Source organism: Nostoc sp. (assembly GCF_036917275.1).
GTDB lineage: Bacteria > Cyanobacteriota > Cyanobacteriia > Cyanobacteriales > Nostocaceae > Nostoc.
In genome coordinates this window covers 1-57,671 of record NZ_JBALDF010000064.1, presented here as the reverse complement: position 1 = coordinate 57,671, position 57,671 = coordinate 1, and the positions used below count along the sequence as shown (strand labels likewise).

Genomic DNA, 57,671 nt, shown 5'->3' with positions numbered 1-57,671 from the left:
TTTTTCGCTTCTATGGTGATGATTGCAGTGCTTAAGTACGTTGGCGGGAATAAACTAAATCATCTAAGGGGATATAAACTAGCAACTAACCTGAATTCAAATACATCTCATAAACTTTACAAAGCTTAATGAAGTTACTTTTAATAGCACCGATTTACTTATTAAACTGCCTGGAGAGGTTCTTAACTTGTGACAATTATTATGATGAAAACTAAACTTGCAATGAAAAATCTTTTGATTTAAGTGTCAATTCTTTCGCTTTTATTGTAAATGTAACATTTCTAACTTAGTCATCCTGAAAGATTGATCTTCTGCGATCGCTGATAAGATACATCACCAAATTTACAATAGAAAATCTTTTGATCTAGTTGTCAATTCTTTTGCTTTAGGAGTTACGCAAGTGTCATTTTTGTAAAGTTGTCCACCGAAGCGATTGCCGCGTAAGCTTTTTATATATTGATTCAGCAACGCCTGACTTTTGACTCTTGAACTCGCAGTCACAAATTACCCAAATTAAACCGTGAGCCAAACTGTTGTAGTTTGGCGGTCTTTATATTGCCACAAAACACTCTTCGAGTCAATTATTTGTGACGATAAACACATCCTTTTTTAACTTTTTATATTTCCTTTGAGAGATGACTAAAAATCTAGTACGTAATTAATTGATATATTTTGTTCTTAATAGTGCATAATTTTAAATTATATACTTAATATATCATATAGTGTTTTTTTTATAAAAACAAACACGATATTATACGTAAAAATATACGTATTTTTTAAATAATAATGTACTCCTTACGACAGATGAATAAGCATATTTTTCTATAGTTAAATTTTTGAAAGAGTAAGTTAAGATAATTTAAGAAAATGAATTGATGAGTAAAATCTGTTCATTTAAGCCAAGCCCAGGACTACAAATCCATTTATGTTGAAAATAAAACGACTCTACACTAGTAGTTTGCCGAACTCCTTGTGGAGTAAAGTTTTCAGTATAAAAGCTCACTTTTTCTAGTTAAAACCCAGCAATTTTAGGTTGGTGAACCATTAGTTAGCTCTGGTGCAGGGCTAGTACCGCAAGGCGGAAGTCAAAAGTCAAAAGTATTACGAAATGGGCTTTTTAGGGTTTTTAAATGGTTGCTCTATTTACGCCGTGTTGTACTAGTTTAAATTTCAAATATCTTTTCTACTTATAAATTAAGAGTTTTGAACTCTTAATTTATAAGGTTTATTGACTAATCTGGATTTGATTTGTCGAAACTTTGTGTTGTCATAAAAAGTTTTAAATTTTTAGTTTTTTTAAAAAACTTTAGTTCAAAAATTAACTGTTTATTGGTATGATAAGTTTTGTTAAGTTAGTAATATTTTTTAACAGACTAAGAGTGCACTAAAGATTTTAGGAAGTTATGACTATTAGTTCATTAATGGCTATGGTGCTGATTTATTACCAGGAGGAAGTAGGAATATGAATACTGGCGATTATAGATTAGCTAGATCAAACAATCAGTCGGCGCTACAACCAGAAGTAGAGATGAAGTTTGCTCACTTGCTGATAAATCAAAGTGTAGATGCTGCCTTCTGTTTAGGAGCAAACGCGCAGTTTCTTTACGTCAACGATGCCACTTGCCTAATGACTGAGTATTCCCGTGAGGAATTACTATCCATGAGGCTGCATGATATAGATGTAGACTTTTCTCTACACAATTGGTCAGATATTATTTCACAGGGTTCCCTTACCTTTAAATCTCGCTATAGGACAAAAAGAGGTCGGATCTTTCTGGTAGAAATATCCATTAGCTATGTAAAAGACCAAGATATAGAATTTGGTTGTGCTTTTGCTCGTGAGAAAACTGATGAAATAGTAAAACTGAGCGTACAAAAGTGGACTGATGAATTAAGGGATGCCAAAGACAATTTGCAACAGGAATTTTCTCAACTTAAGGCAAAAGAAGTAGAACTAGAAACATCCCTATCTTTACTTCGTTCTACTCTCGAATCTACTGCCATTGGTATTGTTGCAGTTAACTTTGAGGGAGATATTCTGAGCTTGAATCAGAAATTTGTGGATATGTGGCAAATCCCGGAGTTCCTAATACTATCCAAGAAATGTCCTCGATGCAAAGCCTTTTTTGAGAACCAACTTAAAGACCCACAAACCTTTAGTCGGCTGATTTGGGAAGTGTCTAGCCAAGCGGATTTCGAGAGCTACGACATTCTGGAGTTGAAAGATGGGAGAGTCTTTGCACACTACTCTAAACCTCACTTGTTGGAGAACAAAATTATTGGTAGAGTGTGGAGTATTTGGGACATTACTAAGTCTAAACAGACTGAAGAAGCATTACGGCTGAACGCAGCTAGATTTCAGACTTTAGCAGAAACGACAGATGCCAGCACTTTTCTGATTCAAGGTACGCGACTTTGCTACATAAATCCCGCAGTGGAGAAACTCACTGGCTACACAAAAGAGGAACTGCTAACAGGCTTTGAACTGCGCCGACTGATTAAAAGCAAAAAATGTAGGCAGGTACGCAACCAGGGTGAAGCATCTAACTTTGAATACCAGGAGATAAATATTTTGACAAAAAACGGCACAGAGCGCTGGCTAGCCTGTGCGGTTGCCATGCTAGATGGAGTTTTAGATTTTGGAGGAAAGCCAGTCGAACTGATTGCAGGCATCGATATTACCGATTACAAATATGCAGAATTAGGTCTTAACCAAGCTTTAGAACAAGCAAAACAACTTAGCGAACTTAGAGCGCGTTTTCTTTCTATGGTGTGCCATCAATTCCGAACTCCGCTGAATATTGTTTCATTTTCTAATAGCTTACTAAAGGAAGAAGTAGACAAACGTACACAGAAAAAAATCCAACCATTACTCGATCACATTCAAAAAGCTACCGAACAACTCAGCCAGATGTTGGATGATATTTTGTTATTCTCTAAGGCAGAATCAGCAAAAATAAACTTTGATCCAAAACCGATTGAGTTAGTTCAGTTTTGTAATGATTTAGTTGCACAAATGCAAATGAACACTAGCCAAAACCCAATTCATTTTGTAAATCAAGATAAGTCATTAACAGCCTGCATAGATAAAAAATTGTTAGAGCCTATTTTAAAAAATTTGCTCGACAATGCAATAAAATATTCTCCCTCCCAGATGGCAATTGATTTGAAAATCTATTGTGAAAATGAAAAACTAGTTTTCCAGGTAAAAGATAAAGGTATCGGTATTTCAGTAGCAGATCAACAACGAATATTTGAGCCATTTTACCGTGGTAGTAATATTGATCATATACCTGGTACTGGGCTAGGATTATCGATTCTTAAAACCCTTGTCGATTTACATCACGGTCAAGTTTCTGTAGAAAGTCAAATTTGTGTTGGCACTACGTTTACTGTGATGTTTCCATTAATCAACTCAGAGTTATGAGTGTTGAAATGAAGATAGTTGTTAATTAAAAACTTAACAATCATAACTCTCAGAACGAAGTAATTAATCTCATACCTATTTGCATACTTACCAAAGAGTCTAGTAAACAGCTTCTACAAAAAGTGATGGTAATTAGAAATCATGTCCGAATTGCCAAATAAAATTCTCGTCATTGAAGATGATAACGTTACCCGCAATCTGTATTTAAAGGGTCTTGAGGCTAAAGGTTTTGATCCGATAGGTGCTGACAACGGTCTTGCTGGTATCCAGCAAGCACAAAAGCGCATACCCGACTTAGTGATTTGCGATATTACGATGCCTGATATGGATGGTTATAGCGTTTTAACTACGTTACGCGAAGATCCTGTTACAGCAATTATTCCTTTCATTTTTCTGACTGGCAGTAGTACCAGAGCAGATGTTCGCAAAGCTATGGAATTGGGAGCAGACGATTATCTTAGCAAACCCTCTACACTAGACGAATTGCTCAGAGCGATCGCTACTCGCTTGGAAAAGCAAGCTACTCTTCAATACTGGTGGACTATTCAATTCGAGAAAGCTACAAAATCAGTATTTGAAGATAATAGTACAGCGATCGCTGAAGGCGTTGGCGAAGCCTCTCGTAGAGAAGCCTTTGGTAGAGAAGCCATGATCGCTGATAAGTCAATCTTTCCCTACATTCCTGAATTAAAAGAAGTTTTCGACTTTATCGAAGCCCATTATCATCAAGGAATTACTCTGTGTGATGTGGCTCTTGCTGTTGGCTACTCATCTGCTTACTTAACTAACCGAGTAGCAAAGCGGACAGGAGAGACTGTAAACTGCTGGATTGTCAAACGCCGGATGGCGGGAGCTCGTTCTTTACTCCAAAATAATAATGAGACAGTCGAGAAGATAGCGAAAGCACTGGGCTATCAGGATGTGTCTCATTTCTCCCGCCAGTTTCGCCAACATCACGGTTTACCTCCCCAGGCTTGGCGCAAAGAACATCCTCACTAAACCAAAAAGTTTTTTCAAAGAGCGAATGTGTTGAAGGTAAGTATATTTTACAACTCGGCGATAAAATTTGAATGCCAGAAATTGGTTTAGGGATTGGACGAGAACAGGGTACTTATCAAGGAAGAATACGAGAATGGCTGTTTTGGTATGACCAAGATGGTAACAGATACCAAACTCCAGAAGAGGTAAACGCACAACAGCAACAACAGCTAGAACAAACTCAGCAGCAGCTTCAAGAACTTTTAGCCAGATTACAACCAACAACAAGGAATTGACCAAAATTTGCTATGAACTACCCTGGCTCAAACTTTCGCACAGTCACAGGGAGTTCATTATCTGACTTTTATAGCCGTACAAATATATCCTCTAAATCCAACACATGTAAGCCGATTCTGAAGCCCTCTGTTTTATAGCCTCGATAAATATCGACTAAGGTTTGTTGATAGTTTTTCTGGAAACCTGAAGCGAGCTTACGAACTCTGGCTGGTAAGCGTTCCACCCTAGCTAAGATTTTAAAGCAAGTTCGTATAGACTTGGAAAGATTTTTAGATTTGTTGTAACCAAAGATGGCATAAATAATTATTTCCCATCCTCCAATATTAATGTAGACTCAGCTGTACGCCCAAATTCTTCTGGTGCATATTGCAGGTGAACTTCTGCACCAGGCCAAGAAAACGTACCAGGAGTAACAGAACGGACTAAGTAATGCAGGCTATAAACTCCTGGTTCCAAGTGGTCGGTATAGGCGATAATGTGATCGCGATACACATTCTTAAAGCCAAGTTCCCAGCTATCGGCTTTTGCTTGTAATGCAGCTGTGGTAGTTTGAAAACTCGCATCCACCGCCTCAAAACCTGATGGTAGCGGATCTTTAATCACCACATGATCCACAGGATGATCGACGATGATTTCTAAACCAATATCAAACACCTGTCCAGAGGCTAAAGTCAAGGGTTTATCGAAAGCGTAAAGACCTGTTTTTTGCAAAACTTTCTCTTTATTTACTTGACTAATTTCTCGCGTTATGCGTAACCCGTTAAACCTACCTGGTTGATTTCCTTGCAAGCGATAATTATAAGCAACCAGATAGTGTAAAGTCCCATTGCCTGACTTTTGCAGTATTAAATCATTACGCCCGTGAGGTAATTGATTCATCGGCATATTCATTTGTAAGCTAGGATTTTTGTAGCCATCAAAGCGATTTTCTCCTAACTTTTTACCAGCTAATTGCACAGTGGCAACAAAATTAGGCGGTGTGGGTTGCAGTTGGCTATATTCTACTAAAGCTGTTAATGCTTGGGCATTATTATAGTTAGTTTGCCATGTGCCATTCCGTCGCAATGCGAGAAGACTTTGGAATAATTTATCTATAACTTCGGGTTTACTTTGCTTGGCAATAAATAAGCGTAAAGCTTGTGCTTGCGTCGTGGTAGATGAACTCATCCATCCCCAACTAGCTGGTAAACTTACAACTGCTGTGCTACCAGTTTCATATATATTCTGTTGTAACTTGTTCACCAGTTGTTGAGATTCGTCTTGCCATTCTGGGAATTGAGATAAGTATCGTGCTAGTTTAATTTGAGTTACTACATCAAAATCATTGCGCTGTTCATAAATATCTGCGAGAAAAGTATTGCGTTTTTCTCCTAATTCTGCTAAGGCAATTAAAGCATTAAGTTGCAGTTGCCTTTTACATAGTAGCTGTTTACAAAATTCGTATTCACCAGGATTCGCCAGAACTTTTTGCAGATAACTTTTGAGGCGAGATAGCATTGCAGAATCGACTAAGTTAGGGAACACCTGACTGGTAGCTAAAGATTCACCCACATATGAAGAAACCCAAGGGTCGGATTTTTCTTGTCCAGGGAAAGCAGCAAAACCACCATCTGCTATTTGGAGTTTTTGTAATTTTTCAATTGCTTGATTTGCCTGTTGGCTAGGATTAAATTCTGCAAAGGTCTGACCATATTTTTGTGTAAGATTATGGAGATTAGCAGCAATGATTAACTGACTTGCAGCAGGTTCTGTAAACGGCAAATCATCATCTTCTAAAACCTGCTTTGCTGGTGCTTTAATTTCCGTTATCAAAGTACTCGCCAACTGAATATCTAAACCTCCTGCATCAGGAAAGGTATTTTTATCAACATTCAGAGGAATCTTCACTTGTTTTTCAGTTACACCAGTTTCAACGACTTGTTCTGTAATTTCAATTGGCTTAATTTCTAAAGGTACTTCAAAAGCATCTGTGGCTGTACCATTTAGTCGAGTGGTAAAGCGAACTTTACCAACTCCCACGCTATCCGCCACCATCGGAAAGCGATAAGCATGAGTTGCAGATTCAGCTTTGGTTTGCAAAGTAGTAGCTGTGGGGTTTTTATCAGCAAACTTCACCGTACCGCTAAGTTCGCCATTAATTGAGAGATTTCCTGGATTCCCAGTGTTGTTAGTCACGGATAAACCAGCAAGGATGCGATCGCCTGGACGGGCAAATTGTGGCAAGATGGCATTAGTTAGCAGTGGCTTTGTGGTGATAAACGTCGCGTCCCCATTCCCGAAACGGAGATTTCCATCGGTAGCGACAGCCATCACTCGCCATCTAGTTAAATCATCCGGTAATTTAAAGGTTATCTGTGCATTACCATTAGCATCGGTGAGGACAGAACCATTGTAGTAAGCTAAAGCTTGAAAATCTGTGCGAGTGCGAGTATTGGCTGCACCAGTCGAGAAACCACCGCCATAACCCCAACCTTTGGGTTTAGCTACATCTTGTGGTTGTAAAATTACATCTGGTCGATTATCGCTAAAGCGGGTAGATATTGGCTGTTCTGCATAAACTGTATCCACCAAATCTGGTGCACGATAACCAGAAAGTTGTAGCACCGCCTCATTCACCACCATGACTGTAAACTGTCCTTTGGTGGGATTACCTTGATTATCCTTCAGTTCTAGCTGTACTGTTTCCTCTGCACCAGGTTCTAATGATGCTTGCACTGGCTTAACTTGCAGTTTTAAATACTTATCTTCTAAGTTAACTTTAAAAGGTGTAAAACCAATCTTCACCAAGTTATCTAAAGTTCCTGAGTCCACTTGGTTGAGAGGTTTACCTTGCCTTACTAATACAGCTTCAATGGCTGCATTTGGCAGCATTTCTGGGGTAACTTGAAATTGAATTTGTGGTGCGCCTCCTTTAACTTTGGTAATTTGCTGATAAAGGGGTTTGTCTTTAATTACAGCAAAGTATAATTCTGCATCTGGATAGGGAGATTGAATTAGTGCAGTAGCAGTTTCACCTGGTTTGAACTCTTTTTTATCTAATTTAATTTCTAAGGCATCTTGTTCTCTAGAACCCCAAAATACTGGATTTCCTCCAGTTGCCCAAATTTGTAAATCTGTGGCACTTAATTCGCTTTTAGCATCATTAAAATTGGTTCTAATCCGGTATGAACCAGATTCTGGTGCTGTTAAATTTACCGATTGTGGACTGCTACTAGATGTAATTTCTGTTTGTGCTACTGTCTTATATTCGACTTGATTTTTTGGTGTTTGGCTACCTTCCACTAACTGCGTGACGCTACTGTATTTAATTTGTTGTAATTCTAGGCGCACCCGTTGACCTGTTATCAGTTTTCCTGTAGGGTCAGTAACAACCACTTCAACGGGAAAAACCTTACCAGCATCAGTGATAAAATTGCTTTTTAACCCGATAAGGCGATTACTTGGTAAGGCTGTAAAAGTTTTGGAATTCGCTACAGACAGATTAGAAACATCTGCAACTTGCACATCCACCTGGTAAGTCATCGGATATGGTAAATCCTTAGCCACTGTTACCGTTTGGCTGGTTGTACCATTAGCATCTAATTGGGTATTAGTTTGTAACACATCACTAGATATAGTAGGAGTTTCCTCCGGCCATAACCATTGCCTACCAAAAGTAAATTCGTCCCACCCTTTAGGGATAAAATTAGCCTGCTGGCGAGTAATAAAGTATTTTGCTTCTCCACCTTCTACAGGCGCACCAAATAAATAATTACTTTTAGCATTAATATCAACTTTCTCGTCAATGAGAGCAAATTCTTTATCTAAGTTGAGTTCGACTTTAAAGTTGGGTGGCTTAAACTCAGCTACCCGAAATTCTCCAGAAATTTCTTGCCCATTTTTCCCTTTCGCCTGGATTGTATGGTAGCCTAATCGTTGAGTAGTCTTAATTGGCAACTCTAGAGAAAACGTGCCAAATTCATTTGTAGTTTGCGTGCCTAAATTGGTCTTTTGTCCATCAGGATTTACCAAAGTTAATTGGTAAACAGCATTTTTATCTTGCTGAATTATGCCATTTTGTAAGAAGTCAGCAAACCCAGTTAACCAAGCTTTTTCACCTGGTTGATACAACTGTCTATCTGAGAAGATTACCCCGCGTGACTCTGGCTTACTAGCTTGCCAACCTGCATCAATACCATATCCATAAACGCCGCTATATTCCTCAGTTCTGGCAAATGCCCAATCTTGATTTTCATGGGCAATTACTAATAATTGTGGTGATTTACTAGAGGTTTCATTCCCAGAATAACATTGCTGTAATCCTTCACGGACAATTCTAAAAGTTCCATTTTCATCAGTTTTACCCGTTGCACAAGGTAAAGGTTCGGGGCGAGATTTTGCCTGTAATTTTGATTGATAAATTTCAACAGCGCTATTTTTAACTGGTGAACCATCTGTAAGATGATTGACGCGAATTAAGCCTGACTCAGGAAACCACTGTGTAAATACGCCCAAATTCGTCAATTCAACTAAGCCATAAGTTATCGGTTCTCGCCACAGTTCCTTACCATTCTCTTGATATTTATTAGTCCGGGCTTGCACTCCATAAGCTAACATTCCCGTAGTAGCACTTATTTTTTCCCGGAGAGGAACAGCAATATCAACTGATTGATTTTTCTTACCTGATACCTTAAAGCTTTGCCAATCAGAGGGTTGTGGTAATAAATCATTACTATTATTAAAATAAACTAAATCTGTTGGTTTAACTACTCGATAAGCTGCTTGATACCTAGATTCTGGCAGATTTCCTGTACTAATATTTAGCTGTAAATCTTTACCTGTGGGGAAAATATTCAAATCTGATGCCACCCAGATATCCCCAGCTAAATCTCCAGTATCATATTTTAATATGACAGGTTTGCCCAAAGTTTGTCCAAACTTATCTTTGAGATTAGCACCTACAGTAATTGTATAAGTCTTGGCAGGTTCTAGCGCATAAGGATTGATTCCGACAACTTTATCTTCATCATTTACTTGCAGAATTCTCGAAATGGCTTTTGGGGCTGGATTAATGGTAATATTTTCTTTAGCTGAATCTGCTAATAAGACATTATTAAATTCTAGCTGCGGACTGCCTTTAAGAAATCTTCCAAAAGTTCCACCTGCATCTGGCTGTCCGTAAAAGTTAATTTTCTGAAATGCCAAAGGCGAATAAGTTGCTAACTTAGTGGCAAATTCTTTCTCTGTAGGGAGATTACCATAAGCAGGACGTATTCCTGAAGCAAATACTAGGCGATAACGGGTTGCTTTTTCGAGATTTTGCTGTGGGATGAGATTATAAATCCAATTACGTGCTGAAGGGTCAAATTTTTCTAAAGGGTCTTCATTTTCTTCTTTTAATGGTTTTTCTTCTTTATTTAATTCAACTTTAAAACCTGTACCTTTATTTTTTCCTTCAGGAATTAACTGTAAATGTTTTTGTACAGAAGCTAAATCTAATTCTACATTGGAAGTAAACTGTAACTTTTGTTGTAAATCAATTGGTTCAACATCAGCCTTCTCAATGGGATTGACACCGGGTAAATTAGTCAGGTTGATAGATTCGGTATTGAAAGTCCAAGGTAAATCTTTGTCTAGGCGATGATTTTTAAAATCAGCTAAACCTGCTTTGAGAGTGACTTGAAATCTTGTCGCTATTGGCAATGCTTTCTCAGCTTGAAAACCTACCATCCGCGGTGTTAAAAAGCGAAATTGACCGGGTAAAGGCGGCGAAAGCGCAAATTTTTGTAACAATTTTTGCTGTTCTGGGCTATCAAGACTTTCAACTGGTATTAAAGCTTCTTTAAAACGGATGCGGATTTGGTTAAAAGATTTTGCATCTCCAATGGGACTAATTTGTTCAATCCAGTCTGGTAATTTCGGCGGCGTGAGTGGGGAAACTGTTGGGAGTTGTTCTTTACTTGAGTTGATACCAAAAAAATTACACCCTGCGATCGCTAGTATAAATGTAAAGATAAGAAAAAACTGTATTGTTCCCTTCCGGCTCGAAGAATGGCTAATTTTTTTTAACAAACCGCCAAAGACGCGATAGATAATCTTATGGTGGAAACGCTGTAGAATTTTGATAATCATCTTTCTAGTAATTCAAAATTAAAAATTCAAAAATTATGGCTAACAAAAGTTCGCACTCCCTGATTAAGTGAGCAATGCCAACACTAATAAAGTCCGCCCGTTGACTAGCTATTTATACTCAAAACTTGGATTTGACTATGTTTATTTACATAGATACCTAATTCAGTGTGATTGTTCCAAAAAATAACTACAATTCTTAACTATAAAGAAGTATTTAAATTTCGCAAACATTAATTTAGATTTGCTAAGTTAGTAAAAATGAATTATTAAGGATTTGACATATTTACTGATTAAGTAAGTCGGCGGGAAAATTAAGGTAAGTTTTCTTAGACAGGGGATTCCCTGATGAAACTAATTTCACGATCGCTAACCAAAATTAAGCACAAACTGCGTAAAACTAGTAAAGTTATTTTAGCTGGGCTGCTTATATGCCTAGTGGTACGCTTACTACCTTATTTTGCGCCCCTTCGTGCCGCAGATATTGCCCAAAATCAGTTGGCAATGCAATTTAGCGATCGCAATGGTTTACCATTAGGAACACTGCTCACCCGTGACCAAGAGCATACATCAGTAGTACCACTAAATCAGGTTTCGCCCCAGTTTATCCATGCTATTTTAGCCGCCGAAGATGGCAGCTTTTACGATCACGGGGCGTTGGATATGAAAGCAGTTGTCCGCGCCAGCAAAGAAGCCATCCACGCGAAAAGAATTGTTTCCGGTGCTTCCACAATTACCATGCAGTTGGCGCGGATGTTAGATCCTGTCCCTCGCAGCTTCTCCGGTAAAGTGAGTGAGGTTTGGCTATCTTGGCGGTTAACAGCTGGGATGAACAAAGATGAAATCCTCTCTGCATATATCAATCGTCTACCAATGGGAGGGAATATATATGGTGTAGAAGCAGCTGCGCGGACTTATTTTTCTATCCCAGCTAGTGAATTAAATCTTGCTCAAGCTAGTTTGTTGGCTGCTATTCCCAATAATCCCACATACTTTAACCCTTATGAGCATTGGGAACGGCTGAAGCAGCGACAAAAATACGTCCTTAATCGGATGGTACAGGAAAAGTATATTAGTGGAGCGATCGCAGCCCGAACACACACTGAAAAGGTTGTGTTTCAGTCTCGCCAACAGGGAATTATCGCCGCACCACACTTTTTATTTTGGTTAGCCAATCAAATTCCCCCAACCCCCCTTCAAAAGCCGGGCTATGTTCCCTCCTTATTAACGGGTGCTAGGGGGGATCAATCCGTTATTCGCACGACTATAAATCGTCCTTTACAGCAGTTTATCGAAGCACAGGTGCAGCAGGTAATTTCTTCCTTAGCCGCAAACAATGTCCACGATGCAGCTGCATTGGTGATTGACAACCGCACTGGTGAAATTTTAGCTTATGTCGGTTCACCTGATTACTTTAATGAAGCAAAACTGGGACGCAATGATGGAGTGCAAGCGCTACGTCAACCAGGATCTACTCTCAAGCCTTTTGTGTATGAATTAGCTTTAGAAAAACATTTAATTCACCCAAATACCATTTTGGCAGATGTACCCGCCCATTATGCAATTCCCGGCGCAAAACTTTATAGTCCAACAGATTATACCGAACGCTTTCTTGGCCCAGTGCGGGTGCGAATCGCTTTAGCAAATTCGCTAAATGTACCAGCAGTGCGGGTATTAGAAAAGGTAGGCGTGGAAACTTTCTTAGAACGTCTGCATCAACTGGGGTTTGAACACCTCAATCAAACTCCAGAACATTATGGTTTAGGTTTGACTTTGGGTAGTGGCGAAGTCACTTTATGGGAATTAGCTAGAGCTTACGTTACTATGGCACGACTTGGAGACGCCATTCCTTTAGTAAGCACATTTTGCAATTCCCCAATCCAAAATCCCAAATCTAAAATCCGTCTTGAAAAGTTTGCTACGGAGAAAGACCCTGCTTACAACTTTTGTCTCCGACACGCTACGCGAACGCAAAATTCGACGACGATATGGCAACTAATTACCAACATGCTAAGTGACAGTCATGCTCGTGCAACAGCATTTGGTGTAGACTCTGTGTTAAATTTACCCTTTCCTTCTGCTGTTAAAACTGGTACTTCTTCCAATTTTCGTGATACTTGGACAGTTGGCTTTACCACAGATTACACCGTCGCTACTTGGGTAGGCAATTTCAACGGTGAACCGATGCGACAAGTTTCAGGCGTTACAGGGGCAGCACCTTTGTGGAATCGGATTATGTTACACCTGTACGAACATCAAGAACCAGCAGGTTTTCCACCCCCAGAAGGTTTAGTGCAATTACCTATTTGTGCAATTTCTGGGTTACGACCAACATCAGATTGTACCTCAGTAGTGCAGGAATATTTCTATCCAGAAGATAAAATTGCCTACGAACGAGAAAACAAGTTCAATTTACCACCAGAGTATAATGAGTGGTTGGCAAAACAACAGCAATCAAATTTTACTTCTACCAATTTGAGAATTTTATCTCCGCATAATGGCGATTTATTCTTACTGTATCCAGGTGAAGAAGCGAAGCAAAAACTCGAATTTAAGCTAGCGGGAAATAAATCTGCGCCTGTGGAGTGGTGGCTAAATGGGGAAAAGTTAGATACAAACTCAGCTAATTCTTTATTTTGGTATCTGCGTCCTGGTAATTGGACTTTGGAAGCGAGAAGTGGGGAAATGAGCGACAAGGTAAGTTTTCAGGTAGAGTTAGCTAGTATTAAACCTACGCGTCGGGGATTTTCTATTAGTAATTCTTAGGGAGATAGGGTAGACGCCCAGCGTTGTCGGCATCATTTAGACCTGCTATCTGGTGTTAATATAGTTACTTACTGTGTCTGCTTGATAGGAATCTCAATCACAAACTCTGTACCCTTACCAGGTGCAGAAATACAGTTGATTTTTCCCTTATGCTTATCTACTATAATCTGGTAACTAATAGATAATCCTAAGCCAGTACCTTTACCTATAGGTTTAGTAGTAAAGAAAGGGTCAAACAATCTAGTCTTAACTTCCTCGGTTATTCCTGGTCCATTATCTTTAATACTAATAATCACGCAATCTTTATTTTTAATTTGAGTATGGACAATAATAGAACTATGGTGTTTTTTAACCTCTTCTTTGAAACCCTCTGCTTCCCATTCATATAAAGCATCAATAGCATTACTGAAGATATTCATAAATACCTGATTTAATCCTCCTGCATAACATTCAACAAGAGGCAAATTACCATAATCTTTGATTATTGCAATTTCTTGCTGTTTATGCTTTTCTTTGAGACGATACTGTAAAATTAATAGCGTACTATTAATTCCTTCATGAATATCAACAGGTTTCATTTCTGCTTCATCAAGACGCGAGAAGTTACGCAAAGTTAGCACAATCTCGCAAATTCGCTCAGTACCAACTGCCATTGAGGATAAGATTTTCGGCATATCATCAATAATAAACTCTAAATCCATCTTCTTAATCAGACTAGTTATTTCTGGATTATAATTACAATATTCTTGCTGATACAGTTTAATTAAAGTTAGTAATTGCAGACTATATTCTTTAACATGAAGCAGGTTACCAGAAATAAAATTAACTGGATTATTAATTTCATGAGCAACACCAGCAACTAACTGACCTAATGAGGACATTTTTTCAGTTTGAATAAGTTGTACTTGAGTGGATTGCAATTTTTGCAGTGTCTGTTGTAGTTGAAAATTTTTGTATTTTAATTTTGCTGTTCTCTCCGCTACTTGCATTTCTAACTTACAATTTGCTTCTTCTAAAGCAGCTTGTGCAATTTTTTTAGCCTTTAAGTATTGCTGCAATAAATGCAATACTAAAAGCCATGCCGGAATCAGCATTGTTAAACTTATAATAGATTCTAAAACTGCCCAAAATATTTTTTTGTAATATTCATCAACTTTCTGCTGTAATTCAAGTGAGATATTACGGTTTCTTTTTGCAACACCATCAGCATAAATGTGTTTCTGAGTTTCATATTCGCGGTTGGAAAGTAGTAGTTGTGCTGTCTCTTTGCGATTTTTCTTAACTAATTCAAAAGATTCATATTCCATTGTAACCAAGCGCTGATTAGCAACATCAATTTTTTTGGCATCCTCATTTTTATATGCTTGAGGAGCCAGTTTAATAGATTCTTTAATAGCAATGTCAAGTTTAGGTTCAAATTGGCGATATCGTTTCTCCCAAGTAGAGTTGCCTGTAGCAGCATTCATTCGGGCTGACATCGTTAATACTTCATCAAGATAAGTAATTTCATCACTCAGCGTTTGTAGTTTAAATTCATGTTTAGTAATACTATTGAAGTTGTAATATGCTTGCCAGTTGAGCCAAATTTGAGGAAGAAACAAGAGTAATGTCAGCAGTACTGTTACAGTTACTAGTTGAGAAGCAACAAATCTTATTTTATAAGGTAGGTGCATTTTAATAGTATTCTTTAAATATTATATTAAAAGTAGATGGCAACCAAATTTAATGCGATTACATAAGTTTTATATGCTCAGTATTAATTCCAAAAAAGTTTCTCAGATACCCTACAGTTTCAGTTTTATGAATTTCAAAGTTAATTTTGTTTATTTGTTTTGTTTTAATACTTTTGCCATATATAAAACCTGAATTAAAAATTATTAAATCAAACGTAGAAAAGTTATAAGGATATGGATATATAAATTTAGCAAAAAATTTATATATGAATAAATGTAGTTTATTAGTCTTTAAGTCATTACCCATTGTAAATCCAATTACAAAAGCTTCATCTTGAGGAGAAATACCTCTACCTAAAAGTATGTGAATATAATCATGATGGCGCAGACTAATTTTTCCAGGTAACGCCAATAGACTATTAGGGTTCTCTAATAACCAAATTACAAAAGGAATTTTAGGTTTATGTAAACTAAATACTACTGAATGTACTTCATTTAAATTCATTTGAGCTATATCTAGTTGAACAGTTTCATCTAAATTAAAAGCCATCTGTCTATTTGTAACAAAGGAACTAACTTATTAATATTTCCTTTTCTTCTAATTTGTCTATATTTACCAAAAAAATTATTTTTATTTTCATATTATATATAATAACACCTATTTTTTGTAACTCTTAAGTGTTATTACTTAGATTTTTAATCAGGGCAAAGATATCTAAATGAGGAATCATCGACTGATACAGATTGCTGCAATTCTGCTGTGAAAAACTGCTTAAAATAATGATGAAGAACTAAAGCAATCTACTTACACTTGAGAAGAGAAGGAAGTGCAAGTAAACAATAACTGTAAAAGAATAAGCTATATGCTATCCATCTTTTGAAAGGGGAAAATCTAGTTTAGTTTTTTTAAGCAGCGATCGCCTTCCAATCCCCAGTTGCACTCCAGAACCCGAAATCTTGACCTCAGACTTACAACATCCGAACAAAAAGCCTGAAACTTACCAGTTAAGACCAAAGACTAAAACTTACGCACAGATGTTTTGATCTGAATTGACAGATAAACTTGTACGATCGCTCTGGGGTGGCGTAGGCGTAGCCCGCCGTTCGCAAAGCGTCTCGTAGAGAAGGCATCGCATTTTATAGAATTGGTGAGGAATTTTGGACAATAACACCGATAATCTCAACTCATTCCGGGCCTTGGCACTCCAAGTTACGTGCCATGCAGTCAACCAAGCAAGCGATCGCCACCAAGCGCGATCGCTCATGCAAAACTCCATCAATCGCCTAGCTCAACAAATTGCTGCCAGTATCGCTTTCATTGGCTTTGATTGTCGTTTAATTGTACTGCCAGAATATTTCCTGACTGGTTTTCCGATGGGAGATTCTCTTTTAGGGTGGGCAGAAAAAGCTGGTGTAGAAATGGCTGGTGCTGAGTATGAGGCACTTGGTAAAATTGCTCAAAAGCATAAAATATTTTTGGCTGGTAACGCCTACGAAGTTGATCCCAACTTTCCCGGATTGTACTTCCAAACCTGCTTTATTCTTGACCCCTCTGGCTCAATTGTCTTGCGGTATCGGCGGCTGAATTCCTTATTTGCTCCCACACCCCATGATGTTTGGGATAAGTATCTTGACTGCTATGGTTTAGAGGGAGTTTTCCCGGTAGCTAAAACTGCGATCGGTAATTTGGCAGCTTTAGCATCAGAAGAAATTTTATATCCAGAAGTGGCGCGGTGTCTGGCGATGCGAGGAGCGGAGATTTTTGTGCATTCCACCTCAGAAGTGTATAACAAAAACCTTACCCCCAAAGACGCGGCAAAAATCACTCGCGCTGTCGAAAATATGGTATACGTAGTTTCAGCTAATACCGCAGGTATCGCTAATATTGCCATCCCCATTGCTTCGGCTGATGGTGGCTCTAAAATCATTGACCATCGCGGAATCGTTTTAGCAGAGACAGGTGCAGGCGAGAGCATGGCAGCATTTGCAGAGATTGATTTAGGAGCATTACGCCGCGATCGCCGCCGACCGGGGTTAAATAATTTACTTGCACGCCAGCGGTTTGAGCTATACGCCGAAAGTTACCACCAGTCACACTTTTACCCCGCTAATACTATGCTGGAAGGAGAAGTAGACCGCAAACACTTCCTCCAAACGCAGCAAGCCACCATTGAGCGGTTAGCCAAACTGGGAATAATTTAAATTTGAGAATGGCGCATTGGGGAGCCAGTGAGTTGTCCGGGTTCCCCCGTTTGTACCCCTACGGGGATCTTGCTAGCAAGCGCGTCTCCCTTAGGAGGAGCAAGTGGCGTCATGGGGCATGTGGAATACAAAAAAATAACTCCTAACTTCTAACTCCTAACTCCTGTACAGACGCGATTAATCGCGTCTCCCCTAACTCCTAACAGACGCGATTAATCGCGTTTTTACTCCTAACTCCAAACTCCAAACTCCTGCCTCATGACAAAACCAATAGAAGTCCGCAATCCCCGAACTGGCAAATTTGACTACGTAATTATCCCGCCGCCCCCAAGGCTGTTGGCACAGCAATGTAAGCGTACCCGTAGGGCGCAAGTTCGCTGGCAGCAGTTGGGTTTAGAGGGGAGAATTGAAGCCTTACAGCAGTGGAAACAAGCTATATTATCTGGACGCGATCGCCTCACGGAAGCTTTGGTAAATGATACGGGAAGATTGTCAACCTCAGTATTAGAAATAGATTCCTTCCTCTCTAGCATTGATCGCTGGTGTAAGTTAGCACCGGAGTTGCTGCAAGAATCTGCAAAAAATACAGCCATTCCGTTTATCGCCTTGCAACAAACATCTGTTCCTTATCCTCTAGTTGGGGTAATTAGCCCGTGGAATTTTCCGCTGTTGCTGTCTAACATTGATAGCATTCCGGCATTGCTGGCGGGTTGTGCCGTGATTGTCAAACCCAGTGAAATCGCTCCCCGCTTCGTAGCACCACTGACAACAGCACTCAACGCCGTTCCCAAATTGCGCGATGTCTTAACTTTTGTCGAAGGAGCAGGAGAAACCGGATCTGCTTTGATTGAAAATGTAGATTTGGTATGTTTTACAGGCAGTGTAGCGACAGGGCGAAAAGTGGCAGAAGCGGCTGCTAAACGGTTTATTCCAGCTTTTTTGGAATTAGGAGGAAAAGATCCTGCCATCGTTTTAGAATCAGCCAATTTAGAATTAGCAATCTCAGCAATCTTGTGGGGTTCCGTCGTCAACACCGGACAGTCATGTCTATCAATTGAGCGAATTTATGTTGCTGAATCGATATTTGAAAAGTTTTACCATCAACTAGTAGCCAAAGCTTACCGCCTTGAGCTAGCCTACCCTACAGTCGAAAGTGGAGAAATTGGCCCCATCATCGCCGAAAGACAAGCAGCCATTATTAGCGACCATCTCCTAGATGCAGTTGAAAAGGGAGCAGTAATTCACTGCGGCGGTGTAATTGAAGACTTAGGTGGAGGTTGGTGGTGTCGTCCGACAGTTCTCACCCAGGTTAATCATTCCATGAAAGTCATGACCGAAGAGACTTTTGGCCCGATTATGCCAGTCATGCCTTTTTCCACAGTAGAGGAAGCAGTCTCTTTAGCGAACGACTCAATTTATGGATTGAGTGCTGCTGTGTTTGCCTCGGAAGCCGAAGCCTTAAAAGTTGCCCACCAGATAGATGCAGGTGCCATCAGTATCAACGATGCTGCGCTCACCGCCCTCATGCATGAGGGAGAGAAAAACGCCTTTAAATTCTCTGGTTTGGGAGGGTCACGCATGGGTGCGGCAGCGTTGAAACGGTTCATGCGAAAAAAAGCTATTTTGATCAAAACTAACGCTATTAATGACCCTTGGTGGTTTGATAGTGAAGCTTGACACTCTCAGTTAATAAATTCAAATGTAGGGTGCGTTATCTCTGAGAGTACGGCACCGTCAACAATTCAAGGTGCGTTAACCTACGGCATAACACACGCTACTACAAATTTATGTGGATTCATCTACATTGAATTTTCTTGCCGACTTACTTAATGCATCGACTCACAATGGCATTGTATCGACTCACAATGACATTGTATCAACTCACAATGCGATTGTATCGACTCACAATGGCATTGCATCAACTTACAATGCGATTGCATCAACTTACAATGTTAATGCATCGACTTACAATGTGATTGCATCGACTTACAATGTTAATGCATCGACTTACAATGCCAATGCTAATATTCAACAGTTTTTGTAGGGTGAGCACTGCTTACCCGCTCAAACTGTTATTCTTACCTTGTGTTGTACGCCTTACCTACGTTTATTGAGAGGTGAATTGCAATGTCAAATATTCGAGAAGGAATGCCCGTACTTGCCCGTCATGAAGGAGATTGGGTAGGAACTTATACATTAATTGATACAACAGGAAAAATCCTTGATAAGAATGAGTCTCACTTAACTTGTCAATTTCCAGAAAATGGCCCTCATCCCTACTACCAAATCAATCGCTACAATTGGTCTGATGGTAAACGAGAAGAGTATGAATTTCCAGGAAGCTATAAAGATAATAAGCTCTGGTTTGACACCGATCGCATTCAAGGAAAAGCTTGGGAAGTAGATGATTCAGTTGTTATTTTGTGGTTTTCTTATAAGACAAACCCAGAAATGACCATATATGAAATGATCTACATTAGTCCTGACAATAACAATCGTGCCCGCACTTGGCATTGGTTTAAGAATAATCAAATCTTTCAACGCACCCTAATTCAAGAAGAACGGCTAAAATAGTAATTTCTCCCCTCAGAGATAAGCACTCATTTTTTTATTCTCCAGTAGTTTTGTAGGGTGTGTTAGCCTGCGGCATAACACACCATCTTAGATTTTCAGTGCATTATGGACATTAATCCTAATGCACCCTGCCAGATTAGTAAGGTACATGCATGGCAAAAGGTGACAAAATAAACTTTTCGACTCCTAGCGGTTTTCCAGAATTTCTGCCTAGTGAAAAGCGTCTAGAACTATATTTGCTAGATATCATCCGTAGAGTTTTTGAAAGCTATGGATTTACGCCCATTGAAACACCTGCTGTAGAACGTTTAGAAGTGCTGCAAGCTAAAGGGAATCAAGGCGATAATATCATCTATGGCATTGATCCCATCCTGCCACCAAATCGACAAGCTGAGAGAGATAAATCGGGTGAAACTGGTTCGGAAGCAAGAGCTTTAAAGTTTGATCAAACAGTTCCTTTAGCGGCTTATATTGCCCGTCACCTGAATGAGTTAACCTTTCCCTTTGCCCGCTACCAAATGGATGTAGTTTTTCGGGGAGAACGGGCGAAAGATGGGCGTTTTCGTCAGTTTCGTCAGTGTGATATTGATGTAGTTGCTCGTCGTGAACTCAGCTTGCTCTATGATGCTCAGATGCCTGCAATTATCACTGAGATATTTGAAGCAATTAATATCGGTGATTTTCTGATTCGCATCAATAATCGCAAAGTTCTTACTGGTTTCTTTAAGTCAGTGGGAATTGCCGAAGACAAAATTAAATCGTGTATTGGTATTGTTGATAATCTAGAAAAAATTGGTGAGAATAAAGTAAAACAAGATTTAGAGAAACAGGGAGTTTCAGAAGAACAAACTCAAAAAATTATTGATTTTATTAAAATTGATGGTTCGGTTGATGAAATATTAGATAAGCTTAAGCACCTCGCAGAAAATCTATCAGAAACTGAGCAATTGAGCCTGGGAGTTACCGAATTAGAAACGGTAATTTCAGGCGTGCGTAATCTCGGAGTTGCCGAAAATCGTTTCTGTCTTGATTTATCCATTGCCCGTGGTCTTGATTACTACACTGGCACAGTTTACGAAACAACTTTATTAGGACATGAAGCCTTAGGTAGTATTTGTTCTGGCGGGAGATATGAAGAATTAGTCGGGGTATTTTTGGGTGAAAAAATGCCTGGTGTAGGCATTTCTATCGGCTTAACTCGCTTAATTAGTCGCTTGTTAAAAGCTGGTATTCTTAGTACCTTAGCTGCTACACCAGCCCAGGTTATGGTAGTAAATATGCAAGAAGATTTAATGCCAACTTATTTAAAAGTTTCGCAAAATCTGCGTCAAGCTGGAATTAATGTTATCACTAACTTTGATAAGCGTCCCTTGGGTAAACAATTTCAGCTAGCCGATAAGCAAGGAATTCAATTTTGCGTAATTATTGGTTCTGAAGAAGCAGCAATGCATAAGTCCTCGCTGAAAGATTTGAAAACAGGTGAGCAAGTAGAAGTGCTACTGGTAGATTTGGCTGAAGAAGTTAAAAAAAGGCTTGGCTAATATACTTTTAACATCTCTTTTTATCTCTGTGCCGCGCCAGTTGCTAAAGAGCGGGAACGCTAAAAGCGAACAAATCGGGGAACCGCAAGGGCGCACTGGCTTCTCTGCGTCTGTGCGGTTCAAAAGTTTTTTATTTAACCACAGAGGCACAGAGAACACAGAGTCACGAAGTTAAAAAGGAGTTTCTTGAAGATTAATACGTAGCTTGCTTTTCACCTTTGGCGAGTATTACGAATTAGTCCGATCGCAATACACTTGACCAAAGCTATGATCAGCATGAATCTCAATCACTAGATCAACTTCTGTTGCATCTTTTACCAACGGTTTGATGAATAATTCGGGGTGAAGCGATCGCCAAAAATAATTGACAAATTGCTCGATCTCTGCATTAATCATCCCCGATTTACCCGCAGCAATCATCTGCTGTTCCGCCTGTTTGCGCCACTTCAAAGAATAGCGATAATCGGTGGGATATAGCACAATTAAGCTATCTAATCGCTCCCACAGTGGTAAATAATCGTGGAGGCGAAAATTAATATCACGGGCAAATGCTCTATCCTCATCTGTAATAATTGGCGGTGGTGCAGTATCAAATATATTTGGGTCAATTGGGCGCACACCCACAAACCAACCTTCAAATAGTACAATATCTACATCTGTTACCATTTCTGGAGTCGTGCGATTGCCAGCGCCTCCATAGGCAGATTTATCAAAGCGGGGAACCATCACTGGACTTTGCAACTGACGGATTTGATCTAGTACATTTAAGCCTAAATCTACATCGTGGGTTCCTGGTGGGCCGCGCCAAATCAAGCGGGGATCTTGCTGTGTTAAAACTAAGCGATCGCTGTAAGTTTTATACAAGTCATCCAAAGACAAACTCAGAGTCCGGTATCCCAACTGATTGAGAATCAACTTGAGAACATTAGACATTGTGGTTTTCCCAGTGCCTTGTCCTCCCAATATTCCCTGAATCAGGGGGCGTCCCAACTGTTGGCGCTGGGATGCGAGTTTGATCCCCAAGGGAAGCCACAAGTCCCACAATACCTGTAACATTTTCTGGGGTTCTATCTGGAGGCTAGTTAGGCAGAATTGACTAAAGGCTGGGAAGATAGATTTTAGTAAATGCGATCGCTTTTTGATCACTTCATCGACATTTTCCGGCGTGATCCCAAAAGCTTTAGCCCTTAACGTATCTGCCAGCACTGCAACTCTAGCTTGCTGCTGCAAAGTTTCCCCCACCGCATCCGTTGCCAAAATTTCATCCACCCACAAATTCATAAATTCCCCATCTCACTACGATCCCAGCTTAAAGGCTTCGAGAAACAGGCTATAGATGAAACCAACTTTGAGGAGATTTAGTGAGTCTACCAAGAGCGATCGCTTTTCCAAAAAGCTGCGACTATAAAATATCCTACTAGTAATTTCTGTCAGCAGTACTAAAAAAGCAGCTACCACAATGTCCAATACACCTTCTTGACCGGCTGTAGTGGAGACTGCGTTTCCCAGAAAAAAACCGAACAAAAAACTAATTATCAGCAACGATAGTCGCCGCCAAGGATTTAAAAACCATTGCCCCAAGCGTGTAGCAATGGCATCCAACAAGTTATTCAGACGAGTGTTTTGCATCAAATAGACTTCTAAGCAAAAGTCAAGATATCTTGAAATATCTTTATATTCAAAGAGGATATTGGTTTGAGCCTAAGCTTGTTTGTTAATATTATAGATATATGCTGGGCTTCCAGTGTTGATTTAAATTTGCACATCCGATCATCTTTAGGGAAGTACAAGTCCTTAAAAGGGTGGTTATTATAACGCAACATGAAATATACATCTTAGATTTATCTAAGGTTTGGCAAAGGATGCTTTGTTGAGGCCGCTAGCGGTTTTAAGAAGCTTTGATTTTTTTATCCAAATGAATTGGCAGGCTCGGTTTATAATTTTCTTATTTTTATCTAAACCTACGGTCAAGATAGAAATTAGTGGGTGTTTATACCCATTTTTTGTCATCAAGTAAATAATTTACTCCGAATATTTTCTAATCAAAATGATATTTATAACACATTGGTATGCCTAATTTTAGGAAAGTTTATATTAGGCCACTTTCTATGATTGCCTTTTGTGATAATAGGCTACTATTTGGTCAAGCCTAGACAAAATATTTATTTCTAAAAATTATCAATATGAAATCTTCAGTGTATCGCAACGTCGGTGTTACAGCTTGTTGCTTGGGACTGCTTGTTACTCTAATGGGATGGTTTGGAGTGAGCATATCCTTAGAGTCCACTGATCCAGATACATCTTCACAACTGCCAACTGAAACTACCCAGTGGAATACAACTTCGTCTACACCGGTTTCACCTGAAAAAGGTATTTCCACTAATCTATCGACTCTAGGAGCGACCCCAACCAATCAAGTAGAACATAGTATTAGAGATACTCATCCTGTCTTGGCAGATCGTGATAAATCAGCAAGCATTGCCAACGAGCAAGGGACTTTGCGAATGAGCAATCAAACAAATCAGCCTGTGCGCCTGGCTCTACTGGCGCGACAGTCGGTAGCAAAAGGTGGTACTAAGATTAACTATGATGTACCGGCACATTGGGATTTTGCTCCCCAAGAAGGTAGTGATAAGGGACTGATTCTATCTCTACCTCAGAATAATTTAAAGCTTGAGAAGGGAGATATTTTAGTTGCTTTTGCACAAGATGGCTCCCGTCGTTACTGGGGCCCCTATGTTGTTGGGGAAACTCAATTACCTAAGTGGAATTCCCAAAACAGAGAATGGCAACTAGTGCTGAGTCCATAGTTGATATTCAATAGTACTGAAGAAACAATCCGGCAAGCGCGTAAATTCAGCTACTATCACCCAGACAAAGGACTTAGACAAGGGGCAAAATCCCCTTGTCTAAGAGGTTGTGATTTTAATTGCGTTGTTACCCCCCTTATAAAGGGGGGAAATAAGAAAAATCCGGTTCCCTCCCCAATACATCGGCGAGGGTTAGGGAGGGGTAAAAAATATTTTATACATCATTATGGACTTTTCAAACATCCTCTAAGTTAGGTAAACGCCATAGTGTACTAGTGTATTAGAGAACTTTCTCTGGTGACTTGGAGCAACTGTCGTTACTGAACGGGAAAAAGTGTAGAGTACTGAGTAGAAGAAAATTGTTAAATTTAAAACTCTGAAGAACAAAAGATAGATAACCAACGACTATTGATTAGTGATTGTTGACTATCGACTAATGAGAATGAAATTGAGTGTTAAGCACACTGTTGATCAGTGGTTCAACAAAATAGCAAAGAATCCAGCCCTTAGTCTAACTGTGTCGATTTTGTGGTTGATATTGATTGGCTGGATAGCTTTTGGGTGCAATTTGGGCAATACTGGCTTGGTTGATGAGACAGAGCCGCTATTTGCCGAAGCTTCCCGCCAGATGTTCGTCACAGGTGATTGGATTACCCCATTTTTTAATGGTGACACTCGTTTCGATAAACCTGCTTTAGTTTACTGGTGTCAGGCGATCGCCTATGCAATTTTTGGGGTGAATGAGTGGGCAGTACGCCTTCCTTCAGCGATCGCAGCCTTAGGCTTAATTTGTTTAGCTTTTTACACTATCCAGTGGTATACGGCTGAACAAGACGAATTAGAGCAAGTTTCACGTCCTACTCGCCGCTATTTAACATCTTTTATGGTAGCAGCGCTCATGGCACTCAATCCCGAAACTATTATTTGGGCGAGAACGGGTGTCTCTGATATGCTGCTGACTGGATGTATGGCATCAGCTTTGTTATGTTTCTTTCTAGGGTACGCAGGAAAGCAAGGGAACAGGGGAGCAGAATTAATAACCAATACAACTCTTGCAGAGGCTGCGCCAACGGCTTCGGCTCCATCGAGCGATCGCGTTGCGTCTCGTAGAGAAGCCGAAATGCTCAGTACAAGTGCCCCATTCCCTAATAAGTGGTACTTAGCTTTTTATGTGCTGATTGCAGGCGCAATTTTGACTAAAGGCCCAGTGGGAATTGTTTTACCAGGGCTAATTGTTGCGGCCTTTTTGCTTTATGTAGGAAAGTTTCGAGAGGTGTTGCGGGAAATGCGCTTTCTCATGGGTATACTGATAATTTTAGGTCTATCAGTACCCTGGTATGCTTTAGTAATTTGGCGCAATGGCTGGAATTACATTAACTCCTTTTTTGGTTATCACAACCTGGATCGCTTTACAGAAGTAGTTAACGGTCACTCAGCACCTTGGTATTTTTACTTTTTAGTCGTGCTGCTGGGTTTTGCGCCCTACTCAGTGTATTTACCAGTCTCTATAGTAAGATTAAAGTTTTGGCAGCGATCGCACTGGCGATCCCTTGAACGTTTTCAGCAGTTTGGTTTATTTGCCTGGTTCTGGTTTGCTAGTGTCTTTGGCTTTTTCACCATTGCTGTTACCAAACTCCCTAGTTACGTCTTGCCTTTAATGCCAGCAGCGGCAATCCTGGTAACCCTGTTGTGGAGCGACCTTTTACCAAAAACGGATAATCCAAATGACAGCACGACGCAAGGACACAAAGACACAGAGAGAGGATTTAATCATCTCCCAGCGTCTTCTTCCATCCCCCCCTTACTCCTCTGGAGTGGTTGGGTGAATGTAGTGTTTTTATCATTTTTGGCAACAGCACTGTTTAACATCACCCACATATTAGGTACTGATCCAGCTATAAGTAACTTCCACGAATTAATTCAACGATCTGGTTTACCACTAATAGCCGCCGTAATTTGGCTGGTTTGTGCTGTTTTAGTTGCAGGTTTATTACTGAGTCGCCGTTGGAACTACATTAGCAGTATTAATTTAATAGGATTTGTGGCGTTTATAATTTTTGTCTTAACGCCTACTTCGTTCTTTATTGATCGAGAACGTCAATTACCCTTAAGAGAGTTGTCTGCGGTCATTCTACAAGCAAAACAACCAGATGAAGAATTGATCATGCTTGGCTTCAAAAAGCCTAGTGTAGTTTTTTACAGCCACATTCATGTAAATTATTTAGGATTTCCCCAACAGGCTGTAGAGCATATTAAAAACCAGGCTGCCAAAGGACTAAAACCTGCCTCAGTGCTGGTGTTGGCTGAACAAAAAAAGTTTTTACAAATGGACTTACAGCCAGATGATTACAAGAGTTTATCAACCAAGGGTGCTTATAACTTGGTTAGAATTCCTTTTAAGAAAAAGAAAAAGGAAAAAATAGATATATCATAATTGGGCATTGGGCATTGGTTATTAATTCTGCTCCTCTGCCCCATTCCCCATTAACACTTGTGATTGTAACCATTGACAGCTAAAGCTTGATTGATTTGGTTTAAGAGGTCTTCCATTGATATCGATCGCGGTAATATTTGAGTAGCGATCGCACCCACAACAGTTTCTATAGATTCCAAACCATTCTTCTTCTGCTTGTCAATTTTCTCGTAAGCTACCCCTGGCTGGGAAATAGTTTCCGGGCGATTTAATCGCTGATTAAGTACCAAAATTGGTGGTAACTTGTCAGGCGAATCTCCCAATGTTTTCAGTGCTTTTAGCACGTCTTTATGGATAGCGGATTCTCCTAAACAAATTAGTAGTAAGTCAACGCTTTGGTGGCGAATTTGTTGTAACACTTCTGCCCAACAGGGACTGATCGCCGCTTTGAAGCCTGCTGTTTGTAGATACTGAATTAAAGCTTGGAACCACTCAGACCCCCGTTTAGCAGTTTCACTACTAATTGAGCAATTTTTTTCTGTCTGATAACCGTTAACTTGCTTGCGTCTTCCCTGTGGAAAATCACGTAGCTTTGTCAAATCCACTACCAAGATGTTGGCAGGGCAGCAAATACCAGAAGCAATTTGCAGTACTGATAGTAAGGCATCTGTTTTCTCAGTGCGACTGCTTTTGTCTTTAGCAAATGGTGTTAAGTAAGGAAATACAGATAACCCTGGTATCTTAGAAGCTATTAGTGTGGTTGCAACATCGCAAGTAACCAGTGGTATAGCCGCTAAACGTGGATGCCCAATTAGTTGTTGCAGATAAATTTGGGCAGTGGTACTTTCAACATCTAGCAAAATTACATCAAACTGCCATACCCGCGCCAAGAGTTCTGCCTGATCTAGGTCATCTACTTCAATCACCCGGTGTTCTCGAAGTGAGGGGTGGGGATTGACTGATTCCAAATGGGGATTCACCAACCTGAGAATTCGCAGTGGAGTCTTAGTTGGGATAATTGCGCTATTATCTAACCCTAGCTGCAAAACTGCTTGTGCAGTACATAATTTTTCTAGAACTGGTGCTAATACCTGATGCTCTATTGGCAAACTTAAGAAACCATCGGCTCGGTTAGCAAATGCTTGCTCCTTTTCGGCTGCCGTCGCTGTCACAATTACAGATATATGACGGGTTGCGCTGTCAGATTTCAATAAAGTCAGCACATCCCAGCCTGATAGTAGGGGTAGCAACGGATTCAAAAATATCGCTATTGGTTGCAAGCGCCGAGCTTTTTCGACTGCTTCTGTCCCCGATCGGGCAATCACTACCCGATATCCTAAACTTTTGAGTTTTTCGGTCAAGTCTTCAATATATCGAGCTACTGCCTCGACTACCAAGACCAACCGTTGTGAACTAGCGGGATGATGCTGTGTGGGCGTACTGACATGCTGACGATCTGCCACAGAGTTTTCCCGTGTCTTTTGGTATCGCGTCTGTTCGTCTTCTCTGATTCCCACATCTGGCTCAGAAAAGCCTGTTTTCGGCGGACTGGGTGGCAGAAGTAGTGTAAACTGGCTACCTTTACCTTCACGAGATAAAAAGCTAACATCTCCTCCGTGGAGGCGAGCCAGGGCCCGAGTTAATACTAGCCCCAAACCAGTGCCTTCAAATTGGCGGGTGAGGGGATTTTCTAGTTGTTGAAATTTTTGAAAGATTAAGTGTTGCTGGTGTTCAGGAATGCCAATGCCTGTGTCCCAAATTGTAAAAGCAATCCATCCTTCCCAACGACTCACCCGCAGCCCAATTTCGCCAGATATTTCGGTGAACTTAAAGGCGTTGGAAAGTAGATGTACTAGCATCTGGCGTAAGCGCAATTCATCTGCCACTATCTGATCTAAGCCTATTTCAATGGATAGGCTGAATTGGGAAGCAGATGAACGGGCATTTTGTTGAGTTTGGGACGTAGCTTTGCTAGGTTGGATGTGGATGGCTTTGGCTTCTGATAGGGCGCGATCGCACACAGCCTGAATTTTTACTGGCGTCAATGTCAGATCCATTTGTCCCGTTTCCATGCGGGTCAAATCTAAAATGTCATTAACTACACTCATTAAGTGGCGTCCGCTTTGATGAATCAGTCCCGCATAACGGGCTTGACGCTCGTTAAGTTCTCCCAATTGCTGATCCACAAGCAACCGTGATAATCCCAGAACGGCAGTTAGGGGAGTTTTGAGTTCATGACTAATACAAGCTAAAAACTCATCTTTCAACCGATTTAGTTGAATTAAATCAGCATTCTTTGCTGCCAGTTCTTTGCAAAGCTGTTGTTGCTCAGTGACATCAGTAGCTAAAACCAACCACAAATCATTGCTGAGTGCAACCTCTGAATCTGCACTCATGACTTTAAACTCAGGACTATCTAATGGAATTTTGGCAAATTGCCAGATTCGCTCCTGACCATTTTGCACTTCGACAACGCAGGTACAAGTACCCACCTGACTATCCAAATAGCAGCGACTGTATACAGTATCTGGTGATGCTTCTTGCTGGGTCGGTTCCTCTGCACCACCATGCTCATTCTCCCTACCATTGGGATGAACCGTGATTGCTCGTTGGCTGGCATATTCGGGTTTTTCGGAGGGCTTCGGGACAAGTATTGCCTCAACCTGTTGCCTAACTCCTTCTGGATCTTTCAAGACTCCTAATTGCTGCCACCAGGCGGGATTTCGTGCTACCACCTCGCCAGTACCCGTTTGCAACATCAAAGGCCAAGGCAGTCTTTCCAGCAACTGTACCAGTGGTTGGTGTCCCAATGATTTGGGTTCATTTGGTGTCTGCACACTAGCATGATACTCATGGCGATGCTCACCAGACGACCTCTGGATGCCTGAGCTTAGTGACCCAGCTATCCGTTCCTTAGCCAACAATCGCAACAGACGTGAACTATCCAGTAGCCCCAAATATCGACCATCAGAGTCAATCAATGCCCAATCTAAGGAGGAGTGTTTTTCGGCTTGTTGATAACCCAAGCGCAAGCTCAATTGCTCTACAGGCTCAGAACCTAATATTGTCTGTATTGGCTCAATTAGACCTTGACCCCAGGTGGAGAGTGATTGGTGTAAATTTAGATTTTTATCGTCACTATGTGCTAATAATATTTGGATTAAACGGGCAGAATACAGCAATCCTATGGGGCGTTGCTGTTGATTCACTACTACCAAGCGATCGCACTGCTCTTGCTCAAAAATCTCCAGCACTACTGCCAAAGAACTTGTTTGGGGGCAGCTAGGTACGGTTGCCTGAAAGTCATAAAGCGGGTAATCTAGCATTAACATAGGGCTTTGGGGGTTCTTCTTCCTGTGGAAACCTCCGGCATCTCCATCTGCCAACTGTTGATGGTCTTTTCGCCTGAAGCCATATCCTTTAAGAAGACTCATATAAGCAACTCTGGTTATTTCAACGCCATTAAAACAACGGGATTTCCCCTCACGGACACTTACTTGCGAACGAGTGCATTTTTCCAAGAGGCGACTTTTACTTTTGCCGCTTCTCATTTCTAGCAACTAGCCTCCCCAGTGTCTTACTGGTATTTAAACTCCTGATCGATAGCGACGGCTACAACAATTATGGCCCCAAAGGTTCGCTTTAGAACCTTGAGGAATTATAATGATTTAGAATGCGACAATCCTTTAAGTTCGTTTAAGTATCTTATCAAGGAGCAAAATAAAAAATTTATCTATTTCTTTATATATAGATGAGATACAAATAATAAATTAGCTACTCTGTCTTGTTATGCCGACAGATACCTGATCATTAAAGACCTACTAAGTCCTAACACTCAGTTGCTGTACTAGGTTGTTGAGTGGCTAACACTATCTGTTAACACAGAGCGTTATTTTTTTGGGGTGGATCACCAGTTTACTCTACACCCAGTATTACCCTAGAAGCGTTAACTAAACTTATCAGCCCACGTTTCTTGGTCAGGGCGATTAAGGAGATATATTCAAGAATAGATGTTATTACCGATATTGATTCTGCAACCTGATGTTAATAAATGTTTAGATAATCCAGTTGACTTAGACAACCAAAAAGGTTTGAGCAGGTGGATGTGGAAATTTATTGACGCGATTATTGCCCAATTTTACTACCTACCTGTTGTTGCAACTACCTCTGGAAAAATCAACTATTTGCCAAATTGGCTGCAACAAAATCCAAATAAGGCATACACTGACAAGTACATCTATGTATTTGCCTGTCACACCCAAAAAAGCCAACAGCATTTTCAGGAGATGACTTCAGCAGAACGGCAAAAATTATTAAGACAGCTTAAGTTAGATTACAGTTTAATTATTATAAATTATTTTACCACAGACAAAACACTCAAGGAAAAAATTGATAAATTTATCAATACTATATTTTATGCTAATATTCCTGTGCCCCAAATGATCGAAATTCACATGGAGGTAATTGAAGAATTTTCTCACCAGCTAAAATTAGAAGGAAGGAGCAATGAAACATTACTTGATTACCGCCTGACGTTGATAGAAATCCTGGCTCACCTGTGCGAAGTCTATAGGAGTTCGATTTCTAAATAAATTAAATTTATTGATGTTTAACTTGGAACAAGCCACTACTGTTAGTTAGTCTCAATGCGCGATCGCATCTTGTATTTATATTATAATGACTAGGCATTAAGTATATGAATAAAGCCAACAAAAACTACGTTCTCAAGCTTTACGTAGCAGGGAACACCCCGAATTCAGTCCGGGCATTAAAAACACTCAAAGATATTTTAGAACAGGAGTTTGAAGGCGTTTATGCTTTAAAAGTGATCGATGTACTGAAAAGCCCACAACTGGCGGAAGAAGATAAAATATTGGCAACGCCGACATTATCTAAAATTTTGCCTCCACCCGTCCGCAAAATTATCGGGGATCTTTCAGATAGAGAAAGAGTATTGATTGGATTAGATTTGCTCTATGAAGAACTGAGTGAAGATGATTTTGAAGAGTAAAATAATTAATTATGCAAGAGACCATTTATAAAGGAAATTTTAATTGTGTAGGGGAGCCAGTACGTTGCTCTAGTCAAGAGAGTTGTAGCACCTATTCTTTAGAGCGAAGCGTAACGCACTGACATGAATCGTGCGTTACAGCAAAAATATTTATTCTCGCTATCTTTAGTCAGATTGTGTGGTAACACAACAACAATTATGAGCTAAGGAAGCCTGAGCTACTTTTACCTCCCCTACTTAATATGAAAGTTTATAAATATTCTCGAAGAAATTGAGTCCAAACTTTAGTAATAAAAAATAGGTTTTAATACCAATTTATTATCAAGCAATGAATGAAAACGAGCAACTAGAATCAAAGCAACCACCGAGAATTAGGGGTGTAGAAAAAATTCGCACGATGATCGAAGGGTTTGATGATATTACTCATGGTGGTTTACCACTTGGTAGAACTACTTTGATTAGCGGTACATCCGGCACAGGCAAAACTTTATTATCTCTTCAGTTTCTCTATAACGGTATCACTTACTTTGATGAGGCAGGAGTATTTGTTACCTTTGAAGAATCACCCAGTGATATTATTAAAAACGCCCATATTTTTGGTTGGAATTTGCCACGTTTAATCGAAGAAGGCAAGTTGTTTATTCTTGATGCATCTCCCGATCCAGAAGGTCAAGATATCGTTGGTAATTTTGACCTTTCTGCACTAATTGAGCGCCTGCAATATGCCATCCGCAAATACAAAGCTAAACGAGTTTCAATCGACTCAATAACAGCAGTATTTCAGCAGTATGAAGCGATGGGAGTAGTGCGACGCGAGATTTTTCGCCTAGTAGCACGTCTCAAACTACTAAGTGTCACCACTGTGATTACCACTGAACGTAGTGAAGAATATGGCCCCGTTGCCTCTTTTGGTGTGGAAGAATTTGTTTCCGATAATGTAGCAATTGTTCGCAACGCTTTAGAAGGAGAACGCCGCCGTCGCACAATTGAAATTCTCAAGTTGCGCGGCACAACTCATATGAAAGGCGAATATCCTTTCACGATTACTAATGAAGGAGTTAACATCTTCCCACTGGGAGCAATGCGTTTAACTCAACGGTCTTCCAATGTTAGGGTATCTTCTGGTGTCAAAACCTTAGATGAAATGTGCGGTGGTGGTTTCTTTAAAGATTCAATTATTTTGGCAACAGGAGCCACAGGTACTGGCAAAACCCTTTTAGTCAGTAAGTTTATTCAAGATGGCTGCCTCAATGGAGAACAGGTAATATTATTTGCTTATGAAGAATCACGCGCCCAACTATCTCGCAATGCTTCCTCTTGGGGGATTGATTTTGAAGAATTAGAGGATCAAGGTTTACTCAAAATAATCTGTACTTATCCTGAATCAACTGGTTTAGAAGACCACTTACAAATTATTAAATCTGAAATTGCTGTCTTCAAACCAGCTCGCATCGCCATTGATTCTTTATCAGCACTAGCTAGAGGAGTGAGCAATAATGCATTTCGGCAGTTTGTGATTGGTGTGACGGGTTATGCTAAACAAGAAGAAATTACTGGTTTCTTTACCAACACAACTGACCAATTTATGGGAGCGCATTCGATTACTGACTCTCATATCTCCACGATTACCGACACAATTATCATGTTACAGTACGTAGAAATTCGCGGAGAAATGTCGCGGGCAATTAACGTGTTCAAAATGAGAGGGTCTTGGCATGATAAGGGCATTCGTGAGTATAATATCACTGCTGATGGTCCCGACATTAAAGATTCTTTCCGGAACTACGAACGGATTATCAGCGGTGCTCCTACTCGCGTTAGTATCGATGAAAAGGCGGAACTTTCTCGCATTGTTAAACGTTTTGAAGACAAACAGAGTTCCGAACCCTGAATTTAGTATCGTAGTATATTCTTTCCTAAATTTAGTATCGTGCTATATTCTGTGGTGAAGAAAGGTTTTCTGCCGCTAGATTGATTTTCGTGTGAGGGATGCGGTGAAAGGACAGCAATTATTCTATAGCTTCTTGCCTAGTGTGACGGCAGCGGTCTTAACAACTCAGCCTGTTTGGGCTGGTACTGCGAAACTAACTGAGGTATATCTGGCGTCTTCTCCTAGTGTTTTGACTTCTACTTATGGTCAAGACTCGGTTGTGGACACCATGAATACCCAACTGCCTAACGGTGCAGATGTTAGTATTCCAACCCAAGTACCTGCTTTTGGTTTCACTAAACTTAGCATGAAGCCTTTAAGTAATAACAGTATTCCAGTGTTCACGATTGGAAATACTGTTGTACCAATAAAACAACTACTTAAGAAAGATGAAGGTAGATTTTTCAGTTTGACACCTACCTCTAATCCTTCCCAACAGCTTGATGTCAGTCGTTCTGCTCCAAATAATCAAAAACAGAGTAATTCAAGCGCTTATGGGCAGGAATCAAAGAGGATAGTAGTTCCCAACTACACTTCAAAATCCCCTTCTGTCCAAAAAGAAATTTTGTCCCTGTCTTCTGTACAGCAGCCAGTGGTTCAAAAGCTAAATACTGTTACTCAGTTGCAGACATTTTTACAAACTTCAGCTACAGGTGTAGGAGCAGCAAAACTGCTGTCAGCGCAGAGGTGTCCACAGGAATTGGGAAAAAGTAAGACTGACTCGTTGGCTAATTTGGTAATGGCCTCAAGCGCCTGCTTACAAAAAAGTGCTATTGGCCGCGTGGCTCAGAGTAATACTCCGATTCCGACAGATTCGACGCCAACTCCCACTGTGCCAGAAACCGTAACTCCTGTACCAGGGGGTTCAGTGCTACCTCCCATTGTGCCGACAACCGTAATTCCTGCACCAGGGGGTTCAGTGCAACCTCCAACTGTGCCGAGAACCGTAACTCCTGTGCCATCAGGACCGGTGCAAATTCCCGATAACCTGATTCCTAGCTCAAATCCTTTGCAATTTCCCACTAAACCAGAGGAAGTGACATTTCAGGGAAATCAGCCGATTACTTTGGCACAGGCTCTGGAGCTAGCACGGCGGAATAATCGGGATTTACAGGTATCCCAATTGGAGCTAGAACGAAATAAAGCGGCTCTACGCGAGGCGCAAGCTGCTTTATTGCCCACTCTGGGAATTAGCACTGATATTACTCGTAGTCAGTCTGCTAGTAATCAGCTCGCGTCGAAACTCCAAGAACAACAGACGGGTATATCATCCCCAGATAAACCCAGTACAGGTTTCAACGGTCAAGCACAACTCTCATATAATCTTTATACTTCTGGGAGAGTGCAAGCACAAATCAGAGCGGCTGAAGAACAGGTACGTTTCTATGAGTTGGCTGTAGAAACTGAGTTTGAGACAATCCGTCTAAATGTTGCTACTGACTACTACAATCTGCAACAAGCGGATGAACAAGTACGTATTGCTCAGTCGGCTGTGCAGAACTCCCAAGCTAGTTTGCGTGATGCAGAAGCTTTAGAGCGAGCTGGGGTTGGTACTCGCTTCGATGTGCTACGCTCTCAGGTGAATTTAGCAAATGCCCAACAAGATTTGACTAATGCTAGATCGCAGCAGGCAATTGCCCGTCGTCAATTAGCAACTCGGATAAGTTTGCCGCAGGCGATAAATATCAGTGCAGCCGATCCTGTACAGTTAGCTGGTCTTTGGAACCCAACGCTAGAACAAAGTATTGTGCTAGCTTATCAAAATCGTCCGGAACTGCAACAGCAGCTAGCACAACGCAATACCAGTGAGCAACAGCGTAGGCAGGCCCTTGCGGAACTGGGTCCTCAAGTTAGTTTGGTCGCCAGCTACGACCTGTTAGATCAGTTCAATGATAATGTCAGCGTTACTGATGGTTATTCATTGGGAGTTAGGGCAACCCTAAATTTGTATGATGGAGGAGCAGCAAGAGCAAGGGCAGATCAGTCAAAAGCTAATATTGCGATCGCAGAAACTCAATTTGCTGAACAGCGTAACCAAATTCGCTTTCAGGTAGAACAAGCCTATTCTACCCAGCAATCTAGTTTGGAAAATGTTCAAACCGCTAATACCGCTTTAGAACAAGCTAGAGAAGCTCTACGTTTAGCGCGTTTGCGATTCCAAGCTGGTGTAGGGACTCAAACTGATGTGATTAACTCTGAAAACGACCTCACACAAGCTGAAGGTAATCGAGTCAGAGCAATTTTGGATTACAACCGCGCTTTAGCTCAGTTACAACGGTCTGTTACTCTCAGAGCACTACGCTAATTAGCCGAAACTCAACTGTCAATACTTTTGACTGCTGTTGTGTTTTGTAATGCACTTTGCACCTGCCCTCAAGGCATTACAAAGTCCAGTAGTGTTTTTGAGCAAAAGTTACCACAAGCCTTATTTTATCAGTCAATACATTGATAAAATGAGGCTTTTTAGTCGTAAAAGCAGTAGTGGAAATTTTTATTTTTTAGAAGTCCTTTAGCGATCGCTTGTGGATGATAATTCAATACAGTTTAATTAAGAATTTCTTCTTTCTCTTTGCGACAGCAGGGCGGTTGGAGGGATCTAAGACTTTGAAAACACGCCCTACGTCTACGCTGAAATTTTTAGCAATAAGCAAGAGTTAATGATATTTTTTCTAGTCTGTTGAGAATAAAATACTATAGCAATAGCCAAGGTGGTTAGGACATTAACAGATGATAAAACTTAGACACAAAAAGGCTTTTCACCCAGTCCCCAGTCCCCAGTCCCTTGCTATATTATTGATATGATGCGATCGCCCTGCAATGGTTTGAGGTTGACAAAAGGATTCGTTTGCGATCGCGTACCCACCCAAACTAGGCAATCGCAGGAGAGTTTAGTTGCAAGAAAGTTACTCGAAAAGCAAATTTTATTCTGGTTCTCAACACGCTGTCAAAAACGCCACTATTCATAAAAAGTCTCAAATCAAGACTTTTATCAACAGGTCTATTGGATTAGTCAAAATTGGACTAACATAACTGAGTGTTCGATTGCTCGCCTTGTCAAAGACTCATGACTAAAGTAACATCTCAAGAAATTGCACAGTTTCGCTCTCAATTGGCAGATAATCCCAGCGATATGGAAGCGCTGGATTTGATTGAAGACTGTGATGGAGATTTAGAAGATGCGGCAATGACGCTAGCTATCCGAGCAGGACAACAACCAGAAAGAGCAAATTCCGAGTGGTTAGATGCCTTGGCTAGAAAATGGCGTGTGGTCATTTGCGAACAAGAATATCGAGAAGATTTGCTTAATACTTCACTTCAAAAGATGATGGAACATCTAAAAGCAACGCCGACGTTTCCTAAGATTTTGGCAACGCCAGTTTTGATTTATGTCCTCAAGCAAGGCGTGAACAATTTTTGTGAGCCACTAGATTCGCTAAAGTGATTAGCCCATGTATATTTAACTTGTATTATAACGGTTTGCCGTTGAGTTCAATACAGACCTAACCCCCAACCCCAACGCTACAAGGGTTGGGGAGTAAGAATCAAAGCCTCTCCATCCTGTACAGACGCGATTATTCGCGTCTGTACTCCTACCCAATGCAAGATTGATTCCACCAGGACTGATACGCTGTTAATTAAGGCAAAACTTCTATTAGACAAATTGTAAAATCAATGAATTACCTTGTTGCCGTATTACCAGACCGCATTCAAGCCGAAGCTGCTTACTTAGCTTTAGAAGAAGAAGGCATAAAGAGTACTATCCTGGGGAAGGGATATAAAACGGCTGACGAGTTTGGCTTAATTGACCCCAAAGACCAAGCCAAAAACCAAGCACAACTGATGGCAACCTGGCTGATACCATTTGGCTTTTTTGCAGGTTTTACATTCAGCCTGATCACTGGTTTAGATACTTTTGCCTGGGCGGGTGAAGTTGGCAATCACATCATTGGTGGACTGCTGGGTGCTGCTAGTGGTGCTATGGGTGGTGTTTTAGTGGGTGGTGGAGTCGGTTTACTCGTGGGTAGTGGTGATGCATTACCTTATCGCAACCGCTTAGATGCGGGTAAATACTTAGTTGCCGTTCAAGGTTCTGAAACTCTCACTCGGCAAGCAACCCGAATATTACGTCAGTTTGATCCAGAAAATATCCAAGGTTATGCTGACACAAGTAGCGTGTAATAAATCATAGTTTACACATTACGACACAGCGACTTGAGTTACTTCCCTTGAGGCAGCAGAAGCACTGGTCTATATTTGCCTTTAGTCGGCGATAACTTAAGAGAATTATCGCTCAATCTCCAGACAATCATGCTGCCTCGATTCGCATTCTGAAAAAATTAGGAATGCAACAAACTGGTAGAGATGAAAACCTGCCCAAATGGGAATTAAAGTTAGAATCAAGACAGTTTTTGCAGATAAATTCTCAACTCATAACTCATAATTTTTAAGAATGTTGCCACGAGAAGAACTTTTAAAAGGTGTTGAAAATCGAGATAGTGTAGCTCGTGTAATTGATCAAGCAGAGCAAGCCATCAAAACTTGGGAAGTGATTTTGACCGATTTTCTATCTCCCCCAGAATTGGCAGAAATTCAACGGGTGTTTAACCGATTAACAGAAGTGCAATTAGTTGTATGGGGTGGATATCCGCAAGCTGAACGCCAAAGAATTGCGATCGCTCGTTCGGAACTTCCCTTAGATCCATCTCAAGTCAGCCTTGTCGCCGTGGAAATTGCTGGTAATTTCCTGTTTGATACCGCCTCTCACCGAGACTTTTTAGGCGCAATGTTGGGAACGGGAATTGTTAGGGAAAAAACGGGAGATATTATAGTATTGGGAGAACGGGGGGCGCAGGCGATTGTCGCACCAGAGTTGGTAGAATTTTTGGAAATGAGTCTTAAACAGGTGCGATCGGTTCCTGTGAAAACTCAACAGATTGAGGTAACTGAATTAAAGGTTCGGGAACCAAAGAAAAAAGAATTAACTACTGTGGAGGCTTCTTTGCGATTGGATGCGATCGCATCTGCTGGTTTTGGCATGTCCCGCAGCAAAATGGTTGATTTCATTGATGCTGGTGATGTCCGCGTCAATTGGAAGGAAGTTACCCAAGCTAGTTCTCAACTTAAATCCGGCGACTTAATCGCTATTCGCTCTAAAGGGCGTTTAGAAGTTGGAGAAATTGCCGTTACAAAAAAAGACCGCTACCGAGTTCAATTAACAAGATATATCTAATAAGTGAGGAGTAAGTAGTTAAAAGTCAGAAGTGAGGAGTGAAAAGTTAGGAGTTTTAAATTTACCACTTTCTTTAACTCCTAACTCCTGTAGAGACGCGATTAATCGCGTCTCTAACTCCTAACTATATACTTAGGCTTTAAAATGTTTTGCTAACATATTCAGCAGAAGTTTGCGCGGTACGAGCCGAGATAATTTGCTTCTAAGTTGAGTGTTAGTATTAGAACTAATAACGGTTGGATAGCCTTTTTCCAAAGCCTCTAAAGATTCCCGAACCACTTTTTCACAAGAATATACTTTCTCTGTGCTACTTGCCAGCGCTGGAGGAAAATTAGCTTCTGCAAAAAAGTTTGTTTCTATTGGCCCTGGACAAGTGACTAAAATACGAACACCATATTGACGATTTTCTGCCCATAGTGCTTCACTAAAGCTGAGGATAAAAGCTTTACTGGCAGCATAAACAGAAAGGTATGGTATCGGTTGAAATGCAGTAATAGAAGATACGTTAATAATACTTCCAGAACCACGTTGCCGCATCAAGGGAAGAAATTTATGTGTTAAATCTACCAATGCCAAAATGTTTAATTGTACGATTTTGACTTGTCTTTCTCCATCTCCTTCAGCAAAGTCGCCATAGTAACCAAAACCAGCATTGTTGATTAATAAGTCAATAGTTAATCCCTTTAGTTTAGTGGCATCAAAGACAGCAGATGCTGCATTAGATTCTGTAAGGTCTTTGACTATAACATCTACTTGAATTTTGTATTGTTCTTGTAATTGTTTCGCTAATTGGCTTAGTTTCTCTTCGGAACGAGCAACTAGTACAAGATTTGTCTTGCGTGCAGCTAGTTCTTGGGCAAAAGCTTTACCAATACCACTAGAGGCACCAGTAATCAAAGCAGTTGGCATTATACATATTAAGATAGTTTTTAGACACCTTATAAATCTTAGCTATGTTAGCTATAAGTTTTAACTACCCAAAGTGATATATCCAAAAGGGTAAAAGCAGCACCTAGTGCTGAAATCTGAGTGGAGACTTCCTCCACTCAAAACTTCTCCTTCCTTAAAACTTGACTTTCGGAAGCTATATAAATTCTCCAATTACACCAATATGGGAGATTCTTAAATCATCTTCATCTGTACATTAAATAGACGAGTCGATTTTTTCTGGTAGTTCTCTGTCCTTACACGACCAAACCTTTGAATTGTTAATTACCATTTTTCATACCAATAGATAATTTCTGAAGCTGAACTATTAATAGCAACGCCGTAGCTATCTCCATGATTCCATTTGAAGCCAGGTCTACCTTTGTTATCTGCATTTAATACCAGTATTTCATAAGTAGCTGGAAAAGATTCCGTATGAGAGTCACTGGTGTAGAAGAAAGTTGTCGGCACACCGTTAGGCTGGTTTATGTGGTCGTTTGTGTTACCACCCCTATATTGGTGCTTTGCACTATTTCTGTATTGTGAAAGTAATTTTTCTATTTTATTTGGTGGCTGTTTCAGCCTAATTTGAAAAAAACTACTTCCTTGCAAAAATTCAGGAGAGTAAGCAATGCGAACGGCTTTAGCATCAGTGGGAATCTCATTAGGAAAATGTTTTATTTGGTCATTATTAGACCATAGTTGATTACGAATTTCTTTGTAGCGTGATGTATCAGTTATTATTTTAGGTTCGCTAGTATTGCTAAAGTTTCTTCTCATAAAAAAGCTTCCCCCGACAATACTAAAACTAGCAAGGGCCAAGAGAAATTGCGATCGCTTCATCGAGTTGGGTGCATCTAACTTTCATAGTCATATACCCAACTAATAAACTAAATTCGTACTATTGCGGATATAGCATCAGAGATATTAACAGAAACTTTGTGTATCCAGCAGGAATTCGGGGTAATTGTAAAATTATTGTGAAGTTGGTCAATGATTACCTAGTCAAAAACCGTAGGTTATCCTGATTGAGGCTAGTACTCCCCTTATGGCTAACGAAATCAATTCCACAGCCATCCATTTTTTTCAATTCTTCCTGATGTAGGAATAACTAAGGCGGATATATAAATAGTAGATGCACCTTAATTAAATTATAGCCCCTAGCTTTTAGCTGAGGGCTTTTTTTATTGCTGATATTTTTTAATATGGCAATAAAATTTATTTTATTATTATAAGTCTAATTTTCCCGGATATAGCAATCAATAAAGCGGATTAATAAATGGTAGATGCACCTTAAAAATTACAGCCCTCAGCTTTTAGTTGAAGGCTTTTTTATTGCTGATATTTTTTAATCTGTGAAGAAAATAACTTTGTACATAATTTAAATATTCCCGGATATATCAATCAATAAAGCGGATTAATAAATGGTAGATGCACCTTAAAAATTACAGCCCTCAGCTTTTAGTTGAAGGCTTTTTTATTGCTGATGTTTTTTAATATATGAAGAAAATAACTTTGTACATAATTTAAATATTCCCGGATATAGCAATTAATAAAGCGGATTAATAAATGGTAGATGCACCCTAATAAATTACAGCCCTCAGCTTTTAGTTGAAGGCTTTTATTATTTAAATATAGATGGCAGTAAACTGGGAGCTAACCATACTGCATAACCAAGAAATCCAAACAGCAAGGTAATTAGGACAGTAATGCCGTAGCTGATGCAAATTAATAAACCGTCAGATTCGATGGTGGCAACAGTCAAAAGTAAAATACCCACAGTGGGGATGGGATTTGTAAACGGAATTGGTAATATTAGTAATACTGTTAACAAAGAGATACAAAACCCATTAATTCGCCAAATCAAAGGATTATGGGCTATTTTTGCCAATCGGGGACGGGCGATTTTCTGCAAGATTTTGGTAAGACGTCCCAAATTTTGCAAAAGTAACTGGGCAAAGGGACGAGGAAATTTGTAGTTGGCGATTCTTTTCGGTAGCCAAGGCGATCGCCTCCCTAAAACCATTTGCACTGACAACAGTAAACAAGCACCACCAAAAGGGCCAGTTAATCCCGGTGGCATAGGAAATAAAAAGGGCAAAATTAATAATGTAATTACCAGGCTGAACCCTCGTTCTGAGGTTTCTGCCAGAACATCACCTAGAGTCAGCGGTTGTTCAGCTAGGCGTTCTAACAGGGACTTTATATCTTGAGAAAATCTCAGATGCATTTGGCGTGAGTTGATGCGAGTTCCCACATTTTTAGCAGAGGTAGATAGGGCAGAATAACTCCTAACTCCTAACTCATGACTTCTGGAGGCACTAAAACAGCTATAGCTTTAGGTATAACGCGAAAATGAGCAGGTGTGTAGGTAGTGATTTCACCATCTGTATTGATAGGGTGCGGTTTGTGAGTATGCACCTCTATTTCTTCACCTTGAAGAGAGCGTACACTTTGCCAATGTATATGTCGCCCTTCTCGCATCGCCGGAAATATTGGTATAATATGCAACCAATGTTTTATCTCCAAGCTATAAAGGTCTAGCCTTTGGTCATCTATTGTGGCATCGTGAGCCACTGCCATACCACCCCCATAATAGCGGCCGTTACCCACAGCAATTTGCACTGTTTTCACACGAACTGATTCACCATTGATCACGATCTCCGCAGTAAAAGGTCTAGCTTCCCAAATTACTTGCAATGCAGTGGCAGCATAAGCAAATATTCCCCAACGGCGTTTGACTTGTTTGGTAAGTCGCTGGGTAATTTTTACACTCAATCCCATACTGGCAACGTTAAAAAAGTGCTTGCCGTTCACCCAACCCAAGTCGATGCGGCGTAAATTTCCATAGGCAATAATTTTGCAAGCTTTGCTGAGGGAATTCGGGATTCCCAAAGTCTTCGCTAGGTCGTTGGCAGTTCCTAGAGGCAAGATTCCCAAGGGCAACTGAGTATCAACTAAAGCATCTACTGCGGCATTGAGAGTCCCATCTCCTCCACCAATGATTACCAAGTCAACTTGATACTGATAGCGAAATATAACTTCAGCAAGATGTTTGGGGTCTTCTGTAAACTCCTCAATTAAATCAAAGCCGAGTGTCTTCAGATATTGAATTGCTTCCAACAGACCCTTTTGGCCTTGGCGGGCATGACGATTTACTAATAGCAGTGCGCGGGAACTCATGGGTAGTACCTTTTGTAGTTTAGGACTTACGCAAAAATTGCCAAAAAGCTTAATTTATCGAACCGCCAAGACGCCAAGAACGCCAAGAATCGTAGAGTGTGCGTAAGTCCTATAGTTGATAGTTCCAATTATCCGCATCAATGTATTCTGGTTGAAGTTGACTATGTGTTTAAGTTGTTATGACCTTTATCAACAATTCATTTGTCAATACTTATAATGTTATGATTACTAATTTTTAATTTCTATTTTATCTAATTTATCTTTATTAGCCTCAGTGTGTTAATATTCCGTCAATATAATTATTTACTAAATGACTGAATTTAAGTGTTTTTATTTATAAGACAGATATTTATGCCAATATTATAGTACCTAGAAAATAATGCTAAACAATTAAGATATTTTTTCTTGATATAGATACATATTTGTATAAATACTAACAATAGTTATAATTATTTAACTTTTGGCTGAGAAGACATTTATATATATCAATTTCTGCTGTGGGAGATTGGAAATTGTCTACGACTCGGAAAGCACCATTTATCCCGCATTTATCACAAGTTCTGGGATCGCAATACTGTAAAGGATAATAAACAAGAGAGTTTTTGTCGCTAGGAAGATAATCAAAGGATAGCGATTAACTAGCGGGGGAAAAGTTTTTAACGTCAATAGGACTTACGCACGAGTTATGGAATAACGAACCGCAGAGGCGCAGAGAAGCCAGTGCGCCCTTGCGGTTCCCCGACTTGTTCGCGCAGCGTCTCCCTTAGGAGAAGCAACTGGCGCGACACGGTGAGACAGCGCTGTAGGAGGGTTTCCCTCCGTAGGCGACTGCGAACCCGAAGGGAGAAATGAGAGTTTGAGAGATATTTTGCGTAAGTACTAGTCAATATTAAACCGCGTCCACTTTGAAAATTGTAGTTCTTTCCGTATGAAAACAAAAAACCCGCATCCCCCAGCCCCTTCTCCCAAATTTGGGAGAAGAGGAGCCGGAAAGAAGTCCCTCTCCCCTTACTTGGGAGACGGATTTAGGGCGAGGGCAAAAACTACGGTTCTTAACATAGATGAGGTTTAAACTTGTTTTTGCTTCTTGTTTGGTGGAATTTAAGTTTTTGTGCGATCGCTCTAGGTAAAATGATTGGGCAATACCCTGCAATGCCAATGCGTCAGCTTACATTGTCAATGCATCGGCTTACATTGTTAATGCGTCGGCTTACATTGTTAATGCGTCGGCTTACATTGTTAATGCGTCGGCTTACATTGTTAATGCGTCGGCTTACATCGTTAATGCGTTAGCTTACATTGTCAATGCATCGGCTTACATTGTTAATGTGTCGGCTGCATCGTTAATGTGTCAGCTTACATCGTTAATGCGTCGGCTGCATTAAAAACGTTACGCTTTTACGCAAAACTGTACTTAGTGCTTACCTTAAAAGTTAATTGACATTGGCAATTCTAAATTAAAGTAAGTCTGAAAAATCACTTAAAAATTATTAGGTATCGTACTTCCTCCGCCGCTTAACCGGATTCATCCACACTTCTAAGCGACTAAATGCCTGTGAAGAAAGTAACGTCAAGCATAGATACACCAAAGCTACAGCCGCGTAAATTTCAAAAGCGCGATAATTATCGGCGACAATTAGCTGTCCTTTGCGAAACAATTCTTCAAAACCAATCACTGCAACTAAGCTTGTATCTTTCAACAAACTGATAAACTCATTACCTAAAGGTGGGATCATCCGCCGGAAAGCTTGGGGAAAAATTACATAACTCATGGTTTGCATAGAACTCAAACCTAACGATTGTGCAGCTTCTGCTTGTCCTGTTTCAATTGATTGAATCCCAGCACGGACAACTTCGGCAATGTATGCAGCACTATTCAAACTTAAGGCAATTACTCCAGCTACCAAACGATCAAAAGTAAATGTCAAACCAAGTTCTTGTAAAATTGCTGGTAAACCGAAGTAAATCATAAAAATTTGCACTAACAAAGGCGTTCCCCGGAAAAAATCCACATACGCCCTCGCCACCCAACGCAAAGGTGCAACATGAGAAAGGCGGACAATACCAATTAAGGAACCCCCAATTAAACCAAACACTACAGAAAGCATTGTCAATTGCAACGTTACCAAAGCTCCCTGTAATAAAGTCGGAAAAGCCTGCAAAATCACGCCAATTGAGGTTAATATTTTAGGTGCGCGAGCGCTAGTCTGATTCTCAAATGGTGATTTAACTGGTAATGATGGCGGCTCGGCTTTAAACCATTTTCGATAAATTTGGGAATAAGTGCCATTTTTCAGCACCCGATCGAAACCGTTGTTTATTAATGCCAAATTCGCGGAATTTTTAGCTGTAGCAATCCCGTAAAATTCCTCCGTCAACAATTGCTGTACTATTTTAATTCCCTTGAGATTACCCGTATTAATAGCATACAAAGTCACAGGTGCATCATTAATTACCGCATCCACATTAGCATTAAGCAATTCTTGCAGGGCTAAAGGTGCTGAATCAAAACTGCGAATTTGCACTCCAGGAATACTCTTAGCCTTTGCAGCCCCAGTTGTACCAACTTGTACCGCAATTTTTTTATTTTTGAGACTGTCAAAGCCAGTAATATTTTGATTATCTGCGCGGATTGCGATCGCTAACCCAGCTTTAAAATAAGGGCGGGAAAAAGAAATCGTCTTTGCCCTCTCCTCTGTAATCGTGATCGAACTAATCGCCGCATCTACCGTTTTGGCTCCCAAAGCTGGGATAATGCCATCAAAAGGCAGACTTTGAAATTCCACTTTAAAGTTAGCAGAGGAAGCAATCGCATTCATCAAATCAATGGAAAAACCCTGTAACTCACCACCTTGTCCTTTAAATTCAAAAGGTGGAAACGCCGGTTCAGTAGCAACCCGTAGAGTTTTCCCAGCACTAGGATTCACACCACAGCCAGCCAGTAACAAACAGCTAAAACCTACAACCACACACCAGCGCAGCCAACAGATAAAACTAAATTTAGCCATATTATTTTCTCTCCCCCTCTGCGCTCTCTGCGCCTCTGCGGTTCGTTCAAGTTCCCGCCAATAAATAAATTTCACAGGCTTTTAGCTAAAGTCTACTTCAATAGACTAAAACCCTTACTTAGTCTTCTAAAGAAGACTTGAGCTATTAACCTCAGAATTCATTCTGAGGCGTTTTTTAAGACTACTGCACGTATACATAAAAAACCTTACAATCAACTGTAGAACAGCTTGACATAAGTAATGAACAATACCATCCCCGCCATTATTTTTGACAATATCGAAAAAAACTTTGGTTCCCTAAAAGTCCTCAAAGGAATCACAGGGGAAATCAATCGGGGAGAAGTTGTTGCAGTTATCGGTTCCTCCGGCTGTGGTAAAAGTACCCTACTACGCTGCTTCAACCGCCTAGAAACCATTAACAAGGGGCGTTTAATAATCAACGGGATCAACTTATCACGACCCACTGTCAACTATAACCAACTGCGGCAACTACGAACACAAGTAGGTATGGTTTTCCAACAGTTCAACCTGTTTCCCCATCTCAGTGTCTTAGAAAATATGACACTCGCCCCTCGGAAAGTATTGGGAAAAACACCGAAGGAAAGCGCCCAACTAGCGAGATTGTATTTAGAAAAAGTTGGCTTACATGACAAAGCCTCTGCTTATCCCGAACAACTTTCTGGTGGACAAAAGCAACGAGTTGCGATCGCTCGGAGCTTATGCATGAATCCCCAAATCATGCTATTTGACGAACCCACCAGCGCCCTAGATCCCGAACTCGTCGGCGAAGTTTTGCAAGTTATGCAGCAATTGGCATCAGAAGGGATGACAATGGTGGTTGTCACCCATGAAATGCAATTTGCAAAGGAAGTAGCCGATCAGGTGATATTTTTAGACAAAGGTATTGTCACAGAACAAGGTTCAGCCTATAAAGTATTGACCAATCCGCAGAGCGATCGCCTACGTATTTTCCTCAGTCGCCTCAATGTTAGATAGTTAGGAGTTAGGAGTTGTCAATTAAAGGTTTTTTCATAACTTTTCACTCATAACTATTTAAAGGTACTCGCGCAAGAAATCAAAGGGATCATCTTCCCAACAAGGTTCAGGTATCAGCCAAAATAAACTACTGTTGATATCGGCTTCAATTTCATCACCGTCGTCTCTATCAAAGAGTTCTATCAAAGCTATCCAATCACCTTCTCTCAGAAACGTTAACGATGGGGCATATACCTGGAGATTATTTGAGTAATTCACGCGCAAAATTGTGCTTGAGAGCCGTAAAAAGTTAGTATAAAAATTTGTAAATAATCAGATTATAGCTTTGATAACCGAAGTTAAATAGTTATTTTGATACTATTAAATATGGACTACTCTCATGAGTGTCTCACAATTTAAATAGGACTGCTATAGTATTTATTACATAATTACAAGCTGAATTTACTCAAACCGGAAAAATCCTTCAGGCTGCGACTCGACTAATTCCACGTCAAAGACTTCGGCAAAGGACTGGGCTAGATAAAAACGCACTTCTTGGCAAGTGATTCCTGGAATCCATTCAGCTAAACTGCCTACAGATTTATCAGAAATACCGCAAGGTACAATGCGCTCAAAGCCTGTCATGTCTGGACAAACATTTAATGCAAAGCCGTGCATGGTAATCCAACGGCTAACTTTAATCCCAATAGCCGCAACTTTTCGCCCTTGTAACCAAACACCAGTAAAAGCCGGAATTCTTTCTCCCTGCAATCCATAAACTGCTAATAGGCGAATTATGACTTCTTCGAGTTGCCGTAAGTACCAATGAAGGTCTTTACGATAACGTTGCAGATTTAAAATAGGATACCCTACCAGTTGACCGGGACAATGGTAAGTAACCTCACCGCCTCGTTCAACTCGATGCACATCATATTCACCTTTGTCAATATCAAATTTGAGAAAATCTGAGTTGGCTGCTTGTCCCAGAGTATAGACAGGTGGATGTTCTAGCAAAATTAACACGTCATCTAGACTGGGGTCATGGATACGCTCAGTCAGGAGCGATCGCTGCCATCCATGAGCATCCAAGTAAGGCATTAATCCTTGGTTATACAGCAAACAACGGTTTTGGTGTGGTTTTATACTATGGATCATGCCAAAAATCAACTGATATTGGGAACAAAATATATTTCAAGTTAGAAGATTTGAGTCAACAATTGTCAAGCTTTGCAAAGGATTTTAAAGGAAAGTCAAGGGAAGCTGCATTAGAAAATACAAAGTGCTAGCTTGAATATTAACCTCAATAGGTTTTTAGGAGGAATTCTCTACAATGATAGGACTTACGCACACTCTACGAACTCTTGGCGTTCTTGGCGTCTTGGCGGTTCGACAAATTAAGCTTTTGGGCGATTTTTGCGTAAGTCCTAAATAAGCATCACGCCAAGACAATAAGAACGAATGTACTGGCTGATGACTCTAATTATATTGTTTGCATTTAAAACAGAATCAAACTTCCACAAAAACTCGTGTTCTTGTTCAACAGTGAGCAAACCTCAATCGAACATAGAAGGAGCAACTATCAACAGTTCTGTGAGCGTTCCTTGAAAAGAGAAGGTAGTCACGGGAGCTACGACTCAAATTTCCTCACAAAAGAGTTCTATGTGGAAATCCAATTTGGATATCAGCGCAGAGATGAGGAGGGAAATCAAGGTATACTTGACAACAACTCAGATGCAGGAAGCTTAGAGACAGCTTACCAGCACTACATACAAAGAGTTCACAATTTGTTTTGGCGGCAGTAATAGACTTTACCGCAACTTCTTTTCATACAAAGCAAATTCATACATCCAAATATTCACCGGGAGAGTTTACATGAAGCTTGTCATCCACGGCAAAAATATTGAAATCACCGATGCAATTCGTGAATATGTACATCAAAAAATTGAAAAAGCAGTTAGTCACTTTCAGAGCATTACAAATGAAGTGGATGTGCATCTTAGCGTAGCCCGTAATCCCCGCATTAGTCCTAGACAAGCGGCTGAAGTAACTATTTATGCAAATGGTAACGTTATCCGTGCGGAGGAAAGCAGCGAAAGCCTATATGCCAGCATTGACTTAGTTGCAGATAAAATTGCTCGTCAACTGCGGAAATATAAAGAACGGCGTCAAGACCAGAAAACTCAAGCCCAACCAACAGAAGTAGTTGTTGCAGAGTCGTTAGTCACAGATTTAATTGGCGATCGCACCCCTGAACTACCAAACGAAGTTGTCCGTACAAAATATTTTTCCATGCCGCCGATGACCCTTGCAGAAGCCTTAGAACAACTGCAACTCGTAGGACACGACTTTTATATGTTCCACAATTCTGAAACTGGAGAGATTAATGTAATTTACGAACGTAACCACGGCGGTTATGGTGTGATCCATCCCCGCAATAGTAACGGTCATACTAATGGCAAGAATGGCAAGTCAACCTACACTAATATTGTCACGCCGGAAAAGTCGCACTCGAATAAAGTCTAATTAAAACGCAAAGGGACGCAAAGGTTAACGCAAAGGTTCGCAGAGTATTCTTTGCATTAACCTTTGCGTTTAAAAACTTTTTACTTGGCCGCAAGCTGTTGCAAAGTTTTCAGTGCTTCCTCAACATGTCCTTTAAAGTTAAACATTGAGTCAAACACGTATTGCACAATTCCTTGTTCGTCAATGACATAAGTAACGCGACCAGGGAATAAGCCAAAAGCGGCTGTTGCGCCATATAGCTTCCGCACTTGGTCGCCTTTGTCAGTTAACAGGGTAAAAGGTAGATTGTACTTTGCAGCAAATCGCTGATGAGATTCGCTAGAATCAGCACTCACGCCGACAACTTCAGCGCCAGTGGCTTTAAATACTTCATACTGATCACGAAAGGCGCAGGATTCAGATGTACATCCGGGTGTGTCGTCCTTGGGGTAAAAATATAGGACAACAGCTTTTTTGCCGCGAAAATCTTGGAGGCTAATTGTTGAGCCGTTTTGGGCAGGTAGAGTGAAATTAGGAGCGGTATCTCCAACTTTGATTGGCATAACGAGTGGTGGTAATTACTTAATAAAATTTTAACTTGTATCCAAGTCTATAAATTTTGCTTGATTACGTGCATCAAGCGGAGTAGCTTAGATACTCATCTAACATAAAATTCCGCTTATGCGCCTGACTTCACTGGATGTTTTTCGCGGCATTACGATCGCTGGGATGATTCTCGTTAATATGGCGGGAGTCGCAGATGATGTATATCCTCCCTTAGCCCACGCCGATTGGCACGGTTGCACACCAACTGACTTGGTATTCCCCTTCTTTCTCTTCATTGTCGGTGTGGCAATGACTTTCTCGCTGTCAAAGTACACCGAAGATAACAAACCAACCTCAACTATTTACAGGCGGATATTGCGCCGCGCTGCGATTCTCTTTGCCTTGGGATTACTATTAAATGGCTTTTGGAATCAGGGTGTTTGGACTTTTGACTTGGGTAGTATCCGTATTCTGGGAGTGTTGCAGCGCATTAGCCTTACCTATCTGCTGGCTTCTTTGGCAGTTCTCAACCTGCCGCGTAAAGGTCAATGGATACTAGCAGCAGTGCTACTCATCGGCTACTGGCTAACAATGATGTATCTACCAGTGCCCGATTATGGTGCGGGAGTGCTGACACGGGAAGGTAATTTCGGCGCTTATATTGACCGCCTGATTATTCCCAAAGCACATTTATATAAGGGTGATGGTTTTAATTTTATGGGAGATCCAGAGGGGCTGTTCAGTACTATTCCTGCGATAGTAAGCGTCCTCGCTGGCTACTTCACTGGACAATGGATACGCAGCCAACCTGTACAATCACGCATAAGTATAGGGTTAGGATTATTTGGAGTTGGTTGTTTAATTATCGGTTGGGCGTGGGGGTGGACATTCCCTATCAACAAAAAGCTGTGGACAAGTTCCTATGTAATCTTCACCAGCGGTTGGGCGTTACTTTTGCTAGCAGCTTGTTATGAACTCATCGAAGTCCGGCTAAATCGTCGCTGGAGTAAACCTTTTGAAATTATGGGCTTAAATGCGATCGCTCTTTTCGTTCCATCCGTTTTGTTGATTAAAATTTTAGTGAAAACCACTATCGGCACAGGCAAAGATGCTCCTAATACCTATAATTGGATTTACCAGAATTTTTTCGCATCTTGGGCGGGAGTCCTGAATGGTTCCCTGTTGTTTGCCATAGTCACCGTGTTCTTGTGGTGGGTTGTTGGTGTTCTGATGTATCGACAACGTTGGTTTCTCAAGGTGTAAATTTGAAAGCAGATGGAAGAAGTTGAAAATTAAAATTTTCTGCTAATTCACTAAATTAATCCATAGAAAAATTGTGAGGTAATGAATGCGTCGCCTGAAATTTTGGGTATTTTTGCCATTTACCTTGATATTCGGCTGCTCAAATCAAATGTTTCAATCTAACCCATCTGTGACAAACTCTAACCCAGCAGTAGTTCAATCAGCCAGTCCGACTTTATTAGCAAAGGCGAGTTATCTTTCACCACTGGAACAACAGGTAATTGTTGAAACAAATAAGGTACGAACAAATCCCAAAGCATACCTCCCGATTCTGGAAAACTATAAAAAGCGCTTCCAAGGTAACCGAGTCAAAATTTCTAATAATTTTTATTTACAGACTCAAGAAGGAGTCAAAGCAGTCGATGAAGCGATCGCATTTCTGAAATCAGCACGGCCTGTGGGAGCGTTGACTGCATCTAAAGGTATGTCTTTAGGAGCAAAAGACCACGTTAAAGACCAAGGCCCAAAAGGTGCCGTAGGTCATGATGGTAGCGATGGTAGCAACCCCTTTACTCGCATCAACCGCTATGGTAGATGGCAAACAACCGCAGGCGAAAATATTAGTTATGGTTCAAAGACTGCTCAAGATATCGTCATGCAGTTAATTATTGATGATGGTGTGAGCGATCGCGGTCATAGAAAAAATATTTTTAATGGTGCTTTTAAAGTATCTGGCGTTGCTTATGGAACTCACAAATCATACAGAACAATCTGTGTAATTGACTACGCTGGGAGGTATAGGGAAAAATAATATTTTGCACAAACATCCCCGATAAGTCAAGGGGTAATTCACCGATGACTGGCAATTTATTGGTGGTGATTTCTTCACGGATTGGAGCAAAATTGCGATTAAGATAAGGATTAACTGCTATTGTTACCATTGTCTTGATTTATAGAATCTGGTAATGTGATACATATGGTTTTTGGTGATTAATCACACTGATCGCTATCTTCAACCAATCAATATAAGTCTGTTCTCTTCGGATCACCAACTCCAGCACGAGCCTTTGCATGACTTGCTCACGGTTGGCAGACTGATCACTGAGTGATGGTAAATCGATGGTTTCAGATTCAGCAAGCTTTTTGCTTCGAGCTGCCAGTTGTTGCTCCAGTAGGTGAATAATGGTTTCATTTGACAACTGATCTGCAAAATGCAACTGGAGGAGCATTGGTTCTCGGATAGTCGGTAAGAGCTGATGAGTCCCAAGCCATCGGGCAAATTCTGCTTTCCCTGGCTCCGTCACACTGTAAACTTTGCGGTTAGGGCGATCGTGCTGAATCTCAATCTTACAGGTAATCCAGCCTTGCTCAACTAGCTTATCGAGAGTTCTGTAAATTTGTGCCTGGTCTGCTGGCCACAAATGGGCAATGTATTGATCAAAGCAGCTCGTTTTCAGGTCGTAGCCCGTCATTTCTTGCTGCTGAAGAAGACCTAGAATTACATATGCTAGCGACATTAAGACGGTTTTCCCATAATTGACATTTTCTCGATAGATTCTATGACTATGTACTTCTTATAAGTTTATGCTAATATATGATTAATCAAATATAAGATATAACGACTATAAAAAGATATGTTGATTGTCATGCGTCTTAACAAAGAAACCGAATACATGAACTGAGGTTAGGCAGATGGCTAATGGTGGTGTTTGCACGAGAGAGTGATCAAGTAGCGATGTATTTTGAGTGCCGCTTCCGTAACCCTATGGGATCTTGCTACGTGGAGCATCAGTCAAGAGAAGAGAAGTGAGAAGTTCTGATCAGAGCGGCAAGCCTCCTGGTGAGCCTCTATGCCACCATTGGATATGCTACTCATCGCTAGTGTATCACTCAACAAACCAGTTGTTCGCTACAGTCTATTCGTGATAAAAATATTGACGCAGAAATTATTTAAGCCATTTGAAGACTATTGTAATGAGAGGATGGGTAACATTGACTTCTAACACACTTTCACAAAGAATACGTCAACATCAATATTTACGTGATTTACGAAACAAATTACTCCACCTTCACAAGATGTTGCTGGAGACAGAACGCATTGCCTACGAACAGGTTAGTGGACGAGTATCAAGCGGAGAACTACTTCAGCTAGTTATCGCTCATGAACAATTTGCTTGGCTACATCGCATTTCTGAGGTGGTTGTGCAAGTTGATGAAATGCTCGAAGCAGATGAACCGATAGCGATGGATGATTTTGAAAAGTTGATTGCTAATGTCCGCACGCTGATTGTACCGTTAGAAACGGGCAATACCTTCGAGAGAAAGTATTACAACGCTCTCCAGCGCGAACCTGGTGCTGTGTTGGCACATGCGGAGATATCAAGATTTCTCACGTCTAAGGTTTAAGGTTAACTGAGAGCATTTTCAATAGCCATACAGCAGATTTTATCTGAATAGACCACAGTTAAGTAGGGTGGGCATTGCAATGCCCACCCTATTATGATGAACTGTTGGCTGTAGTTTACGCAATTGAAAACCGCTGTAATACCTGACTTTTCACGGTAAGTCCTCTTGTATCAGATAACGTGGTCATGAATAATACAGAAAAGAAGCTTTGCGTAGGCATCGCTAGCCACCTTACAACAATGACTACTGTAATATTTGTACATGGCACTGGCATTAGAGAACGAGAATACAACGATACCTTTGAGATAATTGAGCAAAAGATTCACGCTCAACGTCCTGACATCAAAGTTGCTCCCTGCCTTTGGGGTGCATTAGGTGCAAAGTTCAATGATAATCGGGCATCAGTACCTTTGGAGGATGCGACACTGGCTTTATCTCAGCCAGAAGAAGACGCAGATATTGTACTATGGGGGCAATTATACCGCGACCCTCTTTATGAATTGCGGCTGTTGTCTTTGAAACCTATTAAGTCAGGAAATGCTTTTGGGAAAAAACCAAGGGATATTTTACAATCTCGTGTAGCGAGTCTCACACCGACATCTCAACTGGAAGCTAAGTTGCAAGAGGCGGGAATTGCAGAGGTATTTGAACAAGCACCAGAGGCGGTTATCCGCAGTGAACCGTATAAACGGGCATTGCTCACAGTTTCCGAATCTGATTTGAGTGAATATTATGCACCAATAGCTAGAGCATTTGTCGCTCAAGCAATGTTTATTAGCGAACAGCAAGAAAAATTTCCCCCGATACTCACCGATGCCCAATTGCGGGATAAAGTTGTGGAATTGCTGACTCTGGCTTTGACAGAGGCGGAGTTAGGATTGGGTGGCTGGTTATTAAAGCCATTTGTTGAACTAGCGCAGTACGGCGGAACGAATTATGTCAGAGGAAACCGCCTTGAGTTAACTGATAAAATTTCGCCTATGCCTGGTGATATTTTGTTGTATCAGACGCGGGGTGAAAAAATCAGGGCGTTTATCCAGGAACAAATTGAACAAGCAGAACCGCCTGTGGTTTTAATCGCCCATAGCTTGGGAGGTATCGCTTGTGTAGATTTGCTAGTGCAGCAGTAGTTGTCTCAGGTGGAATTATTGGTAACAGTTGGTTCCCAAGCACCATTTTTATATGAGATTAACGCCCTCTACAGCTTAGAATATGGGCAGTTATTGCCAGAGCATTTCCCCGAATGGTTGAATATCTACGATTTGCGGGATTTTCTCAGTTACGTGGGTAATAAAATTTTTCCTGATAGAGTGCAGGATGTGCGAGTGGATAGCAGACAACCCTTTCCCCGTTCTCACGGTGCTTATTGGGAAGAAGATCAAACCTGGGAGGCGATTATTCCGAGGTTGCCATAATGGTTTACCCCACCCTAACCCTCCCCTTGTAAAGGGGAGGGAACTAGATTTATTGTTTTCCCCATTTATAAGGGGGGATTAAGGGGGGTAATTTGACTTATGTAAAGAACTAGATTTCTTTTTTCCACCCTTTCCAAGGGGGGATTAAGGGGGGTAATTCAAGTGTGTACACGGTAGATTCCCTGCTAGGGAAGGAGGTTAGGGGATTAGGGGGTTAGGTCATTTTCCATACGAGGTGAGAAACTAAATCATCATGCAGTTGACGGCTAAACCTGAGCGGACTTTTGGGTTAATTGTGGGTATTGAAAAGTACCACGAATCTGAATGGAATGTGACGGGTGGCGGGCCAGCTGATGACGCGCTGAAATTTGCTGATTGGCTGCATCGGCGCGGTGTACCGAAGGAGAATATTCGGTTATGTTTATCAGCACTGGAAGAAAATCATCAGTTAATTGGGGAATGTGGGTTAACTGTAGAGTTAGCAACAGAGCAAAATATCTCCGACATTGTGACTAACTTCTTATCCCCAAAGTCGGGGGATTTACTCTACATTTTTTGGGCGGGACATGGTTTGATTACCTCAGAACGAGAGCGTCGGTTGATTTGTGCTGATGCAAATAAACAGAATTGGCAGAATTTAGATTTAAAGTCTTTATTAGATTTGTTGGGTTCCGATAAATTTCAGATTCGCAATCATATTTGTATTATTGATACCTGTGCCAATTATGTTTTAGAGTTGGATGGAAGACCAACTAACTTAGGTGGCAAAGTTTTTTTGAGTGGTGAGCCAAGGACAGATACTCAACAATTTGTGTTACTGGCTACGCGGGAAGGAGAGCAAGCTAATGTAAATTCTGAAAATAAAACAGGATACTTTTCTCAAGCTGTGCGGGAGGCTTTAGCATCAGCTAATGGGAGTTTTCCGCCGGATATGAGGGAAGTTACCGAGGCAGTGAAGCAGCGATTTAACGGTTTAGATAAAAAACAACTGCCGACTTATTTTTATTCCCGCAGTTGGGATGGAGATATTGAAAAATCTCATTTCAACCCGTTTGATATCCCGCATAATATCCAACAAAGTCAAGCTCGTAAGTTTGTTGGCAGGGATGAGGAAATAGAACAATTACATCAGCTATTGCAAGCAAATGATGTTGTGGCAATTAGCGATGTGACTGGGCAAGGTGGCGTGGGTAAAACAGAGTTAGCTATTCAATACTCTTGGCAATATTTGGAAGATTATTCTGGCGGGTGTTGTTGGTTAAATCCCCAAGGTATTGATTTGGGAACCCAGGTAGTAGAGTTTGGAGTTGTGAATTTACCTGACTTTAATCCACCGGATGGATTAAGCCTAGCAAGTCAAGTTGCTTATTGCTGGAAGAAGTGGCAAGCTGGCAAAGTTTTATTAGTATTTGATGATGTTAAAGACTGGATGCAAATTAAACCCTATCTACCACCTAAAGGTTCTCCGTTTAAGGTGTTAATTACCACTCGTCTAAATACAGGGTTAGCATATCCATCACTGCCGTTAGGTAAATTGTCAGCAGATGGAGCCTTAGAATTATTAACAACCCTGCTGGGAAAAGATATGGTTGAAAAGGAATTAGAGTTTGCTAAAAGACTTTGCAAATTTGCGAATTATGTACCTCTTGCACTTAGGCTAATAGCAGCAGAGTGCCGAGAGCCAGGGAGAAAATTATGTTAGCAGACATTCTCGCACGGCTACAAAAGCAAGCCTCAGCAGGCGAGTCTGGTGTAGCAGCAGCTTTTGAGTTGAATTGGCAAAGCTTGGAACCAGAGGCGCAAAAATTGGCTTGTCTGTTGAGCTTGTTTGCCTTGGCTCCTATCCCTTGGTCTTTAGTAGAATCAGCAGCAAGTTATAGCGATTGGGAATTCGACCTCAAAGCTAACTGCACTATTTTAGTTGAGCGTTATTTGCTGCAAGAATTGGCAGAGGACACCTACCAAGTTCACGAACGCATTCAGGAATTATTACGGCAGAAGTTAGAAGAGTTAGCGGAAGCTGACGAACTCAAGCGCGGCTATTGTCAAGCAATGGTAGCAGTAGTAAAAGATATTCCTCAGACACCCACATTGATAGAAATTGCTCAAGCAACTCTTGCCATCCCTCACCTTGCGGAAGCCGCTACAGTTTACGAAGCTTGGTTAAGCGATGATGATTTAATCTGGCCTTTTTTGGGCTTGGGTAGATTTTACGAAGGTCAAGGAGCCTACAAGCAAGCTTTACCTTGGTACGAACAAAGTTTATCATCTGCTAGAAAACGTTTTGGGGATGAACACCCCGATGTGGCAAGTAGCCTGAACAATTTGGCATTCCTCTACAATTCACAGGGAAAGTACAGCGATGCCGAACCTTTGTACATCGAAGCTTTGGCGATGAGAAAACGCCTGCTGGGGGATGAACACCCCGATGTGGCAAGTAGCCTGAACAATTTGGCATTCCTCTACAATTCACAGGGAAAGTACAGCGATGCCGAACCTTTGTACAT

At 40.7% G+C, this 57,671-nt stretch carries 41 protein-coding genes; 26 read left to right on the top strand and 15 right to left on the bottom strand.

What is annotated here, in order from left to right; all coding sequences use genetic code 11:
- The first annotated feature begins 1,462 nt into the window (after positions 1-1,462).
- The 3 genes from V7K35_RS25490 (at position 1,463) to V7K35_RS25480 (ending at position 4,701) form a co-directional block, all read left to right on the top strand.
- Entirely contained in the window at positions 1,463-3,427 is a 1,965-nt protein-coding gene (locus V7K35_RS25490; RefSeq protein ID WP_335082792.1) for a scytonemin biosynthesis sensor histidine kinase, read from the top strand.
- A 141-nt stretch (positions 3,428-3,568) separates the two neighbouring features.
- Complete coding sequence (locus tag V7K35_RS25485; protein WP_334794211.1) at positions 3,569-4,426, top strand: response regulator transcription factor; 858 nt, start codon at positions 3,569-3,571, stop codon at positions 4,424-4,426.
- Positions 4,427-4,497: 71 nt separating this feature from the next.
- Entirely contained in the window at positions 4,498-4,701 is a 204-nt protein-coding gene (locus V7K35_RS25480) for a hypothetical protein (protein WP_335082790.1), read from the top strand.
- 304 nt (positions 4,702-5,005) lie between these two features.
- Here the strand turns inward: V7K35_RS25480 and V7K35_RS25475 are convergent, their stop codons facing one another.
- The gene (locus V7K35_RS25475; protein ID WP_335082788.1) at positions 5,006-10,813 is read right to left on the bottom strand and encodes an alpha-2-macroglobulin family protein; all 5,808 of its coding nucleotides are present in this window, start codon (positions 10,811-10,813) and stop codon (positions 5,006-5,008) included.
- 345 nt (positions 10,814-11,158) lie between these two features.
- Here V7K35_RS25475 and pbpC point away from each other — a divergent pair, with 345 nt between their 5' ends.
- The gene (pbpC, locus tag V7K35_RS25470) at positions 11,159-13,576 is read left to right on the top strand and encodes a penicillin-binding protein 1C (RefSeq protein ID WP_335082786.1); all 2,418 of its coding nucleotides are present in this window, start codon (positions 11,159-11,161) and stop codon (positions 13,574-13,576) included.
- A 68-nt stretch (positions 13,577-13,644) separates the two neighbouring features.
- Here the strand turns inward: pbpC and V7K35_RS25465 are convergent, their stop codons facing one another.
- Together V7K35_RS25465 and V7K35_RS25460 are read right to left on the bottom strand one after the other, a co-directional pair.
- Positions 13,645-15,249, bottom strand: coding sequence for a sensor histidine kinase (locus V7K35_RS25465; RefSeq protein WP_335082784.1), 1,605 nt, complete (start codon positions 15,247-15,249; stop codon positions 13,645-13,647).
- 58 nt (positions 15,250-15,307) lie between these two features.
- Entirely contained in the window at positions 15,308-15,799 is a 492-nt protein-coding gene (locus V7K35_RS25460; protein ID WP_335082782.1) for a hypothetical protein, read from the bottom strand.
- A gap of 608 nt (positions 15,800-16,407) precedes the next feature.
- Between V7K35_RS25460 and V7K35_RS25455 the strand changes: the two genes are divergently transcribed.
- The 4 genes from V7K35_RS25455 (at position 16,408) to hisS (ending at position 21,566) form a co-directional block, all read left to right on the top strand.
- Complete coding sequence (locus V7K35_RS25455; RefSeq protein ID WP_335082780.1) at positions 16,408-17,451, top strand: nitrilase-related carbon-nitrogen hydrolase; 1,044 nt, start codon at positions 16,408-16,410, stop codon at positions 17,449-17,451.
- Between the two features lie 258 nt (positions 17,452-17,709).
- A complete protein-coding gene (locus tag V7K35_RS25450) occupies positions 17,710-19,128 on the top strand; it encodes an aldehyde dehydrogenase family protein (RefSeq protein ID WP_335082779.1) in 1,419 nt (472 codons plus the stop codon).
- A gap of 450 nt (positions 19,129-19,578) precedes the next feature.
- The gene (locus tag V7K35_RS25445; protein WP_335082778.1) at positions 19,579-20,025 is read left to right on the top strand and encodes a DUF3598 family protein; all 447 of its coding nucleotides are present in this window, start codon (positions 19,579-19,581) and stop codon (positions 20,023-20,025) included.
- 152 nt (positions 20,026-20,177) lie between these two features.
- Positions 20,178-21,566 (top strand): histidine--tRNA ligase, encoded by a 1,389-nt coding sequence (gene hisS, locus V7K35_RS25440; protein WP_335082776.1) that lies wholly within the window; start codon positions 20,178-20,180, stop codon positions 21,564-21,566.
- 228 nt (positions 21,567-21,794) lie between these two features.
- Here hisS and V7K35_RS25435 read toward each other — a convergent pair whose 3' ends face one another.
- Together V7K35_RS25435 and V7K35_RS25430 are read right to left on the bottom strand one after the other, a co-directional pair.
- On the bottom strand, positions 21,795-22,847 hold the full coding sequence (locus V7K35_RS25435) for a glycerate kinase (RefSeq protein WP_335082774.1): 1,053 nt from the start codon (positions 22,845-22,847) through the stop codon (positions 21,795-21,797).
- Positions 22,848-22,862: 15 nt separating this feature from the next.
- Positions 22,863-23,195, bottom strand: a complete 333-nt coding sequence (locus V7K35_RS25430) for a DUF565 domain-containing protein (RefSeq protein WP_335082772.1) — start codon at positions 23,193-23,195, stop codon at positions 22,863-22,865.
- Between the two features lie 554 nt (positions 23,196-23,749).
- Between V7K35_RS25430 and V7K35_RS25425 the strand changes: the two genes are divergently transcribed.
- Positions 23,750-24,376, top strand: a complete 627-nt coding sequence (locus V7K35_RS25425) for a hypothetical protein (protein WP_335082770.1) — start codon at positions 23,750-23,752, stop codon at positions 24,374-24,376.
- Between the two features lie 436 nt (positions 24,377-24,812).
- The gene (locus V7K35_RS25420) at positions 24,813-26,810 is read left to right on the top strand and encodes an ArnT family glycosyltransferase (RefSeq protein WP_335082768.1); all 1,998 of its coding nucleotides are present in this window, start codon (positions 24,813-24,815) and stop codon (positions 26,808-26,810) included.
- Between the two features lie 50 nt (positions 26,811-26,860).
- Here the strand turns inward: V7K35_RS25420 and V7K35_RS25415 are convergent, their stop codons facing one another.
- A complete protein-coding gene (locus V7K35_RS25415) occupies positions 26,861-30,121 on the bottom strand; it encodes an ATP-binding protein (protein ID WP_335082819.1) in 3,261 nt (1,086 codons plus the stop codon).
- A 678-nt stretch (positions 30,122-30,799) separates the two neighbouring features.
- On the opposite strand from V7K35_RS25415, the gene V7K35_RS25410 reads away from it, so the two are divergent.
- The 7 genes from V7K35_RS25410 (at position 30,800) to V7K35_RS25380 (ending at position 38,960) form a co-directional block, all read left to right on the top strand.
- Complete coding sequence (locus tag V7K35_RS25410; protein ID WP_335082766.1) at positions 30,800-31,381, top strand: KaiA family protein; 582 nt, start codon at positions 30,800-30,802, stop codon at positions 31,379-31,381.
- 104 nt (positions 31,382-31,485) lie between these two features.
- Entirely contained in the window at positions 31,486-31,800 is a 315-nt protein-coding gene (gene kaiB / locus V7K35_RS25405; protein ID WP_334794197.1) for a circadian clock protein KaiB, read from the top strand.
- Between the two features lie 328 nt (positions 31,801-32,128).
- Complete coding sequence (gene kaiC / locus V7K35_RS25400; protein WP_335082764.1) at positions 32,129-33,691, top strand: circadian clock protein KaiC; 1,563 nt, start codon at positions 32,129-32,131, stop codon at positions 33,689-33,691.
- A gap of 103 nt (positions 33,692-33,794) precedes the next feature.
- Complete coding sequence (locus tag V7K35_RS25395) at positions 33,795-36,035, top strand: TolC family protein (protein WP_335082762.1); 2,241 nt, start codon at positions 33,795-33,797, stop codon at positions 36,033-36,035.
- Positions 36,036-36,794: 759 nt separating this feature from the next.
- Positions 36,795-37,172, top strand: coding sequence for a hypothetical protein (locus V7K35_RS25390; protein WP_334794194.1), 378 nt, complete (start codon positions 36,795-36,797; stop codon positions 37,170-37,172).
- 230 nt (positions 37,173-37,402) lie between these two features.
- Positions 37,403-37,909: a hypothetical protein gene (locus V7K35_RS25385; protein ID WP_334794193.1), complete on the top strand. Its 507-nt coding sequence runs from the start codon at positions 37,403-37,405 to the stop codon at positions 37,907-37,909.
- Positions 37,910-38,180: 271 nt separating this feature from the next.
- Positions 38,181-38,960 carry a photosystem II S4 domain protein gene (locus V7K35_RS25380; protein ID WP_335082760.1) on the top strand — a complete coding sequence of 260 codons (780 nt, stop codon included), beginning with the start codon at positions 38,181-38,183 and terminating at the stop codon, positions 38,958-38,960.
- A gap of 132 nt (positions 38,961-39,092) precedes the next feature.
- Here the strand turns inward: V7K35_RS25380 and V7K35_RS25375 are convergent, their stop codons facing one another.
- From V7K35_RS25375 to V7K35_RS25355, 5 genes are all read right to left on the bottom strand, one after another.
- Positions 39,093-39,869 (bottom strand): SDR family NAD(P)-dependent oxidoreductase, encoded by a 777-nt coding sequence (locus V7K35_RS25375; RefSeq protein WP_335082758.1) that lies wholly within the window; start codon positions 39,867-39,869, stop codon positions 39,093-39,095.
- A 303-nt stretch (positions 39,870-40,172) separates the two neighbouring features.
- Positions 40,173-40,730: a hypothetical protein gene (locus V7K35_RS25370; protein ID WP_335082756.1), complete on the bottom strand. Its 558-nt coding sequence runs from the start codon at positions 40,728-40,730 to the stop codon at positions 40,173-40,175.
- Between the two features lie 781 nt (positions 40,731-41,511).
- Positions 41,512-42,117 (bottom strand): exopolysaccharide biosynthesis protein, encoded by a 606-nt coding sequence (locus V7K35_RS25365; RefSeq protein WP_335082754.1) that lies wholly within the window; start codon positions 42,115-42,117, stop codon positions 41,512-41,514.
- A 68-nt stretch (positions 42,118-42,185) separates the two neighbouring features.
- Complete coding sequence (locus V7K35_RS25360) at positions 42,186-43,070, bottom strand: lipid kinase (RefSeq protein WP_335082752.1); 885 nt, start codon at positions 43,068-43,070, stop codon at positions 42,186-42,188.
- A gap of 1,490 nt (positions 43,071-44,560) precedes the next feature.
- Positions 44,561-46,078, bottom strand: coding sequence for an ABC transporter permease subunit (locus V7K35_RS25355; RefSeq protein WP_335082750.1), 1,518 nt, complete (start codon positions 46,076-46,078; stop codon positions 44,561-44,563).
- A 240-nt stretch (positions 46,079-46,318) separates the two neighbouring features.
- On the opposite strand from V7K35_RS25355, the gene V7K35_RS25350 reads away from it, so the two are divergent.
- A complete protein-coding gene (locus V7K35_RS25350) occupies positions 46,319-47,074 on the top strand; it encodes an amino acid ABC transporter ATP-binding protein (RefSeq protein WP_335082748.1) in 756 nt (251 codons plus the stop codon).
- A gap of 57 nt (positions 47,075-47,131) precedes the next feature.
- Here the strand turns inward: V7K35_RS25350 and V7K35_RS25345 are convergent, their stop codons facing one another.
- Positions 47,132-47,332: a hypothetical protein gene (locus V7K35_RS25345; protein WP_273763239.1), complete on the bottom strand. Its 201-nt coding sequence runs from the start codon at positions 47,330-47,332 to the stop codon at positions 47,132-47,134.
- A gap of 183 nt (positions 47,333-47,515) precedes the next feature.
- The gene (lipB, locus tag V7K35_RS25340) at positions 47,516-48,208 is read right to left on the bottom strand and encodes a lipoyl(octanoyl) transferase LipB (protein ID WP_335082746.1); all 693 of its coding nucleotides are present in this window, start codon (positions 48,206-48,208) and stop codon (positions 47,516-47,518) included.
- Positions 48,209-48,925: 717 nt separating this feature from the next.
- Here lipB and hpf point away from each other — a divergent pair.
- Positions 48,926-49,576 carry a ribosome hibernation-promoting factor, HPF/YfiA family gene (hpf, locus tag V7K35_RS25335; RefSeq protein WP_334794184.1) on the top strand — a complete coding sequence of 217 codons (651 nt, stop codon included), beginning with the start codon at positions 48,926-48,928 and terminating at the stop codon, positions 49,574-49,576.
- 80 nt (positions 49,577-49,656) lie between these two features.
- Here hpf and V7K35_RS25330 read toward each other — a convergent pair whose 3' ends face one another.
- Entirely contained in the window at positions 49,657-50,118 is a 462-nt protein-coding gene (locus tag V7K35_RS25330) for a peroxiredoxin (protein WP_335082744.1), read from the bottom strand.
- 118 nt (positions 50,119-50,236) lie between these two features.
- Here V7K35_RS25330 and V7K35_RS25325 point away from each other — a divergent pair, with 118 nt between their 5' ends.
- Together V7K35_RS25325 and V7K35_RS25320 are read left to right on the top strand one after the other, a co-directional pair.
- A complete protein-coding gene (locus V7K35_RS25325) occupies positions 50,237-51,364 on the top strand; it encodes an acyltransferase family protein (RefSeq protein ID WP_335082742.1) in 1,128 nt (375 codons plus the stop codon).
- A gap of 85 nt (positions 51,365-51,449) precedes the next feature.
- Positions 51,450-52,154 (top strand): CAP domain-containing protein, encoded by a 705-nt coding sequence (locus tag V7K35_RS25320; RefSeq protein WP_335082740.1) that lies wholly within the window; start codon positions 51,450-51,452, stop codon positions 52,152-52,154.
- Positions 52,155-52,293: 139 nt separating this feature from the next.
- Here V7K35_RS25320 and V7K35_RS25315 read toward each other — a convergent pair whose 3' ends face one another.
- The gene (locus tag V7K35_RS25315) at positions 52,294-52,860 is read right to left on the bottom strand and encodes a PadR family transcriptional regulator (protein ID WP_335082738.1); all 567 of its coding nucleotides are present in this window, start codon (positions 52,858-52,860) and stop codon (positions 52,294-52,296) included.
- A 457-nt stretch (positions 52,861-53,317) separates the two neighbouring features.
- Here V7K35_RS25315 and V7K35_RS25310 point away from each other — a divergent pair, with 457 nt between their 5' ends.
- The 5 genes from V7K35_RS25310 to V7K35_RS25290 all read left to right on the top strand — a co-directional run.
- Positions 53,318-53,749, top strand: a complete 432-nt coding sequence (locus V7K35_RS25310) for a hypothetical protein (protein ID WP_442939762.1) — start codon at positions 53,318-53,320, stop codon at positions 53,747-53,749.
- 185 nt (positions 53,750-53,934) lie between these two features.
- Entirely contained in the window at positions 53,935-54,879 is a 945-nt protein-coding gene (locus V7K35_RS25305) for a hypothetical protein (RefSeq protein ID WP_335082734.1), read from the top strand.
- The gene (locus V7K35_RS25300; protein WP_335082732.1) at positions 54,880-55,164 is read left to right on the top strand and encodes a hypothetical protein; all 285 of its coding nucleotides are present in this window, start codon (positions 54,880-54,882) and stop codon (positions 55,162-55,164) included.
- A 253-nt stretch (positions 55,165-55,417) separates the two neighbouring features.
- Complete coding sequence (locus V7K35_RS25295) at positions 55,418-56,866, top strand: ATP-binding protein (protein WP_335082730.1); 1,449 nt, start codon at positions 55,418-55,420, stop codon at positions 56,864-56,866.
- A partial coding sequence (locus V7K35_RS25290; RefSeq protein WP_335082728.1) for a tetratricopeptide repeat protein occupies positions 56,860-57,671 on the top strand: 812 nt, incomplete at its 3' end. The genes V7K35_RS25295 and V7K35_RS25290, both read left to right, overlap by 7 nt.

Excerpts from the sequence above, each read along its gene's own strand:
- V7K35_RS25490 (WP_335082792.1), top strand. The coding sequence starts at position 1,463 with ATGAATACTGGCGATTATAGATTAGCTAGATCAAACAATCAGTCGGCG.
- V7K35_RS25485 (WP_334794211.1), top strand. The coding sequence starts at position 3,569 with ATGTCCGAATTGCCAAATAAAATTCTCGTCATTGAAGATGATAACGTT.
- V7K35_RS25480 (WP_335082790.1), top strand. The coding sequence starts at position 4,498 with ATGCCAGAAATTGGTTTAGGGATTGGACGAGAACAGGGTACTTATCAA.
- V7K35_RS25475 (WP_335082788.1), bottom strand. The coding sequence starts at position 10,813 with ATGATTATCAAAATTCTACAGCGTTTCCACCATAAGATTATCTATCGC.
- pbpC (WP_335082786.1), top strand. The coding sequence starts at position 11,159 with ATGAAACTAATTTCACGATCGCTAACCAAAATTAAGCACAAACTGCGT.
- V7K35_RS25465 (WP_335082784.1), bottom strand. The coding sequence starts at position 15,249 with ATGCACCTACCTTATAAAATAAGATTTGTTGCTTCTCAACTAGTAACT.
- V7K35_RS25460 (WP_335082782.1), bottom strand. The coding sequence starts at position 15,799 with ATGGCTTTTAATTTAGATGAAACTGTTCAACTAGATATAGCTCAAATG.
- V7K35_RS25450 (WP_335082779.1), top strand. The coding sequence starts at position 17,710 with ATGACAAAACCAATAGAAGTCCGCAATCCCCGAACTGGCAAATTTGAC.
- V7K35_RS25445 (WP_335082778.1), top strand. The coding sequence starts at position 19,579 with ATGTCAAATATTCGAGAAGGAATGCCCGTACTTGCCCGTCATGAAGGA.
- hisS (WP_335082776.1), top strand. The coding sequence starts at position 20,178 with ATGGCAAAAGGTGACAAAATAAACTTTTCGACTCCTAGCGGTTTTCCA.
- V7K35_RS25435 (WP_335082774.1), bottom strand. The coding sequence starts at position 22,847 with ATGAATTTGTGGGTGGATGAAATTTTGGCAACGGATGCGGTGGGGGAA.
- V7K35_RS25430 (WP_335082772.1), bottom strand. The coding sequence starts at position 23,195 with ATGCAAAACACTCGTCTGAATAACTTGTTGGATGCCATTGCTACACGC.
- V7K35_RS25425 (WP_335082770.1), top strand. The coding sequence starts at position 23,750 with ATGAAATCTTCAGTGTATCGCAACGTCGGTGTTACAGCTTGTTGCTTG.
- V7K35_RS25420 (WP_335082768.1), top strand. The coding sequence starts at position 24,813 with ATGAGAATGAAATTGAGTGTTAAGCACACTGTTGATCAGTGGTTCAAC.
- V7K35_RS25415 (WP_335082819.1), bottom strand. The coding sequence starts at position 30,121 with ATGTTAATGCTAGATTACCCGCTTTATGACTTTCAGGCAACCGTACCT.
- V7K35_RS25410 (WP_335082766.1), top strand. The coding sequence starts at position 30,800 with ATGTTATTACCGATATTGATTCTGCAACCTGATGTTAATAAATGTTTA.
- kaiB (WP_334794197.1), top strand. The coding sequence starts at position 31,486 with ATGAATAAAGCCAACAAAAACTACGTTCTCAAGCTTTACGTAGCAGGG.
- kaiC (WP_335082764.1), top strand. The coding sequence starts at position 32,129 with ATGAATGAAAACGAGCAACTAGAATCAAAGCAACCACCGAGAATTAGG.
- V7K35_RS25390 (WP_334794194.1), top strand. The coding sequence starts at position 36,795 with ATGACTAAAGTAACATCTCAAGAAATTGCACAGTTTCGCTCTCAATTG.
- V7K35_RS25385 (WP_334794193.1), top strand. The coding sequence starts at position 37,403 with ATGAATTACCTTGTTGCCGTATTACCAGACCGCATTCAAGCCGAAGCT.
- V7K35_RS25380 (WP_335082760.1), top strand. The coding sequence starts at position 38,181 with ATGTTGCCACGAGAAGAACTTTTAAAAGGTGTTGAAAATCGAGATAGT.
- V7K35_RS25375 (WP_335082758.1), bottom strand. The coding sequence starts at position 39,869 with ATGCCAACTGCTTTGATTACTGGTGCCTCTAGTGGTATTGGTAAAGCT.
- V7K35_RS25370 (WP_335082756.1), bottom strand. The coding sequence starts at position 40,730 with ATGAAGCGATCGCAATTTCTCTTGGCCCTTGCTAGTTTTAGTATTGTC.
- V7K35_RS25365 (WP_335082754.1), bottom strand. The coding sequence starts at position 42,117 with ATGCATCTGAGATTTTCTCAAGATATAAAGTCCCTGTTAGAACGCCTA.
- V7K35_RS25360 (WP_335082752.1), bottom strand. The coding sequence starts at position 43,070 with ATGAGTTCCCGCGCACTGCTATTAGTAAATCGTCATGCCCGCCAAGGC.
- V7K35_RS25355 (WP_335082750.1), bottom strand. The coding sequence starts at position 46,078 with ATGGCTAAATTTAGTTTTATCTGTTGGCTGCGCTGGTGTGTGGTTGTA.
- V7K35_RS25350 (WP_335082748.1), top strand. The coding sequence starts at position 46,319 with ATGAACAATACCATCCCCGCCATTATTTTTGACAATATCGAAAAAAAC.
- lipB (WP_335082746.1), bottom strand. The coding sequence starts at position 48,208 with ATGATCCATAGTATAAAACCACACCAAAACCGTTGTTTGCTGTATAAC.
- hpf (WP_334794184.1), top strand. The coding sequence starts at position 48,926 with ATGAAGCTTGTCATCCACGGCAAAAATATTGAAATCACCGATGCAATT.
- V7K35_RS25330 (WP_335082744.1), bottom strand. The coding sequence starts at position 50,118 with ATGCCAATCAAAGTTGGAGATACCGCTCCTAATTTCACTCTACCTGCC.
- V7K35_RS25325 (WP_335082742.1), top strand. The coding sequence starts at position 50,237 with ATGCGCCTGACTTCACTGGATGTTTTTCGCGGCATTACGATCGCTGGG.
- V7K35_RS25320 (WP_335082740.1), top strand. The coding sequence starts at position 51,450 with ATGCGTCGCCTGAAATTTTGGGTATTTTTGCCATTTACCTTGATATTC.
- V7K35_RS25315 (WP_335082738.1), bottom strand. The coding sequence starts at position 52,860 with ATGTCGCTAGCATATGTAATTCTAGGTCTTCTTCAGCAGCAAGAAATG.
- V7K35_RS25310 (WP_442939762.1), top strand. The coding sequence starts at position 53,318 with ATGAGAGGATGGGTAACATTGACTTCTAACACACTTTCACAAAGAATA.
- V7K35_RS25305 (WP_335082734.1), top strand. The coding sequence starts at position 53,935 with ATGAATAATACAGAAAAGAAGCTTTGCGTAGGCATCGCTAGCCACCTT.
- V7K35_RS25295 (WP_335082730.1), top strand. The coding sequence starts at position 55,418 with ATGCAGTTGACGGCTAAACCTGAGCGGACTTTTGGGTTAATTGTGGGT.